At 60.6% G+C, this 51,343-nt stretch carries 58 protein-coding genes and 1 pseudogene; 38 read left to right on the forward strand and 21 right to left on the reverse strand.

Annotation, left to right across the window (positions count from 1 at the left end; genetic code table 11):
* The 4 genes from G3O06_RS23525 to G3O06_RS23540 form a co-directional block, all read left to right on the forward strand.
* A partial coding sequence (locus G3O06_RS23525) for a YadA-like family protein (protein WP_205817654.1) occupies positions 1-2,840 on the forward strand: 2,840 nt, incomplete at its 5' end.
* Between the two features lie 135 nt (positions 2,841-2,975).
* Positions 2,976-3,266, forward strand: coding sequence for a hypothetical protein (locus tag G3O06_RS23530; protein ID WP_205817655.1), 291 nt, complete (start codon positions 2,976-2,978; stop codon positions 3,264-3,266).
* 3 nt (positions 3,267-3,269) lie between these two features.
* Entirely contained in the window at positions 3,270-3,845 is a 576-nt protein-coding gene (locus G3O06_RS23535; protein WP_205817656.1) for a hypothetical protein, read from the forward strand.
* A 450-nt stretch (positions 3,846-4,295) separates the two neighbouring features.
* Positions 4,296-4,613, forward strand: coding sequence for a hypothetical protein (locus tag G3O06_RS23540; protein ID WP_205817657.1), 318 nt, complete (start codon positions 4,296-4,298; stop codon positions 4,611-4,613).
* A 609-nt stretch (positions 4,614-5,222) separates the two neighbouring features.
* On the opposite strand, the gene G3O06_RS23545 is transcribed toward G3O06_RS23540, so the two are convergent.
* Both G3O06_RS23545 and mobC read right to left on the reverse strand, forming a co-directional pair.
* Positions 5,223-6,632 carry a relaxase/mobilization nuclease domain-containing protein gene (locus G3O06_RS23545; protein WP_205817658.1) on the reverse strand — a complete coding sequence of 470 codons (1,410 nt, stop codon included), beginning with the start codon at positions 6,630-6,632 and terminating at the stop codon, positions 5,223-5,225.
* A complete protein-coding gene (gene mobC, locus G3O06_RS23550) occupies positions 6,622-7,161 on the reverse strand; it encodes a plasmid mobilization relaxosome protein MobC (RefSeq protein ID WP_205817659.1) in 540 nt (179 codons plus the stop codon). The genes G3O06_RS23545 and mobC overlap by 11 nt, the downstream gene beginning before the upstream one ends.
* Before the next feature lie 261 nt (positions 7,162-7,422).
* Here mobC and G3O06_RS23555 point away from each other — a divergent pair, with 261 nt between their 5' ends.
* Genes G3O06_RS23555 through G3O06_RS23565 form a run of 3 tightly spaced genes read left to right on the forward strand, consistent with a single transcriptional unit; the run spans position 7,423 to position 8,968 of the window.
* Complete coding sequence (locus G3O06_RS23555; RefSeq protein ID WP_205817660.1) at positions 7,423-7,800, forward strand: hypothetical protein; 378 nt, start codon at positions 7,423-7,425, stop codon at positions 7,798-7,800.
* Positions 7,797-8,504: a StbB family protein gene (stbB, locus tag G3O06_RS23560; RefSeq protein WP_205817661.1), complete on the forward strand. Its 708-nt coding sequence runs from the start codon at positions 7,797-7,799 to the stop codon at positions 8,502-8,504. The genes G3O06_RS23555 and stbB overlap by 4 nt, the downstream gene beginning before the upstream one ends.
* On the forward strand, positions 8,501-8,968 hold the full coding sequence (locus G3O06_RS23565) for a hypothetical protein (RefSeq protein ID WP_205817662.1): 468 nt from the start codon (positions 8,501-8,503) through the stop codon (positions 8,966-8,968). The genes stbB and G3O06_RS23565 overlap by 4 nt, the downstream gene beginning before the upstream one ends.
* A gap of 429 nt (positions 8,969-9,397) precedes the next feature.
* Here the strand turns inward: G3O06_RS23565 and G3O06_RS23570 are convergent, their stop codons facing one another.
* The 6 genes from G3O06_RS23570 to G3O06_RS23595 all read right to left on the reverse strand — a co-directional run bounded on the left by G3O06_RS23570 (position 9,398) and on the right by G3O06_RS23595 (position 13,312).
* Entirely contained in the window at positions 9,398-9,982 is a 585-nt protein-coding gene (locus G3O06_RS23570) for a hypothetical protein (protein WP_205817663.1), read from the reverse strand.
* 13 nt (positions 9,983-9,995) lie between these two features.
* Complete coding sequence (locus G3O06_RS23575; RefSeq protein ID WP_205817664.1) at positions 9,996-10,346, reverse strand: hypothetical protein; 351 nt, start codon at positions 10,344-10,346, stop codon at positions 9,996-9,998.
* 22 nt (positions 10,347-10,368) lie between these two features.
* Complete coding sequence (locus G3O06_RS23580; RefSeq protein ID WP_205817665.1) at positions 10,369-10,656, reverse strand: hypothetical protein; 288 nt, start codon at positions 10,654-10,656, stop codon at positions 10,369-10,371.
* A 98-nt stretch (positions 10,657-10,754) separates the two neighbouring features.
* A complete protein-coding gene (locus G3O06_RS23585; protein WP_205817666.1) occupies positions 10,755-11,210 on the reverse strand; it encodes a hypothetical protein in 456 nt (151 codons plus the stop codon).
* Between the two features lie 63 nt (positions 11,211-11,273).
* Positions 11,274-11,738, reverse strand: coding sequence for a single-stranded DNA-binding protein (ssb, locus tag G3O06_RS23590; RefSeq protein ID WP_205817667.1), 465 nt, complete (start codon positions 11,736-11,738; stop codon positions 11,274-11,276).
* Positions 11,739-12,457: 719 nt separating this feature from the next.
* Positions 12,458-13,312: a DNA-binding protein gene (locus tag G3O06_RS23595; RefSeq protein ID WP_205817668.1), complete on the reverse strand. Its 855-nt coding sequence runs from the start codon at positions 13,310-13,312 to the stop codon at positions 12,458-12,460.
* 336 nt (positions 13,313-13,648) lie between these two features.
* Between G3O06_RS23595 and G3O06_RS23600 the strand changes: the two genes are divergently transcribed.
* From G3O06_RS23600 to G3O06_RS23625, 6 genes are read left to right on the forward strand one after another with little or no spacing between them, the layout of a single operon-like run.
* On the forward strand, positions 13,649-13,876 hold the full coding sequence (locus G3O06_RS23600) for a CopG family transcriptional regulator (RefSeq protein ID WP_205817669.1): 228 nt from the start codon (positions 13,649-13,651) through the stop codon (positions 13,874-13,876).
* Positions 13,876-14,307 carry a TA system VapC family ribonuclease toxin gene (locus G3O06_RS23605; protein WP_241020210.1) on the forward strand — a complete coding sequence of 144 codons (432 nt, stop codon included), beginning with the start codon at positions 13,876-13,878 and terminating at the stop codon, positions 14,305-14,307. Before G3O06_RS23600 ends, G3O06_RS23605 begins: the two co-directional genes overlap by 1 nt.
* A gap of 52 nt (positions 14,308-14,359) precedes the next feature.
* Complete coding sequence (locus G3O06_RS23610; protein WP_205817671.1) at positions 14,360-14,812, forward strand: hypothetical protein; 453 nt, start codon at positions 14,360-14,362, stop codon at positions 14,810-14,812.
* Entirely contained in the window at positions 14,809-15,225 is a 417-nt protein-coding gene (locus tag G3O06_RS23615; protein ID WP_205817672.1) for a hypothetical protein, read from the forward strand. The genes G3O06_RS23610 and G3O06_RS23615 overlap by 4 nt, the downstream gene beginning before the upstream one ends.
* 8 nt (positions 15,226-15,233) lie before the next feature.
* Positions 15,234-15,494, forward strand: coding sequence for a hypothetical protein (locus G3O06_RS23620; protein WP_205817673.1), 261 nt, complete (start codon positions 15,234-15,236; stop codon positions 15,492-15,494).
* A 2-nt stretch (positions 15,495-15,496) separates the two neighbouring features.
* The gene (locus G3O06_RS23625) at positions 15,497-15,721 is read left to right on the forward strand and encodes a hypothetical protein (RefSeq protein WP_205817674.1); all 225 of its coding nucleotides are present in this window, start codon (positions 15,497-15,499) and stop codon (positions 15,719-15,721) included.
* Positions 15,722-16,264: 543 nt separating this feature from the next.
* Here the strand turns inward: G3O06_RS23625 and G3O06_RS49200 are convergent.
* From G3O06_RS49200 to G3O06_RS23655, 6 genes are all read right to left on the reverse strand, one after another.
* Positions 16,265-16,738, reverse strand: coding sequence for a hypothetical protein (locus G3O06_RS49200; RefSeq protein ID WP_241020211.1), 474 nt, complete (start codon positions 16,736-16,738; stop codon positions 16,265-16,267).
* 84 nt (positions 16,739-16,822) lie between these two features.
* Positions 16,823-17,206 (reverse strand): hypothetical protein, encoded by a 384-nt coding sequence (locus tag G3O06_RS23635; protein ID WP_205817675.1) that lies wholly within the window; start codon positions 17,204-17,206, stop codon positions 16,823-16,825.
* Positions 17,203-18,468: a hypothetical protein gene (locus tag G3O06_RS23640; protein ID WP_205817676.1), complete on the reverse strand. Its 1,266-nt coding sequence runs from the start codon at positions 18,466-18,468 to the stop codon at positions 17,203-17,205. The genes G3O06_RS23635 and G3O06_RS23640 overlap by 4 nt, the downstream gene beginning before the upstream one ends.
* Before the next feature lie 42 nt (positions 18,469-18,510).
* Complete coding sequence (locus tag G3O06_RS23645; RefSeq protein WP_205817677.1) at positions 18,511-18,705, reverse strand: hypothetical protein; 195 nt, start codon at positions 18,703-18,705, stop codon at positions 18,511-18,513.
* Between the two features lie 16 nt (positions 18,706-18,721).
* Positions 18,722-19,291: a hypothetical protein gene (locus tag G3O06_RS23650; protein WP_205817678.1), complete on the reverse strand. Its 570-nt coding sequence runs from the start codon at positions 19,289-19,291 to the stop codon at positions 18,722-18,724.
* Entirely contained in the window at positions 19,243-19,578 is a 336-nt protein-coding gene (locus G3O06_RS23655) for a hypothetical protein (RefSeq protein ID WP_205817679.1), read from the reverse strand. Before G3O06_RS23655 ends, G3O06_RS23650 begins: the two co-directional genes overlap by 49 nt.
* Positions 19,579-20,555: 977 nt before the next feature.
* Here G3O06_RS23655 and G3O06_RS23660 point away from each other — a divergent pair.
* Positions 20,556-21,347, forward strand: coding sequence for a replication initiation protein (locus tag G3O06_RS23660; RefSeq protein WP_205817680.1), 792 nt, complete (start codon positions 20,556-20,558; stop codon positions 21,345-21,347).
* Positions 21,348-21,947: 600 nt separating this feature from the next.
* Here G3O06_RS23660 and G3O06_RS23665 read toward each other — a convergent pair.
* From G3O06_RS23665 to G3O06_RS23690, 6 genes are all read right to left on the reverse strand, one after another.
* A complete protein-coding gene (locus G3O06_RS23665; RefSeq protein ID WP_205817681.1) occupies positions 21,948-22,262 on the reverse strand; it encodes a hypothetical protein in 315 nt (104 codons plus the stop codon).
* Positions 22,259-22,615, reverse strand: coding sequence for a TrfB-related DNA-binding protein (locus G3O06_RS23670; protein ID WP_205817682.1), 357 nt, complete (start codon positions 22,613-22,615; stop codon positions 22,259-22,261). Before G3O06_RS23670 ends, G3O06_RS23665 begins: the two co-directional genes overlap by 4 nt.
* Positions 22,612-23,226 carry a hypothetical protein gene (locus G3O06_RS23675; RefSeq protein ID WP_205817683.1) on the reverse strand — a complete coding sequence of 205 codons (615 nt, stop codon included), beginning with the start codon at positions 23,224-23,226 and terminating at the stop codon, positions 22,612-22,614. The genes G3O06_RS23670 and G3O06_RS23675 overlap by 4 nt, the downstream gene beginning before the upstream one ends.
* A gap of 277 nt (positions 23,227-23,503) precedes the next feature.
* Entirely contained in the window at positions 23,504-24,718 is a 1,215-nt protein-coding gene (locus G3O06_RS23680; protein ID WP_205817684.1) for a ParB/RepB/Spo0J family partition protein, read from the reverse strand.
* Positions 24,715-25,494 carry a ParA family protein gene (locus G3O06_RS23685; protein ID WP_205817685.1) on the reverse strand — a complete coding sequence of 260 codons (780 nt, stop codon included), beginning with the start codon at positions 25,492-25,494 and terminating at the stop codon, positions 24,715-24,717. The genes G3O06_RS23680 and G3O06_RS23685 overlap by 4 nt, the downstream gene beginning before the upstream one ends.
* Before the next feature lie 99 nt (positions 25,495-25,593).
* Positions 25,594-26,448, reverse strand: coding sequence for a DUF3560 domain-containing protein (locus G3O06_RS23690; RefSeq protein WP_241020212.1), 855 nt, complete (start codon positions 26,446-26,448; stop codon positions 25,594-25,596).
* A gap of 664 nt (positions 26,449-27,112) precedes the next feature.
* Between G3O06_RS23690 and G3O06_RS23695 the strand changes: the two genes are divergently transcribed.
* Together G3O06_RS23695 and G3O06_RS23700 are read left to right on the forward strand one after the other, a co-directional pair.
* Positions 27,113-27,499: a hypothetical protein gene (locus G3O06_RS23695; protein ID WP_205817686.1), complete on the forward strand. Its 387-nt coding sequence runs from the start codon at positions 27,113-27,115 to the stop codon at positions 27,497-27,499.
* Between the two features lie 47 nt (positions 27,500-27,546).
* Positions 27,547-28,467 (forward strand): PAS domain S-box protein, encoded by a 921-nt coding sequence (locus G3O06_RS23700; RefSeq protein WP_205817687.1) that lies wholly within the window; start codon positions 27,547-27,549, stop codon positions 28,465-28,467.
* Between the two features lie 5 nt (positions 28,468-28,472).
* Here the strand turns inward: G3O06_RS23700 and G3O06_RS23705 are convergent, their stop codons facing one another.
* Entirely contained in the window at positions 28,473-28,937 is a 465-nt protein-coding gene (locus G3O06_RS23705) for a helix-turn-helix transcriptional regulator (RefSeq protein WP_346779550.1), read from the reverse strand.
* A gap of 81 nt (positions 28,938-29,018) precedes the next feature.
* On the opposite strand from G3O06_RS23705, the gene G3O06_RS23710 reads away from it, so the two are divergent.
* From G3O06_RS23710 to G3O06_RS23815, 22 genes and pseudogenes are all read left to right on the forward strand, one after another.
* Entirely contained in the window at positions 29,019-29,282 is a 264-nt protein-coding gene (locus G3O06_RS23710; protein ID WP_205817689.1) for a helix-turn-helix transcriptional regulator, read from the forward strand.
* A gap of 32 nt (positions 29,283-29,314) precedes the next feature.
* The gene (locus G3O06_RS23715) at positions 29,315-29,938 is read left to right on the forward strand and encodes a phospholipase D family protein (RefSeq protein WP_241020213.1); all 624 of its coding nucleotides are present in this window, start codon (positions 29,315-29,317) and stop codon (positions 29,936-29,938) included.
* Positions 29,939-29,954: 16 nt separating this feature from the next.
* On the forward strand, positions 29,955-30,620 hold the full coding sequence (locus tag G3O06_RS23720; RefSeq protein ID WP_205817690.1) for a hypothetical protein: 666 nt from the start codon (positions 29,955-29,957) through the stop codon (positions 30,618-30,620).
* Positions 30,620-31,114, forward strand: a complete 495-nt coding sequence (locus G3O06_RS23725) for a hypothetical protein (RefSeq protein ID WP_205817691.1) — start codon at positions 30,620-30,622, stop codon at positions 31,112-31,114. Before G3O06_RS23720 ends, G3O06_RS23725 begins: the two co-directional genes overlap by 1 nt.
* A 9-nt stretch (positions 31,115-31,123) precedes the next feature.
* Entirely contained in the window at positions 31,124-31,789 is a 666-nt protein-coding gene (locus G3O06_RS23730) for a lytic transglycosylase domain-containing protein (protein WP_205817692.1), read from the forward strand.
* 31 nt (positions 31,790-31,820) lie between these two features.
* Positions 31,821-34,160, forward strand: coding sequence for a DNA topoisomerase (locus tag G3O06_RS23735; RefSeq protein WP_205817693.1), 2,340 nt, complete (start codon positions 31,821-31,823; stop codon positions 34,158-34,160).
* Between the two features lie 53 nt (positions 34,161-34,213).
* Complete coding sequence (locus G3O06_RS23740) at positions 34,214-34,528, forward strand: TrbC/VirB2 family protein (RefSeq protein WP_205817694.1); 315 nt, start codon at positions 34,214-34,216, stop codon at positions 34,526-34,528.
* 11 nt (positions 34,529-34,539) lie between these two features.
* Entirely contained in the window at positions 34,540-34,860 is a 321-nt protein-coding gene (locus G3O06_RS23745) for a VirB3 family type IV secretion system protein (protein ID WP_205817695.1), read from the forward strand.
* Entirely contained in the window at positions 34,857-37,355 is a 2,499-nt protein-coding gene (locus G3O06_RS23750; RefSeq protein ID WP_205817696.1) for a VirB4 family type IV secretion/conjugal transfer ATPase, read from the forward strand. The genes G3O06_RS23745 and G3O06_RS23750 overlap by 4 nt, the downstream gene beginning before the upstream one ends.
* A gap of 32 nt (positions 37,356-37,387) precedes the next feature.
* Positions 37,388-37,741, forward strand: a complete 354-nt coding sequence (locus tag G3O06_RS23755) for a hypothetical protein (protein WP_205817697.1) — start codon at positions 37,388-37,390, stop codon at positions 37,739-37,741.
* A complete protein-coding gene (locus G3O06_RS23760; protein WP_205817698.1) occupies positions 37,738-38,772 on the forward strand; it encodes a type IV secretion system protein in 1,035 nt (344 codons plus the stop codon). The genes G3O06_RS23755 and G3O06_RS23760 overlap by 4 nt, the downstream gene beginning before the upstream one ends.
* 11 nt (positions 38,773-38,783) lie before the next feature.
* A complete protein-coding gene (virB5, locus tag G3O06_RS23765; RefSeq protein ID WP_205817699.1) occupies positions 38,784-39,506 on the forward strand; it encodes a P-type DNA transfer protein VirB5 in 723 nt (240 codons plus the stop codon).
* A 101-nt stretch (positions 39,507-39,607) separates the two neighbouring features.
* Positions 39,608-40,507: a type IV secretion system protein gene (locus tag G3O06_RS23770; protein WP_205817700.1), complete on the forward strand. Its 900-nt coding sequence runs from the start codon at positions 39,608-39,610 to the stop codon at positions 40,505-40,507.
* A 10-nt stretch (positions 40,508-40,517) separates the two neighbouring features.
* Complete coding sequence (locus G3O06_RS23775) at positions 40,518-41,435, forward strand: TrbG/VirB9 family P-type conjugative transfer protein (protein ID WP_205817701.1); 918 nt, start codon at positions 40,518-40,520, stop codon at positions 41,433-41,435.
* A gap of 22 nt (positions 41,436-41,457) precedes the next feature.
* On the forward strand, positions 41,458-42,681 hold the full coding sequence (locus G3O06_RS23780) for a TrbI/VirB10 family protein (protein WP_205817702.1): 1,224 nt from the start codon (positions 41,458-41,460) through the stop codon (positions 42,679-42,681).
* A 2-nt stretch (positions 42,682-42,683) separates the two neighbouring features.
* The gene (virB11, locus tag G3O06_RS23785) at positions 42,684-43,787 is read left to right on the forward strand and encodes a P-type DNA transfer ATPase VirB11 (RefSeq protein ID WP_205817703.1); all 1,104 of its coding nucleotides are present in this window, start codon (positions 42,684-42,686) and stop codon (positions 43,785-43,787) included.
* A 3-nt stretch (positions 43,788-43,790) separates the two neighbouring features.
* Positions 43,791-44,129 carry a hypothetical protein gene (locus tag G3O06_RS23790; RefSeq protein ID WP_205817704.1) on the forward strand — a complete coding sequence of 113 codons (339 nt, stop codon included), beginning with the start codon at positions 43,791-43,793 and terminating at the stop codon, positions 44,127-44,129.
* Positions 44,130-44,143: 14 nt separating this feature from the next.
* Entirely contained in the window at positions 44,144-46,192 is a 2,049-nt protein-coding gene (locus G3O06_RS23795) for a type IV secretory system conjugative DNA transfer family protein (protein WP_205817705.1), read from the forward strand.
* Positions 46,193-46,216: 24 nt separating this feature from the next.
* Positions 46,217-47,221 carry an LPD7 domain-containing protein gene (locus G3O06_RS23800; protein ID WP_205817706.1) on the forward strand — a complete coding sequence of 335 codons (1,005 nt, stop codon included), beginning with the start codon at positions 46,217-46,219 and terminating at the stop codon, positions 47,219-47,221.
* Positions 47,222-47,246: 25 nt separating this feature from the next.
* A complete protein-coding gene (locus G3O06_RS49205; RefSeq protein ID WP_241020215.1) occupies positions 47,247-47,876 on the forward strand; it encodes a hypothetical protein in 630 nt (209 codons plus the stop codon).
* Positions 47,877-47,909: 33 nt separating this feature from the next.
* Positions 47,910-48,719: a hypothetical protein gene (locus tag G3O06_RS23810; RefSeq protein ID WP_205817707.1), complete on the forward strand. Its 810-nt coding sequence runs from the start codon at positions 47,910-47,912 to the stop codon at positions 48,717-48,719.
* Positions 48,720-49,168: 449 nt separating this feature from the next.
* A pseudogene (locus G3O06_RS23815) lies at positions 49,169-51,343 on the forward strand (hypothetical protein); the annotation flags it as partial.

Consider the following 51,343-nt stretch of genomic DNA (forward strand, 5'->3'; position numbering starts at 1 on the left):
GCACGCTCTCGGGCGTCGCCGCCGGCACCGCGACGACGGATGCCGTCAACGTCGGCCAGCTGAACACGGTGGCCGGCGTCGCGGCGAACGGTGTGCAGTACGACAACGCCGGCCACACGTCGGTCACACTCGGCGGTGCCGCAGCTGCAGCGCCGGTCGCACTGACGAACGTGGCCGCCGGCACGCTGTCGGCATCCAGCTCGGATGCCGTCAACGGTGGCCAGCTGTTCGCGACCAATCAGGCCGTCACGAACGCATCGACGTCGGTCACGAACCTGTCGAACAGCATCAACGCCGGCACGGTCGGCCTGGTGCAGCAGACCGGCGGCGCACCGGGCAGCGGGCCGATCACGGTCGGCGCACAGACCGGCGGTACGTCGGTCGACCTCACCGGCACGGCCGGCGCACGCACGCTCTCGGGCGTCGCCGCCGGCACGCTGTCGGCGTCTAGCTCGGATGCCGTGAACGGCGGCCAGCTGTTCGCGACCAATCAGGCCGTCACGAACGCGTCGACGGCGGTCACGAACCTGTCGAACGGCATCAACGCTGGCACGGTCGGACTGGTACAGCAGACCGGCGGGGCGCCCGGCAGCGGCCCGATCACGGTCGGCGCACAGACCGGCGGTACGTCGGTCGACTTCACCGGGACGAGCGGCGTACGCACGCTCTCAGGCGTCGCCGCCGGCACCGCGACGACGGATGCCGTCAACGTCGGCCAGCTGAACACGGTGGCTGGCGTCGCGGCGAATGGCGTGCAGTACGACAACGCCGGCCACACGTCGGTCACGCTCGGCGGTGCCGCAGCTGCAGCGCCGGTCGCACTGACGAACGTGGCCGCCGGCACGCTGTCGGCATCCAGCTCGGATGCCGTCAACGGTGGCCAGCTGTTCGCGACGAATCAGGCCGTCACGAGCGCGTCGACGTCGGTCACGAACCTGTCGAACAGCATCAACGCCGGCACGATCGGCCTGGTGCAGCAGACGGGCGGGGCGCCTGGCAACGGCACGATCACGGTCGGCGCACAGACCGGCGGTACGTCGGTCGACCTCACCGGCACGGCCGGCGCACGCACGCTCTCGGGCGTCGCCGCCGGCACGGCGACGACGGATGCCGTCAACGTCGGCCAGCTGAACACGGTGGCCGGCGTCGCGGCGAACTCGGTGCAATACGACAACGCGGGCCACACGTCGGTCACGCTCGGCGGTAGCGCAGCTGCAGCGCCGGTCGCACTGACGAACGTGGCCGCCGGCACGCTGTCGGCATCCAGCTCGGATGCCGTCAACGGTGGCCAGCTGTTCGCGACGAATCAGGCCGTCACGAGCGCGTCGACGGCGGTCACGAACCTGTCGAACGGCATCAACGCTGGCACGGTCGGGCTGGTACAGCAGACCGGCGGGGCGCCCGGCAGCGGCCCGATCACGGTCGGCGCACAGACCGGCGGTACGTCGGTCGACTTCACCGGGACGAGCGGCGCACGCACGCTCTCGGGCGTCGCCGCCGGCACCGCGACGACGGATGCCGTCAACGTCGGCCAGCTGAACACGGTGGCCGGCGTCGCGGCGAACGGTGTGCAGTACGACAACGCCGGCCACACGTCGGTCACGCTCGGCGGTAGCGCAGCTGCAGCGCCGGTCGCACTGACGAACGTGGCCGCCGGCACGCTGTCGGCGTCCAGCTCGGATGCCGTCAACGGCTCGCAGCTGTACGCAACGAATCAGGCCGTCGCGAACGCCTCGTCGTCGGTCACGAACCTGTCGAACAGCATCAACGCCGGCACGATCGGCCTGGTGCAACAGACGGGCGGGGCGCCCGGCAACGGCACGATCACGGTCGGCGCACAGACCGGCGGTACGTCGGTCGACTTCACCGGGACGAGCGGGGCACGCACGCTCTCGGGCGTCGCCGCCGGCACGGCCGCAACCGATGCCGTCAACGTGAGCCAGCTCAATGCAGCGGTATCGGGCGCAACGGCCAACGCTGTTGTCTACGACAGCAGCGCACGGTCGATCGTGACGCTTGGCGGGGTGGGGGCGGCAACCGCGGTCACACTCACGAACGTAGCGGCCGGCGCGCTCGCTGCATCGAGCCTTGACGCGATCAATGGTTCGCAGCTGTATGCGACGAATCAGGCGGTCGCGGCAAATACGAACGCGATCAACGCGCTGTCCAACAGCCTGAACGGGGTACAGAACACGATCAACCGTCTGCCGACGCCGATCACGCCTACGTCCGTGCCTGACTATCTGAAGTATTTCGCGGCGAACTCGTCGGGAGCCGCTGCAAGCGCTTCGGGTAACGAGTCGGTCGCGGCCGGCGGCAATTCGATTGCGAGCGGGTCGAACAGCGTCGCGGTCGGCTCAGGCGCACAGGCCTCCGGTAACGGCGCCGTCGCGCTCGGTGCGAATGCCTCTGCGAAGGGCTCTAACGCGGTCGCAATCGGCCAAGGATCGGTTGCGAGTACCGATACGACGGTTTCGTTCGGCAACAGCGCAGCGGGGCTCACGCGCACGCTGTCGAATGTGTCGGCCGGCGTCGCACCGACTGACGCAGTGAACGTGCAGCAGCTCAATGACTCCGTTTCCAGCGTCCGATCGCAAATCGAGCATGACCGTGCCGACGCAAACGGCGGGACGGCAACGGCGATCGCGATCGCCTCGCTGCCGCAGGCGCCGGCACCCGGCAAGAGTGTCGTTTCGGTCGGCGGTGGGACGTATGCCGGTCAGTCCGCAATGGCCGTCGGTGTGTCGACGTACGCGGGTCGGTGGATTCTCAAGGCATCGGGCTCGACCAATACGCGCGGAACGGTCGGCGCAGGGGTAGGGGCTGGCTACGTCTGGTAATTCGCAGTGTCTCAGCTCCGATGTTGGCTATCGCTCAGCGTTTGGGTGTGCCTCGGATTGCATCGGAGTTCTTTTGCCGGCCGCTTCGGCGGTCGGTTTTTTTTCGCGGACGCGAAAAATGATGAGGATCACACAATGAAACTCAGCACGATAGGTAAGGCGATGTTAGCTGCAGCTTTAGTCGCATCCAAACCCGCAGACGCACAACTTACCGTTACCGTCGCACCAATCGACTACTCCGCAATTTATGCAGTCTATGCACTGCGCGACTGCGCCGGCGTTCGCAGCGTTGAGGCTCTTTCTGCATGCGTCGCGAAACGACAAGCGTCATACGCCCAATGCGGCGCGAAAGAACCAAAGGGCGAGCATTCGCTCACCGACTGCGTAGAGCACTTGACCGACGTATCCAACCCCACTCAGAGGTGAAACATGGAAGATCACTCCCAACGAATCACTGTCGATGCTGATCCGTGGTTGCGTCGCCTTGGCTTGCCGTACTACACACTGGCGATCCTGCGCGATATGCGCATCGATGACGAAGTCGTGCTGTTCGACTACGACGGTCCGTGCATCGTGCCTGGCGGTGACACTCCCGGCCGAGTCGCAGCATTGGTCGAGCGCGTAAAAGGGCAATGGCGGTATGAGGCGCTGTGGATGATCGGCGTCGGTAAATGCAATATGCGTCGGGGAACGATTTGGACTTTCGGGACGTTCAAAGTCGAAAAGGGCCGCCGACTTTCTTGGCCTGAGAAGGACATGGCCGCGATGCGACTATTTGAACGCGTCGTGCGCCTGTCCAATCGCCTCGCGAGGATGGCCCGAGCTTCGGGCGACAAATCTTCGAGCAAGGCGCTAACGCCTTACCCATACCGGAACTACGGCGACGTTCTGGCCGCTGCACCATTTCTCACCACGTTAGTTCCCCCCCCTCGCACTGGCTTGCCTTCGACGTCACTCGCAGCCGGGCAGGATGCGTGCGACATGACATCTCATCCAGAAGGCTAGTGTGGTGCGCACTGGCCTTTGTGACCTCTCAGCTAGTGGTGCTACGAATACGCCCGAGCGCGTTCTCGATTGGGCCGATCGTGCCGTTTCAGAGGCGCGGAAGGCGCTTAACGGCGTGGCCGCGTTTGCTAACGTGTGGCCGTATTCACACGGCGGAACCGAATTCCTTGGCTGCAGTATTCGCGGGAATTCCGGGAGTATTTCGGGGTATGCCGTCACGTTTGTAATCGACCTGGACGCCGACCTGACGTTTGCGTGTGAGCCTCATGTACCGACTATGGGCGATGCGCTGCATATGGTCGGCATCGTCTTGGCGGCACTCGACGCAAACATTGCGGTGGGCCGTCGCGGACAGGAAGTCAATCAGCGGATTCTGCGCGAGCCGCTTGCAAGCGGCCGAACAAATGGGCCTATGCGCTCCGCCGGATCGAACATTCGAAGGAGATAGACATGCTCTTATCAAAATCACGAAAGCAACTGGACGCGATCACGAAGCTATCGGTGCTGCGCGGAACGACCGGCGGTTTGACAAAGCGCATTGATGAAAACCGTGAGCTGCTGGAGCTTCTACTCAACGAAGCTCCAGAATTTGTGGCCGAGCATCGATGGCTTATAGGTTGGATCAAGGCGAATGATTCGTTCTTCACGCAGCTTTCGGAGATTTTGCAAGTGCAGAACCATGACGAGCGCGCGCACAACACACTGGTTCCTCGACCGTGGCCGGTACAGATTAACTCCGGCAGTGCCGTCGAACAGCCCGCCGACTAGCGTGATACGATGCCTCGGACTCACAGAGAGATTCCCATGAATACCCGCAAAACCATGCTTCGCCTCGGATCATTTGTTCTCGCCTCTTGCGCAACGCTCGTCATCGCTGCGTGCGCACCGAACGACAGCAAGGCACAACCGCAGCCCGCACAGGCGGCTGCGGCATCAAGCGCATCAGCGCCTCTGGCGGCGGCACCCACGGGTTCATCAGCGAGCAAGGCAGACTCGGCACGATGCGGTCACGGCGAGCGGCTGGCGAAGTGCGTAGGGGCGCCGCTCAAGATACAGATGGGCGATCCGTCGCTCTTGAAGAAGTCACAGTGATCAATGGAGTACACCGACATGGGAAGCGCAAAGAAATCTGCACCAACTTCCGCGCAACTCGCTGCGTTGGCTGCGAAGCTGAACGACGCACCGGCCGTCGGCAACGACGCGCAGGCTACGCTATGGGAATCGATAGGGCGTGCAACCGGTTGGGCTGCATTGTCGCAAGCGGAGAAGGACGACTACCGCACTCGGCATGACCTACTGAGATAAAACGAGGTTGTGTCAGAGGACAGCAAAAAGCCCGGTTCGCACCGGGCTTTTTGCTTCCTGCCACCGCGACGATCAGCGATCTTCTCCCTTGTCTGGCCCCTTGCGCGGTGACGCCTGCGGATCTATGCCCCGGCCGCTGCCGCCTCTTGTGCGGCCCGCATCGCCAATATCTCCTCGATCGCCGCCTCGCGTCCGTCGCACGTCATGATCTGCGGATCGCCCGCCTGCCATGCGATCACGTGCATTCGCGTGCAGAAGCATTTCAGCAGATCGTTGGTTGTGTGCCACATCGAGGCCGGACACGTTTCGCATGCCGGCGATGGATCGGGTCGGCTCGACGCGTCGAGATTGATCAACACCGGGCTTGCGTACTCCGGCCCGTGCAAGGGCGAGTCCTCTTTCGGTACGTATTTGAGGGGCTTTGAAACGGCTGTAGTCCGGTCGCTCATTTTCTATCTCCGTGCGATATCCAAGCTGTTGGGCCGCGCGATCGCGGCCTTGCTGACGATCGATGCCACGCCCGCGCGCGGTCGCCGCCTGTGGTTGTTTGATGGCCTCCATCGAGCTGACGTACTTCGTCACGTCGACGGCAAGCTGGCGGTCTGCGGCGTCATCCGAGTGTGCGAGCGCGCGCGCGATCTTCTCGTAGCCGGTCATGACTTCGGGGAATGCTGGATGCTGTTGCGGTTCGCGTACCTGCTTCTTGGTGGTGACTCCGCGTTCGCGCATCTTCACCAGTGGGAGCTTTTCGGTCGCGTGCGTACGCCCACGCACCGGGCGCTTGGTCGCGGCCGCCTCGATGCCGTTGTCGCGCAGCTTTCCCGCGAACCGCTCGCGCCACGCCTGCAGGTCTGCCTTTCGGGGATTCAAACGCTTCTGATCGACGTACGAGCGCGCCCGCACGCAAAGGTGGACGTGCGGATGTTCCTCGTCGTCATGCTGCGCCATCACGTAATGGTGCCGGCCGCCGAACTCAGCTGCCGCGAACTCGCGCGCAGCGCGTCGCACCGCCTCGCGATCGGTGCCCGGCGGCATGGATAGAACGATGTTGAATGCTTCCCGCGCACCCACTGACTTTCCGGCCGCATTGCGACGTTCCTCGTCGCGAATGCCATAACCGGAAACCGACCATTCCCGCTTAATCTCGGCAACGTCATCCCGGCCCTTGATAATCTCGCCCGCCTCGTTCTCCAGCTCGACCTGGCCGTTGCGCGAAATGTAGTCCATGTGAGCGCCGATCGACTTCATGCTGCGCCCTCCCCCCGATATCTTGACCATAACCTCGGGGGTTCTCTTGGTCAGAGTGTTGAGCGTCTTTCTTACCTGAACCGCATTGAGTTTCTTTGCCGACGCCCGCGATTGGGATTTACCGGCGTGCGGCTTCCACTTCATCGGGGCCGCAGCACGGCCAGAAACTGGCCCGACAAACATGCGGGAGCCCCATTCCGCCAATATCCCATCGACGTACACCTTAGCTACCATCGGCGCCTCCGATTTTCCAGCGCTCGATATTCATCTGCAGCAGCGACGACACAAGCTCCGTATGCTTCCTAATTCGCTTGCTAATATCATCGATCACATCGAGCCGATAACCAGATACATCAGGCTCAGAATTCAAGCGCTTCGCGATTTGATTCAAATTCCTACCGATCGCCGCAAGCTGGAAATTACTGTCAGCCAGCACCGACATATCAAAGTCGCTTAAATGAGGCTGTCGCGTTAGGTAAATTCGCAGCGCGGCGATTATCCAGCGTTGCGCCGTCTTAAATCCCGCCCTCTCCGCAACTTCCGAAAGCGCCTTCCTCTCCGATGCGGTGAGGCGCAACACCAAACGATCCGTCCCTTCGACCGCTGGCGTAATCGAATACGGAACGACCGCGTTATCGGACGCCGGCATCCCGCCGGCAATAACGTCCGCAACTGCGCGACGTACAACGGCGCTCGGCGTCGTCTCATGCGTGCGGCAGTACGCATCGAGCTGCTGGCGCAACGCGCCCAGGTCGACACTCATGTGGCCACGCCGGCCAGGTGTGGGAACACTCATGGAACATGAATAGCAAGGTCGGGACGACCCAATTATAGCCGATGTGTTACATCGCGGCACCACGTGCCTATCCTGCCCTAGAACAACCGCCTTTATGCTATTCATGTTCCTAGTGTGTTCTTGACGTGTGCTGTTTGCGTGCCTACAGTGTTCCATGAGAGCACGAAACTGTACCGGTAGCGCGAAACGAGCTACCATCAGCATTCCTTTAACGTACAGACACGATCAATGGACAGGGAAGCGTTCGAAAGAACCACCGAACCGGCCGGCAGAAAGTCAAAGCTGGCCCCATATTTGATCGACATTCGAGCGCTGCGCGATGGGGGGTATTCGCTGCAGCAGGTGTTGTCATTTTTGAAGGCGAATGGCGTTGAAATTTCGCTACGCGGTCTAACGGCCTACCTCGCGCGTCACAAAGACGACGAGCCGACTGCATCAGCCGCAACGCGCCGAATAAGAACGACGACAGAAGCGACGACAGGACAAGCGATCGCCGAATCAACACAATCGGAATCGCACGATCCCGCGTCAATTAATCAAGTGCTGGGGCAACCGGTCAATCTGGAAGAATTAGCACGCAGAGCACGAAGGAGCAAAGAAAAATGAAGATCGTTGTAATGAACTTCGCCGGCACCGCAGGCAAAACCACGTTGGTCGCCAATATGTTCAAACCCCGCATGCCGGATGCGAGCGTATTCTCTGTCGAGTCGATAAACATCGATTCGGCCGCGAGCGGCATCGAGGCCGAGAAAATGCGCGGGAAACAGCTCGGCGAATTAGTCGATCAAATCATGGTGCTTGATGATGCGATCGTTGACGTCGGCGCTTCGAATGTCGAGGATTTTGTCAAAGGCGTTCAGCAATTCTCGGGCTCACACGAAGAATTCGACCTGTTCGTCGTTCCGACGACGAAACTGAAAAAGCAGCAAGAGGACACGGTAAATACGATTCGAGCCCTTCGCGCGATCGGTGTACCGAAGAACAAAATCCGCGTCGTATTTAACAAGGTCGATTTGGACGAAACTGTCGAATCGGCATTTCCGGGAATTCTCGCACTGGCGGAGCTGGAGAAAAGTTTCACGCTTCGCGAAAAGGCAGTCGTGTACGAAAACGAGGTGTTCGAGCGCATGAAAGCGGCCGGTACGTCGCTCGGCGCAGTCATGGCCGACGAGACGGATTATCGCGCGCAGCTGCGCACGGCGAAGGACGACGATGAAAAGGCCCGCTGCGTTCAAATGGTCGCGATTAAGCGCCTCGCGGTCACGGCGAGCAAAAACCTTGACGACGTTTTTGCAGAGATCATGCGATGAACAGCAGGCCTCCGACCAATGTGCGCGAAGCCTTGGCGGCTCAAGCTCTAGAGGAAATTGACGGGGCAATCGGCAAGGTCGAGGATCTGACTCTACGCGTCGACCAGCTGGCCGCGACGATTGGCGCGCAGTCGGACGCCCTGGCGGCGTCGGCGCAAAACGTGCGGGAGGCGGTAACGACGTTCAGCGCGCAGGCTAAGACTGAACTGAAAGACTTCCTGCAGGCAGCGGCAAGCAAGACCGCTGACGAACAGCGCGCAGCGCTGCAGGAGGCTGCTAGGGCAGTACTCCGACAGGAAATGGCCGCTCTGCGTCAGGAACTGGGTGATGCTCGATCGGCCGAGAAAAGCGGAACCAGACTCAGTCATTTGTTCGCGGCGATGCTCGTCGCGTGGATTGTCGGTATTGTGATAGCAGCCGGATTGATCGGATTGTTTAAGGTAGGCGGGGCAATTTTCGGATAGGGGGCGCTATGGGCGACTTCGCGTTTGGTTGGATTGTCGGCGGCGCAATCCGCGGTGCCGTAGGCATCGTGGAAAGCGTGATTCTTGCCGCCCGGAATATGGTACTGCGCGGCGTTGGCTGGACGTGGCGCCGACTGGTTCGTCCATGACGGCCGCAACCGTGGCCGTAGTCGTCGTGGTCGCGACAGTTAAAGTGTTCGCCTGCTTGTGGCTGATGGGGAAATTGGTCAAGTTCCTCGCAACGCCATAGCTGCACAGCCGTTCTTGGCAACGAAATAGGGATGCGGTTATCCACCGTCCGCCGCTGGCGGCCCGTGGATAACCGCACCGCTCCCCTGCCTCTTACGGGCCGGTCGCTTCCCTATTTTTCGCGGACGCGAAAAGGGGAAGGCTATGCCTTCCCCTTTTTCTTATGCGCCGTCGACAGAATCAGGCATCACCTCCCGCCTGCTCGTCGGACTGACGATAGTTCAGCATAGCGGTCGCGCCTGGCCCGAGTTCAAATCGCGCGCGTTGAATCTCGGCCTGCCGCTTCTTCACGACGGCTTCGCGATCGGCACGCGCGGCGACCTCACCAAGCGCGGCGGCGCTCACGTAGCCGTGCTGCTCGATCTCGCTCGCGAGGCTCGCTTTGGCTGACTGCTGGATATGCGGGTTCTGCACAATCGCGACGAGCAAATCGTCGGTTGCCTTACCGTCGCGCACAGCAGGCCAATTTTTCCTGTCCGCTAATGCTTCATAGACAATCACCGCAGCAAACAGACACAAGATCAACCACAGGAACCACTGCGCGGCCGGGGCAGCCGACCACGAAGCGCTCTTCCTCGACACCAGAGCCCAAAGCCCTCCGACTATCTCGCCCCAGTGATGCCAGCAGAGATAGATGACTGCGCAAACCAAGGCAAGCACCGCGTAGCCCGCGAGCGCCCTCCTTATCCTATAGCCCCGGTATAGGGGTGAGGCGACGCAAACCGCCTGTATCGTTTCCTCGATGGTTTTCGCGGCATTCATCATTCGTCACCCTCGCTTAAAGAATCGCTGCGTTGAGCACGCAAGCCAAGGCGCAGCACCCAACAAACGCCCACGGGATAACGCTGTACAACGCTTCGCGCATAGGCGTAACGTAGTCATCGCCTTGGCCGAGCATCATCGCCATGCCGACGCCGACCGCCCATACGACGACCATCCCCAAACCAGCAAAGCGCTTCCGCACGAACCCGATTGCGACCGCGATGAGGAACAACGCAACGCCGATCGCCCAAGGCACCGGGGGCATAAATTCAGCGAACGTATCAAGCGACTTCAACGTCATCGCAATCATGCCCGCAACGAAAAGGCCGCCAATGCCGCCGAAGATGAGATTTCCAACCGATCGCATAAGTACCTCGCCTTGTCGTGGGTCAGTGTTTCAAACCGCCAGCAATCTGCCAGCCTGCGAGAATCCAGCATGCAATCGAGACAACAAGGCAGATAACTTGCGCCGACCGCGAGGTGGTCAATCGAACGTTCAAACCGGCCCAGAACGAGCCAAGGCAGCCGAACAGAGTCGCGATTACAACCAGCCAGCCCGGCAGCTCGTTTGCGCTTAGAAACGTCGACATAAGCAGCGGCGACATGATAAGGATGACGCTGGCCATCAGCGGATAGATCCACCGGCGATTCACATCGACCCAAGATGCTTCTTTCATATTAGCGTCCACTTTCAACTCCTTTTCGATTGCTAGATGATGCCCCATCAAGGGCAGACCTGGCCCGCCGAAGCGGGCGCGGTTAGCGAGTGATAACGTCACAACGCGGCGACGCGAACACCGACGTGCCATTTCGCGTGACCGCTGACGGATGCTTGAGCGGCTCGCGACGACTGCGACCATTGGAGGACAATTTCCGGCCCGGCATCGCCCGTGCCGTCATCGTTGATTCGCGCGATTTCCTGCTCGATCTTCGCCTCGATGTATGCCTCGACGGTCGGATACTCAGCGACAAGCTGTACCGCCGCATCATGATCGGCTTGGTTCGTCGTCCACTGACGCCCCGGATAGGGCTGGCCGACTTCGGTTTCAGCATAGTTGCGGTAGTAGTCGTAATTGACCGCGTGCATCTTGCGCTCGGTGACACTGGCTGCACGCTCGCGCGCCTGCACGAGATTCCGCCGACCCAACACGACATGCGTGTAGACGCGTTCGCTGGTTCGCGTTTCGACAGCACCCTCTGCCGTCGTGTAGCTGAATTTCTTCTTGGCCATAATCGCTCTCCTTCCTGTTGCGATGGTGCGTGAGAGGCCCGCCGCAGCGGGCCACATCATCGCTTAGGAACGCTTCGCGCCGCGCCGGGTGGTCTTGGCCGCTGCGGGCGCTGCGCCGGCTTCGCTATCGGTCGGCGGCTGCTCGACGTCGGGCTGCTCCGCATCGGGCTTCGCAGCGTTGCCGCCCGCGTTATGCGCACCGCCGAGCATTTGCATTTCGTCTGCGACGATCTCGGTCGAATAACGGTCTTGGCCGTCCTGACCTTGCCACTTGCGTGTACGCAGCTTGCCCTCGATGTACACCGAACCGCCCTTCTTCAGATACTTCCCGACGACTTCGGCAAGACGCCCGAAGAATGCGACGCGGTGCCACTCGGTGACTTCCTTGACGTCGCCGCTTTCCTTGTCCTTGTAGCGATCCGTCGTCGCGAGACGAATGTTTGCGACTGCATCGCCGCTCGGCAGATAGCGAACTTCCGGATCGGCGCCGAGGTTGCCAACGAGAATGACTTTATTAACCGAGGCCATCTTTCGAACTCCTAAATTAAGTTGACGTTGTTACTTCGTTTGTTACCCGGCCGATCTGCGTCGACCGTGATTCTATGATAGTCGAAACCCTCGATAATGTAAAGCGTTTTATGTTTGCATAAGCGATTTATTTTGCCCCTTTTCGTCCATATGCAGCCGACCCGCAAGCGCCAGGTCGCGAAGCTGCAGACCCCGACCGACCACCCCCTTGCAAGCCAAACAGGGCACGTCCGGCACCGCGGAGTTCATTGCGTTCGCTGCTGTCCCTCGCCCGTGCGGCCCGCAGGGCCGGACGGGTGCGGCGGTAGGGGCCGGGTCGGTAGACCTCGATCGGCGCAGCCGAGCGACCCCGTATCCCGCCGCAGGACAGCGAACGCCCACCGACACCTATCGACCACCGCCTTTCTCAAGCGCAGCGCGCAGCAGCCGGCACGGCTGCGAAGGGCAAGTGGTGGCCTGGAGGGGGGCCGGCTCGCCGGCCAGTCCCGAAGGGACCAAGCGCGAAGGCGCGCGCCCGGATAGGGCATCCCGCTTTTTCGCGTACGCGAAAAATGCCCCGGTTCGATTTTTGACGCTCTCGCACCAAACCGCCTTTCCCACAGCCTCACGTCCGCAAGCGGCCGTGACCTATGGAAAACCGGCCTCTTGCGTGCGGCATGGCCGCCCGGCCGGTTTCCCACAGGCAAGGGCCGTGGAAAAGAGCCGGCCAGATAGGGCCACTAGCGCTTCGTATGCGGTTTAACCGTCGTCGCGAGAGGCACCCGCGATCGAGGCTTAACAGCGGCCAGCCACTGGTTTCGCAGGGCATCTGTCGCCGCATGCGCCTCTTTCGTCGCCGCATGCGCTTCTTTCAACTCCGCTCGCATAGCCGCCAACTCGGCATCCCTCTCATGCTCGCGAAGCCGGTATTCATCGAGTGCTCGCTCGACAGCCTGCCGAGCCTCTAGAGAAGCCTCCAGCTTTGCCGCAGCCACCGCCGAAGCCTGCTCTGCAGTGACGCGAACTGCGCGCTCGACGTCCAAGTCGCGCCGCGCGTCGGCGAGATCCTTTTCGAGCCGTGGCATCGCCTCGAGGCGAAGCAGCGCCTTGGCAAGATCTGTTCGCGCGGACTCAGCTGCAGCCCGCTCCGTAGTTGCGTCTTGGCGAGCAGCATCGCGCTCGGCCTCTACCTGCCCCAACCGGCCGGCCAGCTCCGCTTTTTCGGCGTGAACCGACTCCAGCGAAGCGGTCAGGTTCTCAACGATCAGGCCTTGTCGCTCGGATTCAAGGATGAGATCGGCATTGGCTTGATTGGCGATATCGAGGTCAGCACGCAGCTCGACTCTGCTGCGTTCGACTTCTGCAGCGACGAAGTCGAGCAAGCCACGCTGCAGCGCAGGCGGCAGCGCAACGGGAGTTTCGGCCGGCTTTACCTGCGCGTCCTGCCACGCCTGGAAGAATTTGAGCACGGTAGCCATCGAGCCGGTGCCGAGCCGCTCGCGGATCGCGCGAGCGGTCGGGCGCTCACCGGCCTCGCGAATGCTTTCAGCTGCACGACTGACTTGCTCTTGGGTGATGTTCGGCTCGCGTGCCATAACGTAACTCCGTTTTTTGATGTTACGTTATGTTATGTTACGTTATGAAAATGCGCAAGCTCGTCGTCGTGCGCGCTCCTTGCGACCGTCGCGAGCCGGTCGGGCGCCCGCCGCGCCGCGCAGGGTCGGCGCCGAACACCAAACCGCCTTTCCCACAGCCTCACGTCCGCAAGCGGCCGTGACCTATGGAAAACCGGCCTCTTGCGTGCGGCATGGCCGCCCGGCCGGTTTCCCACAGGCAAGGGCCGTGGAAAAGGCTCGCGCCCGTGGCTTGATGCGTGATGTTTGATGCTATAGTGGTGATGCTTGATGTTTGATGCTTACCGGGAGAATTCTATGCGCACCACTATCGACATCGATGACGACGTCCTCGCCTTCGCGCGGGAGCGTGCGAAGCCGGGTACGACTATCGGGAAGGTAATTTCCGATCTCGCGCGCGCGGCGCTGCAACGCACGACGACCACGCAGACTAGCCGCAACGGACTGCCGATCCTGCCGACCTCGGGGACAGCTCGCACGGTCACGCTCGACTTGGTGAACCAGCTGCGAGACGAGACGCCGTGATGCCGTACCTGCTCGACGTCAATGTACTAATTGCCCTTCTCGATGCCGGACACGTCCAGCACGACGCGGCACACGACTGGTTCGGCCGGGTTGGCGGGAAAGCGTGGGCGACTTGTCCGCTCACGGAAAATGGCGTGCTGCGAATCATCGGCAACACCCGCTACCCGAACACGTTGAACACGCCGGCAGCTGTCGCGCCCTTGGTCGCGCAGCTGCGCGAGCATCCGGGCCATCAGTTCTGGCCGGACGACGTTAGCCTGATAGACGCGCAGTACGTCGACGCGTCCAGATTGCTCTCGTCGGATCAGGTCACTGACACATACCTGCTCGCGCTCGCGCGAGCCCATGACGGCAAGCTGGCGACCTTCGATCGCCGGCTGGTTGTCGACGCCGTGCCGAACGGTGCGCGGCATCTGGAGTTGATCAAGTAGCACTTTCGCAATGCAGTCGATGTATGCCGGCATACGGTCACGTTGGAGGCACATGGATAGCGCAGGCAAGATGTACGCGCAGCAGTTGCTGCGCCGAGAACTCACAGACGAGGCGTCAGAAGCGGAACGATTGGGAGGCGAGCCGTTGCTAACGCCGGCCGTCGAAATCGAGCATCCGTGCGACCGGTTTGCCCGTCAGGCTGGATATGGATCATGGGCGGCGGCGCTCGTCTCGATGCGTGACGGACACATTGCATCTGCTCCGGGGCCACGTATCGGCCCATCGACTCACGACCTGTTTGCGCAGCAGATTCGCGCAGACGGCCTTGTGTCAGTGGTTCATCCCGGCGCATCGCTTGGGCTTGTCTCGGTGGGCCTCCGTGAAAGCTTCCCCGGCGAGATTCAAGCGGTGCTCGATGAAGGGCGACTTCGCTCGGCGGCAGGAAGTGTCTACCTCACCGAATTTTCGCGTACGCGAAAAAATCCCGAAGGGGACAAATCATGAATCCGGATTCCAATGTGTTGTACGTCTACTGCTGCGCCGCTTGCAACCATCGCGGCGAGCTGCATCTAGCGGGCGATTCGCATAATGGCGAGGCCCGCACTTGCACGATCTGCGGCGGCCGGGTAACGCTCGAATGGGATGGTGGCGCAACGTTCGAGACATCGCTCGCGCGAACTGAAGAGAGCGGGCTGACCGATATTGAGATTGCAGCACTCACCAGAATCGCGCCGTTAGAAAAATGGGATCTCGTATGGCAGGAGGATGTGCGTGAATGGCATACGGCCGTCGAATGCCCATGCTGCGACGCTTGGCTGCGCTACGAAGTTAGCGCGCTAGATGATTTTCACTGCACCGAGTGCGATTACGACTGGCTGGACGGACGGCACCAGTTGCCGACGCCCGCGAAGATATGAGGTAGACCATGAAGCACCCTATGCAACCGATCCACGTCGACAGCAAGGGCGTCGTTCGCTTTGTGAGCAACGACCTTGTATCGCGCCTGGTAGACGTCTATCCAGGCGGCTTGGATGCCATAGCATCGACGGCCGGCTCCGTTGACGATCTAGAACAGCTTCTGCAGCTCATAGGCTATTCAGTGAGCGGCTTTGGCGATCAACCCTACGTGCGCCGGGAAGTGATCGAGGAAGCCGACCGAGCAGCGGGAGAAATTGCGAAGGAGTGACGATGGATTGGTTCAACAAAACAAAGCTTGTCTTGCTGGTCGTATACATCGCCGCGCAGGTCATCGGAATCGCAGCGATGGTGCTTGGTTTCGCAAATGTGTTTCCTCAGCTATCGCCAACGATTGGCCTCTTCGGTTGGGGAGTTGCGGTGTACCTCGGCGGCTTAACAGGCACACTTATGATCTGCGCGTTTCACAAAGCTGGGCGCCAGAGACGCTGCCATTGATAACAGGAGTAGCTGCGTGGGCTTATGAGGCACTGACAAGATAAGTATTCTTATCACAACACATCGATTTCACCCACAAACTCAGTCTTTGAACATGATGAAGAGCACTGCGTACGGTACGAGTTTGGAAGGCACCGCGAACGACGTTGCGTTTGCCCTTGCGGTGCTGACGGAAGCCGGGTTTTCGGTCGTGCCACCGTCACCAGTCGATTTCAGAGACGTCGCACGCCGGATGTTAGGCGTCAGCGATGAAGTAGGTATCGAGCACATTGTGACCGCCGTCGCAGACGCACTAGTTGGCACCAAGCAATCATAGACGCCACAAAATACGTATCAAACGATACAAGTGTGAGTGTGTCGTTCTGCTTGTCGGCATGCGAGTGCCGTTTGGGGGCATTCGACTCGCTGACGCTTCATCGCAGCGTGAAACAATAGCGGGAAAAAGCCGTCAATCCCTTGTCCGGATTGGGATAGAAGAGTATTGAGAGAATCGCGCCTCTGTTTCACGGTTTGGCAGGTGGCGCAGCGATCAGGCCGAGTCCGTTACAGCATCGTCGCGCGCGCCAGTTCCTCACGCAGCAGGTGGTAAAACCGAATGAACGGCCCCATCGGGCCGCCAAAATCGCCCTTGTCCGTCACGTTCATGTCGGTCACGCGATACCAGTCCTGAAACTTCTGCAGCGACCTCCTGAGCGTCACAACCTCCAAGATCAGCAAGCGGCCGATGCGTCGCGCCTCGGGATCATGGAACGCGCACCAAAATTCGCGTAGCTCGGCCTCGGTCGGTGCGTCGAACGCCGGCATTCTCGGGACGTGTTTGAGCCCTATGTCGAGAGGAACAACGTTGCGATCGACCTGGGTACGGGTGAGGGGCATGGGAGCGGAAAGGTCGAACTCGGCCGGCCCTAGGAAGTCGGCAAGCTCCCGCCGCGTGAGCGGCGCCCATGTGAGAGTCCGCTTACCGGTATGCGGGCAGGTGTACTCCCACACGTAGGCCCAATTTGGTCGCGGTTTCATGGCATCGCCGGCACTGTATGGATATACAGTCTAACTCAGCCGGCGATGCTGTCGTCAAGGTGCAATTTTCGCGTACGCGAAAATTCAATTCACGCTTCGAATCTTCCCCACGGCATCGCCGGCTTGATAGCCAGGTCGGAGCCGGCCGGACGAATCCATGTAGGTGTGCGTTCGGCTCAGATTGATAGTTCCGTCTGCGGGCGAAACCAGATCTCTGCATTGCTTTCGCTCCAGTTTGATCGTTCCCAAAACGGGCGAAACGTCCATCAAATCGGATCGGGCAGGGGCTGCAGTCTGATAGACGCCATAGTACGAACAGCCATCGCGCGCAGTATCACGCAAGGCAACCACTCTGCCGCTCTCTGCAGCGTCCGGGGCAATTCCAACCATTAGCACTAGATCGGACGCACTTGCAGCGGTTGAAAGAAGCAGCACATACGCGGCAATCACACTCTTTGTTTTGGTCATGTCGATTTCTCCTCGTTGGTATCTGTAAGGCTTCGTTGATGATAGCTCGGGTATCCCGCAGTAAGCCTGAGCTGGTGCGCACTGATGTACGTCTGATAGCACGACGGATCGCTTGCGACGACCGTCCGACCGGCCCGATTGACGCGATACGTTTTCGGCTTGTCGTTATAGATCGTGACGCTATGGTCAAGGATTTTTCCGACGACTACTGCCTTGCCAATATCCTTGTTGAACACGGGATGATGAACGCTGACGATCACGCACTTCGAGCCGACCCGCAACTCATTGCCGTCTACGTCATGGGCGGTGTGCTGCTGCGTGAACCTAACGGGCATCGGGATTGCCGGCCGCTGTTTGACCGGCTCGGGCTCGTCGTCGGCCGCCGTCTCGCTTTCCCCTTCGTCGTCACTTTCGTCCGTCCGAACGCTGTCGTCGTAACAGAGAAGCGGGGTATCAAGCACGTATTGCTTGCCTCGCACGTTGACGACTAGACCTCGATGGCTGCCGCGCTCGTATGCGCCGGCCTCGATCGTGCGGCGTGTCGACTCGTAGGTGTGTTTCGGTTCGAACCATTGTTCAACCGGGCGAAGGCTCCAGCATGTGCCTTCGCGGTAGTCGCGATCGTACGATCCGGCGACGTTGACCCACAGCCGCCCGCGATACGTGAACGGCTTAACGCTCGCCACGTCCTTTGCAAACGCGATTTTGTCGCCGCAGTAAGACGGGCGCCATACGTTCTCAAGCAGTCGAACGTAGCGCATGCCGTCCCTGTAGCTCGGGAGAAAAAAATGGTCGCGGGTCAGCTGGTACATGACCGATCCTCTCGGCTCGCTTTCCCCCCATCGGCGAAACTCGTACCAGCTCGCGGTCAAACTCCCAAAGCCCTCGATGTGGATGCCTGCCGTCCACTGTCGGGGTTCCGTCCGGGTCTTGTACTCCGCACCGTCAGCGCTGCCGGTCATCAAATAGCAGTGGCGACGAAACACATCGAGTAGTTCGCGCGACGGCTTCGCGCAGGCTCCACCGAACAGCTCGCGGCCTTCGTCCTCCTTCCAGCGCCATTTTTCCGAGTCGACAAACTCCCGCGCGGATTCGATCGCGAGCGCCGCAACATCGCGCACGGGTTTCGCGAGCTGCGGGATTACGCGGGTCGCAAGTTCGAACCCTTCCGCGTACCTGGCGCGCGTGAGCCGGCTCGCGGCGTCACGGTTCTCGAATGCCGGCGCGATGAGGGAAAGGGCGAGTTGATTGGTGTTCATCATTGCTCCGATCGGCACGCCCGCCGTAGCGGGCGCACCATGCGCTTACGAGTAGATTTCCAGCACGTCGCGCGGGTAGCCATGCGACACCTGCTTAAGCGCAATGAACGGCCGCGCAATCTTGCCGCCGTTGTCGAGATAGCGGCGAAGGGCGGCAACCGGATCGGCCGCCGTGATGCGTGCGACGAGCGACTGGCTAACCTCGTCTCGGATTTCGTGAAGGTCGCGGAATGCGTTCATGGTTCGGTTCTCCGGTTCAGAGGGAAACGACACGCACATCAACGTGCCACTTGCGCGCGTCGCTGGCCCCGCGCTGCGCGGCCGACGCCGAGCGCGACCATTTCAAGACGCGCTCCGTGCCCGCGTCTCCGTCGCCATCCTGTCCGTTGATCCGCTCGATGCCTTCGGCAATCATCGCGGCGACGTACTCATCGACAGTCGGATACGCGCGAATGATCTTCACGCTTTCGTCGTGCATCTCCTGCGTCACGAAGACCCTGCCATCCCGAAACGTCTCACCTACCGTCGTCGATGCGCATCTCGACAGATACTCATACGCTTCGAAGATCCGCAGACGCGCTATCGGGCTCGTCCATTCCGCACGCTGCTTCACAAGGTCACGACGACCGACGACGACATGCGTATACGCTCGCGAGCTGGTTCGCGTCTCCACAATGCCGTCGGCAGTGGTGTAGCTGAATTTCGTCTTTGCGTTATTCATTTTGGATGCCGAAATTTGATCGATGGGTGCCCGCCATGTCGGCGGGCAGCTTCCGGTTATCGAGTCAGCAGGGCGCGGCCGAGGCGCTTCAACTTCACTCGGCACGCCTGCTGGTCAGGCAACTTCCGGTTGCGGCGGTAGTGGTCGGCGATCCACATACCGCACACTTCATCGACCTCGTAGGCCCACGTTCCGTTAATCTCCGTGTCCGGCTTCCGCAGCTCGTCATACACCGTGACCGACAGCTCGCCCACGCCGGCCATGTAGGCGTACAGCTCGACAGCACCCTCATTCCACTCGCGAACGATCGACAGTGACGAATCGAAACCGAACACAAGCGCGCATGCGCTCGTACCAGCTTCGATGATTTTTGCTTGTTGATTCGCGTCCATGATTTCGGACTCCATAATTAAGTTGACGTTGAAACTTCGTTTTGTTTTCCGGCCGCTCTGCGTCGACCGTGAAACCATTATACCGACGACACCCCCATATGTAAACACTTTTATGTTGTCGTTTTCGTGGTTTTGTTCGGAATTCCGAGCGTCTGGGCGGGGGTGGCCTATGCCTACCCCTTAACCAAGCACAACGAGCCGCATGAAGGGGCTGTATTCAAGCCGCAAGGGCATCCGGTTAGCCGAAAGACCCCCCTTCTTGCAAAACTCATTGGGCAATAGCGGTGCGTTGAGATAGTTCCGCGTGCTGCTGGCCCGAAGCCCGATGCCGGCGCAGACGGCGTCGGGTGCGGCGGTAGGGGCCGGGTCGGTAGACCTCGATCGGCCGTGGACGATCGACCCCGTATCCCGCCGCAGGTCAGCACGCGGCCGGAAGGCTTGATGAACGGGTGGTGTTGGGGGTCGTCCAGGCGCTTGCGCCGGGCTTGCCCCCGCGCCGTAGGCGGGGGGGCGTTGATCTAGGATTCTCGGTCTTGGCTTCTGGTGCGGCTTGCCGCGCCGGAAGCTTAGACCGGCCGGAGATGGGAGAGCGGGCGAAGCCCGCTCGGGTGGGGTCGAGAAGAGGCGGGAGCCTCTTCGGCGCCGTTGACTCGCGGGCGCAAGGGTTATCCACAGGATTCGGCGATCCATCTTTGTAAAGATATCTGTCCCTGTTTGTAAACCCTGTTTGTAAACGTGTTTTTAGGATCGCCGAAATGCCCGTCAGATAAGGCGCTGCGCCCATTTCACCTGACAAATTTCGGGGTAGCCTGCCATTTTTCGGGTGAGTCTGTCTTTTTTCGGGGGATATCTGACATTTTTCGGGGGAGTCTGACAAATTTCGGGGGTGGTGCCTGAAATTTAAGCACCAAGGTGTTGCTGCATATTGTTTTCTGACATACACTGAACCATGTCAGAAACACCCGGAAATTGTCAGAATGAGTGAGCTTGCAGAGCTGCAGGATTCATCGGCCCGTGATCGCAGCGTCACGATCAAGAATGAGTTAGTGCGGCGCATCCAGATCATGAAGCTGTCGGAAAAGCGACTGCTGGCGCTGGCGATCGCGAAGTGCAATCCGAAGCTCAAGATTCTGAAGGATCGAGCCCTTCGGCCCGATCCGTCGACAGGCGATGCGCCGGGATGGACGATCCGTGTAACGGCTCAGGAGTTCATGGAAGCGTACCCGAGCATCGAAGCGAAGCACGCTTACTCGGAACTGAAAAAGGCAGCGGAAAACTTGTTCGATTGCCGTATCGAGTGGGATGAGGAAGTCAGCGAGCGGGGCAAGAAGATCACCAAGCGGCGGGTCGTGCGGTGGATCTACGAAAAGATCGACACGACGACGGCCGGGTGGCTCGATATCAAATTTTCGCCAAGCATCGCGCCGTACCTGCTCGGCATCGAAAACGAGTTCACGAAGTACAAGCTTCGACATGCTGCCGATCTGCGATCGATCTATTCGTGGCGACTGCTGGAAATTTTGGCGCAGTATCGGGACACGGGTTTTGTCACGATCACTTATGACGACTTCTGCCAGGCGGTGGGAGCACCGGATAGTTGCGTGAAGGACTCGGGACAGCTGCGCCGCCGCGTCATCGAACCGGCGGTCAAAGAGCTGCAGGAGAAGAACGGCATTGCGATCGATTGGGAAGCGGTGAAGCCTTCCGGCCGGAAGGTGACAGGGTTCCGCTTCAAGTTCAAACCCGATCCGCAGGGCCGACTATTCTGACGCGAAATTGGCGTGTCAGGCTAACCCGAAAAATGTCAGAACCCGCACAATTGCTATGCGCGGGGAATCGCTGGATGCCTTGCCAGTCGGGACATGTAGCGAGACGTGGATATGCGTGATGTATAATTCAACCTTCGTAACGCGGACCATCCCATGCACCTGTGCATGAGGGCGGCTCCTAATTACGTTGACGTTTGCCCGACGCGTGAAAGCGCGTCGGGTTTTTTCTTGGGCGCTCGGTTTTCCGTCCAGGCGACGAACGAAAAAAAGCCCGCGCAAGGCGGGCTCGATGCACAACGATGCCGGGGCTCGTCAATGTGCGTGCTTGGCGACTGGCGTCGCGACAGCCTCTCTGAGAACGGTCGTATTAACGTCTGGGTTGTCGATGACGGTCAGTGCAAGGCGTCGGTAGGACTCGGCTGTATTCCTCCACGAATCCGCCTCCATGCCGCACGCTACCGATGACTGACGGCCAGCCCAAAAACTCAGTACGATCGAGCACGACACAATGATGCTGATCCAGATGCTGGGCCAAAAATTGCCCCTAGCTTTGGTCGACATGCTGCATCCTCCTTTTTCTTTTTCGCGGGCGCGAAAAAATTAGTTGTCAGAGCCTTCGAGACGCGCTCGCTGGCGACCGACAGCCGTCCTTTCACTATCCACTAATGTGCGCGCGTATTCGCTCGCAGACCCTGCAGGCGCGGCCTCCAGCAGCTTATCGATTAGCAGCAGGTGGTAATCGCGGCCGTTAAGTTCTTCAATGCGATCTTGCGTGACCTGCGCCGCCGCGTGTTTTGCCTCGCGCATTTTCACGCCAAGCGCAACATTCAACGCGATGGAGCCGGCAAGCAACGCGCATAGCGTGATTGCCACGGTGCGCGGTTTAGGGGGCGCAAGCGTTATCGTCAGCGTCATTGCTTACTCCGATGTGAGTCGATGAGCGCCTGCAGCTGCGGCAGCAGCTCGGCCGGCACGCAAAGGGTGATTTGCTTGCAGCCGGGTAGTGCGGCTTCGATCGCCAAGCGCTCCGTTTCCTTCGCGGCTTGATAGCGCTCGTATGCCGCCCACACTGGTTTAATCGCAGTCGTCGCGGCCTGCCTGGTCATGCCAAATTTCGCGGCCGCATCTTGATACGTTTGCCCGTCGACCAGCACGGCACGCGCGATCGACAACCGTTCGGGCGACAGATTCGGCAGCAGATGACAGACCGCGCCAAAATCCGCGGCCGTCATCTTGCGACTGGCGACGATTCCACGTCGAGCCATCATTGCACCTCGCCGGCCGCGCCGTCCGTCTGCTTGAAAACCCGATCCGTGATCGGCTCGATGCTCGCCAGCTCGTCGGCCGTGAGGCCCAACAGCGCAGCATCGCGATTCGTTACGCCCTGGTGGAACAGGGCGATCGATCCGTGCACCGCGCGCAGCGCCTTGCCGATGGCATCCAGCTGCGCTGCTGTCGGCTCCATCGCGGACAATTTGACGATAAGTGCGGTCTGCGATTCGGTCGCTCGAAACGCCGACGCGTGTGCGCGCGCCGGATCGAACACAATCGGGCTCCCTTCGTCCATGTACAGGAGCTGTACTGCGTCCTGCTTTACGACCTGATAGCGCGCGTTAAACCGCCCCATAGCCGCCATCGTGGTGGCGTTCATCTGTTCCAGTGCGTCCGTGGCCAACATACGCACCTCGCCGTCGCTGGCCACGTCGGCAATGCTTTGCAGTGCGCGCGCGGCCGCCTCTTTGATCGACAGCAGCGCGTCCCGCGACGGCTGCAACGACATAGCCGGGAATACCGCATTGATAAGCCACTCGGCAACGTCGGTGCCTTCGGGACAGCCAGCCGCACGGGCCGCCGATTTGATCTTGTCCAGTTCGCTCATAATTTCCCTCAGCACCTCTCTATCGAAGATCAACGTGCGCGATGTAGTACGCCATCTTGCGTTCGATGAACGACGGTTCGCCGCACGAAGCAATGTCTTTTCCGGATAGGTAGCAACTTGTCCGCTCGCCCGCCTGGTGCGTTGCCCACATCATCGCTACCGAACCCATTGCGCAGACCACTGAAATAACCGTGCAGATGCAAAGCACTGCCGCTCTGAAAACTCGCATCTCGCTCCCCTTGCCCCGCACGGGGCGGGGCAGTGTGTCCGGTTCCGCTTATTCCTTGGCACTACCCAAGATATTCAGCAGCTCGAAGTTCGTATCAGCTGCAACACCTTCGAGGAAGGCGGCCATAGCAAACCAGCCTTCGTTGTCCGTCGCGAAGAGGCCTTTACGCATGTTCTGCGCGACCGTATGGCTAACCGTCGCGCATTTCACACCAACCTCGTAGAACGGCCGCAGCCAGTTGACGACCTGCTCGCGCTCGTCATCGGTGAACGAAGCAAGTACCTTCTTCGCTTCCTTGCGCTTCTCGAAAATCTCAATGTACGCACGGGTCAGCACCTCGGCCGGCGCGAACGCGGTAGGGGCGGGCGAGCCGCCGGCCGACTCGCCGTCGGCGTCGTCGTCCTGCTCGCTCGACTGGCTCGACTGCGCTGCGCTCGGGTAGGGCCACGCGACGACGTTGCCCGGCTCTTGCTGCTTCGTATCGCGCGCCGTTGCCATGCTGCCTTCGGTGTTGCTGCGGCTCGGTGCGGCGTCCGTTTTGCCCGCCTTCTTCTTGCTCGGCTTCACCGTCTCCTTGACGGCTGCAACCTTGTCGCGAGCGTTGGCCTTGCCGCGCGTCGCTTTCAGGTCATCGACCAGTGCTGCAGCTGCCTGCTTATCGCGCTTCTCGATGGTGGCGACCTGCGTAATCACCTCTGGGTCAGCTGAGATCCGCTCCGTGACCAGGCGGTTCGCCTGCTCGGGGAGCGATAGCAGCGCGAGCCGCTTTGAGAACCATGCATTGCTCTTGCCAAGCTTTTCCATCGCGCCGGCCATGCCGAGTTCGTCCACGTCCTTCTTGATGCCGCGTGCCTCTTCGAGCTGCGTGAGGTTCTTGCGATGGATGTTTTCGACCTTCCGGATTTCCGCTACGTCGTCAGCCGAGAGCCCATGCACAACACGCGCGCGGAGTTCCGTCAGGCCTTCGATCCGCCCGCCACGAATACGGCGTTCGCCCCACACCAGCAGGTAAGGCTTCGGTCTGTCGACTTGGGGTGTGATACCGATCGCCTGCAGCTGCCGCTTGCGAAGCGACTTGCCGAGTTCCGCGAGCGTTTGCTCATCGTCCTCGAACTCCGTCCGCTCCTGTGGGCCGATTTCGATATCGTCCAGATTAACGACGGTATCGGAGTCCTCGATGGTCGCCGTCGCGAGCATTGCCGCGAATCCGGATTCTTGCTCGTCCAGCAGGCCGTCGAATGCGCCTTTCTTTGCTTTGCTCATGATTTCACCACTCCTACGCCCGCAAGGATCGCGTTGCATGCTGCGAGCCATTCTTGGCCCGCCTTCTTATGACCATCGCCACGGTTGCCTTGCCACACTGGCGCGCGACGTGCGACCGCCTGCTTGACTGCGGCACGCTCTGCAAGAACGTGCGGGAGAATCGCCTTTCCGTACTTCTTGCGCAGCTGTTCGAGAAAGTTGCGTTCTTCCGCGCTGCGCGTGTTGATCCGGCAGGGCAGCAGGCCGAGCACCTGCAGGCGGGGATTGATCCCGCTCGACCGGATGCCGGCGATGTGCTGCCAGAGGTCGTGAAGTGCAGCGACTTCCGATAGGCCGACTTGGAACGGGCAGATAACGTAATCGGCGGCCATCAGTGCCGCGTACGTCGTAGCGTCCTCGCCCAAAGAGCCCGGCGTGTCGATCACGCAGAGGTCGAAGCCCTGCGCGATCTGGCGGAGATTCTTCGCGGCGCGCATCGTCGCCTCTTTGCCTTCCTTCACGCGCTTTGCGAGTTCCAGCTTGTCGGCGCGAATGATGGAAAATCCCGGTGCGATCTGTTCCGGTGTCGCGAGCGGGCCGGTGCCGAAGAGGCTCGACGCCTGCAGACCTGCTGCCGCGCCTTCCGCCGGCAGGAACCCGAGGCTGGCGCTACCTTGCTTGTCCAAATCCACAACAAGCGTTTTAATCTCGGCCTGACGCGCGGCATGGGAGAGCTGCTGCGTCAGTGTCGATTTCGCGGCGCCGCCTTTCTGATTTACCACTGCGATAGTTGTCATGGTGGCTCTCTGTTACGTTGACGTTTCGCGGTGTCCTCATGTCCACCGCGAAACCATTCTACCGGAGAATCCGATTAATGTAAATCTTTTTTTGTTTACTTAATCGGATTTCTTCAACTCGGCGAGTTCCTTGCGAACCATCCGGGCGGCGTAGCGGCCGGCGTTGGTCAGCTGGCGGACGTGCGGCTGGCCGGGGCGCTTCGGGCTCCACTTGAACGCGTAGCGGCGCAGGATCGCACGCGTTGCCTCGTCGGGCTTGCCGTCAAAGACGAACCAGATTCGGTTATCGGCCGTGTCCTCGCGGTACGTGTAGCCGTCGCAGACTTCCTCCACGTCGACCGACTCGCGCGCCTTCTCCAGCTCCTTGATGCGAATTTCGATGCGCCGTGCGTTCGCGCTGTTGTTCTGCAGCGCGTACGACGGAAAGCCGATCCGGCGCACATGGTCGGGCGTGATGACCGACCGGGCCGACTCTTCGGTGTAGTAGCCGAGCGCGACCAGGGCCGCGACCTGTGCATCGGCATTGCCGGCGTGCTTGCGAATCACCTTGTTGGAGGCGACCATGCGCTCCTGACGCTCGCGCAGGGTGACGAGCTGCGCACGCAGCTTGTCGATCGCATCCGGGTCGTCGCTGGAGATGCCGCCCGTGCCGACAGCCTCGGCCCTCGCGCGGAGGTCTGCGGCCTTGTCCTGCAGAGCAAACGACTTCTCATACGTCTTGGTAATTCGCCCGCGATACCGACGATCGCGGCCGGCCGAATAGTGGTCGACCAAAATCGGCTGTCCGAACGGAATGACCGCTGCCATTTCGCGCGCACGGATATGCGTCGCAGTGGCTTCGCGATCCGCCTTGGCTGCGCCTTCTTCAAGACGTTCGCGGCGGGCTTGCTGACGTGCTTCGTACTTGTTCATTTTGTTACGCACTCCTAAGTTACATTGACGTTTAAAATTCATCTTGTTTGCCGGCCGATCTGCGTCGACCGTGAAACCATTATACCGACAGCCCCCTTTATTGTAAAGCGTTTTATGTTTGCATTAGATACCGACTGCAGCCCGCCCGCATGCGCCAGGTCGCGGAGCTGCAGACCCCGGCCGACCACCCCCTTGCAAGCCAAACAGGACATGTCCGGCACCGCGGAGTCCGTTGCGCTCGCTGGCGTCCCTTGCCCGTCCTGTCCAGTGGACAGGACGGGTGCGGCGGTAGGGGGCCGGGTCGGTAGACCTCGATCGGCGAAAGCCGAGCGACCCCCGTACCCCGTCGCAGGACAGCGACGCCCACCCACACCTATCGACCACCGCCTTTCGCAAGCGCAGCGCGCAGCAGCCGCAGGCTGCGAAGGGCAAGTGGTGGCCTGGAGGGGGGCCGGCTCGCCGGCCAGTCCCGAAGGGACCAAGCGCGAAGGCGCGCGCCCGGATAGGGCATCCCGCTTTTTCGCGTACGCGAAAAATGCCCCGGCGACAATCCTTGATCGTCATGAATCTTGCGGGGTGCTAACACTCCTTAACAGACAGCATTTCGCGGTCGTTTATAGTTGACCCGATGATGTCACCATTCCATGCAATTCGTCATATTAGTGACCTATCGCACATATCACGCACACGTTGAGACCTAGACACGATGTTTTCCGCAGAACACCAAGAAGTAGACGATTTTTTCTCTCTTAGCCTCGGCAGCGCCAACCCCTACTGGACGCTTACACACGACAGCAATGTGCTGCACCTGGGTGAAACGCTCACATGCGCGGGCATTACATCTGAACTGACGAGTATCGAAACGGCACGGATTCGCCAGCTCGAGAACGAGCCCCAAGAAGTGGCCTGCTCGGTCTTGCTGCATGGACAACGGTTCACGCTCTACCTCGTCGGACGACGTGTTTCGGATAACAAATGGCGCGGCGTCGCGTCAGCTACCCGTGGTTTCCGGCTGACTGAAGCGATGAACAGCGCATTGTCTGCATCCCCCCCGAGTAACGTGTATCAACTGGTGCGCAAACGTTTGGGGTGATCGCGGTTGATTGAGTAGCACGAGGAACAAAATAAGTGGTGACTGGCATGAAAGCACAAACCGATTTCGTAGAACTGGATACCTACTTGGGCACGTCCAGCCCCGTGTGGAAGCTGACAGGCGATAGCAATGCGCTCTCTCTGTCACCAGCTGGCGCCGATACTGGCCCCGTCGTAGGAGTCGAGCTGACGCAGGCTCAAGCGAACACGATTCGCAATTTCAGCGGCGAGTCTTCAATGACGATGCTGGAGGTTCGCATCCTCGGTAAGCGCGCGAAGCTGCACTTAGTCGGCAAGATGATCGGTCAATACGAGTGGGCCGGGATGGCCGCGCTGCTGTCGAATTCGAAGAGCGTCGCATCGAACTCGATGCAAGCCCTTGCGTTCGCGGAAGGGATCGTGACGGAGGTGAACGCAATTGTTGTCGTGCTCGACAAGGCCGGCACGATTCATCGCTTCAATCGGAAGGCAGAGGAATACACCAACTGCACACAGAAGCAGGTGATCGGCGAAAACGCGCAGGATCTGTTTATGTCGATCGATGAGGGGGAAAACTCGCGCAACAACATTTCCCGATTCTTCGATCAGCGCCAGCCGCAGGACGTCGAGCGCATCATCAAGACCAACAACGGCGCTCGTCCGTTCCTGTTCAGGAATCGATTTCTGCAGCCGATGCACGGCGACGCGCCTGAATTCATCGTCTGTTCAGGCGTTGAGATTGTTGTCCCGGAAAGCGCCGGCAAAGAGGTCGTGACGGGCGAGGAATTCGAGCTAGACGTGATGCGAAACATCGCAGACTGGCGGGCACTGGTGAACGGCGTTCGCGCGCTGCTCGACTCCGCGGACGGATCGCTTGATCCGGACAAAGTTGAGGATGCGAAGAGGCTCGCGACGTTTGCAGTGCGCGACGCTGATCACCTGTACAACAAGATTGACGCCCGCTTGATGCGGGCGATGCAGGAAGGCTGACATGTTCAGCTATCGTCGTGGGCCGACTTGCGACCGGCGCGCGGCGACTTTGTAGGAGGGGACGGTGGCTTACTTTGGCGAGATGCCACCAACCCCTCGATAAACCGGCGGATCAGCTCAATGTCGTCCGGGCCGAGTACGGCAAGCCCGGCAGCAAAGGCGCGGACAATCTCCAACTCGTCCACGCCAAGCGGTTCGAGCCATTCGGGCTCAGGCCGGCCGCCCGTCATTGGCCCTTTGCCAAGGGCCAGCCAAACCGGATTCACGCTGTATAGCTGTGCGAGCGCAACCGTAAAAGCAGAGCCCGCCCCCGTTTGCTCCAGCTCGGCAAGGTTGCTCGGTGAAATGCCGACATGCATCGAGACCTGGCGCTGAGTCATCCCCTTCCGCCGTCTCGCAAAGAATAGGCGCTCCCCGAAAGGGGTACGAACTCGCCCATCCTCGTTAGCTGAATTTTTAGATTTTTCCATCAAAGCACGATAGCGCAAGTGCACTCCGGAATTCCGAGCAAATTCCTTGAGTCTTGTTCGGAATTCCGATATTCTGCCGGCATGGACTGGCAAGCAATCATCAAAGATCTGACAGACAGAGCGCGCGGCGGCATGACTCAACGCGCCCTGGCCAAACGCGCTGACTGCGGGGTTTCGACCATCAGCGATCTGGCCACGGGCGTGACCAAGCGGCCGAATGGCGACCTCGCACTCACGCTGACCGACCTCCACAAGAAATGGACGGCCCTGCAGGCAGCGCACAAAGGTTTTCAGGCAGCTCACGATGCGGTCCATCGCGCCAATACGAACGACATAAAGACATAGCGCGATCAACGGGGAAATAAGGACACCAAATCATGCCGAGAGATACATATTCAATGATCCGAGCACTGATCCTTGCCGCTGCTGTTGCAGCGGCATCCGGCGTTTACCTTGGCCTGTCGCACAACCTTGGCCAGTCGCACCGGGCAGACGACGCGGCGGCCGCCGATTCGGCGAACCAGTCGGCATGCGTTCCGACTGCGCGGTTTTCGCCGGACGGTCGTGCGAACGAGCTGGTCGACGCGACGATCGACAGCGCACGCCGCTCGATCCGGCTGGCCGGCTACACCTTCACATCGCGCGACGTGGTTGCGCGACTGGTCGCAGCGAAGGCGCGGGGCGTCGATGTTGCGGTCGTCGTGGACGAGCGCAACAACCTCATCGAAGACAGGTCAGGGCGGGCGCGCGAAGCGCTGGCCCGGCTCGTCAGCGCCGGCATCCCGACGCGCACGATTGGCGCGTATCCGATCCACCACGACAAATACATGGTGATCGACGGTAGCACCGTGCAAACGGGCAGCTTCAACTACACAGAATCGGCCGCGACGCGTAACAGCGAAAACGCGCTCGTGCTGTGGCACTGCTCGGTGATGGCACAAGCGTATCTCGATCACTGGCAGAGCCGCTGGAACCAAGGCGTCGATTTCGCCGCACGGTAATAGGAGAGTTCGAATCATGATGCTTGGTGAAGCCGGCTGGAATTTCGTAATTCACATGACCCGATTCTTCGGGCTAGTGGTACTCGCCCTTATCGCAGCGGGCGCGGCTTTCGCCGTGATCCGGCTGGCGATCGAACGGGTTGGCGACCGCTTGTTCGGAAAGCAGGCACGTGCGAAACATGCGGCGGCGACGGCATCTGCCGCAGAAGCGGTTTCGGAAGCGTCGGCGATGACGTACAGGGCGGACATTGCGAAGGCGGTCGGCGATCGCGCGAACGCGGTCTATTGGGAACAGCTGATCGCAGCTGTAGGGCGCTCGATGGCCGGCGCCGGCTACGTATTCGGTAGCAAGCAAGACGTCGAAGTGACGCTTCCCTACAGCGTTTTGATGAGCGCAGCTGACGCGTTTTCAAGGGCACGGACGGAGTTCCTGTGTCCATACATGTCTCCCGACGACATTGAGAAGTGCGTGAGATGGAATCGTGAAGACGGATTCAGCGTTAAGTACGTGGCAACGATCATCGATGCGATGCGTGACGCTGGACGTTACGTGCAGCAGCTGTCCGAGGCCGAAGTTCTCGCACGTATCACGGTGCCGACCGCCGACTACATGAGCAATGGTCTGAGCGAAAAAGTCGTTGCGGCCAACTGCACGACACAGATTCAGATTCGGAGCGAGTGATGGATACCAAGCAAAAAGCGATGCTGTCGCAGCTGTATGTCGCATGGACTGAATTTCGCAACGCGATGTTCTGGCTGCGATGGGTTGCCATCGTTCTGTTCGTCTTGCCGAGTGTGACGTTTTGCTTTGGGCTGGCGGTGTACAGCGATTGGTCGTTCGCAAGCATTCCGCGAGAAATCCTGCAGTTCGCGGCCGAAACGGCGAAGCACCCGGCTGCAGCCGACGGATACGTGTGGATCGATCAGTGCGTTGACCAGCCCGACGTTCCGCACGGGCCGATGCCGCAGGTGTCGCCGAGGGCGGTATGCAATATGTTCGCCGTCCAGCAGCGGTCGATTGATGCCGTAGCGCGCGACGATGGCCGCTTGCTGTCGGGCATGTATGCACTGTGCGTTTTTACGTGGACGTGCGTTCTCGCGGTGTTCGGCGTTTTCGCGAGTAGCCGGCGCACATTCCTTGCTTCGATACAGACACAGCCAGCGCGTAACGAGTAAAGGACTCCTATGTTGATCGATCTTAGCGCTATCGCACAGACCTGTTCACAGGACGTTCACCCGACGACCATGCGCGCAATCATGAGCGTGGAATCGGCCGGCAATCCGTTCGCAATTGGCGTCGTCGGCGGGAAGCTCGTACGGCAGCCGGCAAACAAGGCCGAAGCAGTTGCGACTGCGAAGGCGCTTGAAAAAGCGGGCTACAACTTCTCAGTCGGTACGAGTCAGGTGAATCGCTACAACCTGAGCCGTTACGGCCTCGACTACGACAAGGCGTTCGATCTGTGCGCGAACGTCAAGGCGGGTTCTTCGATTCTGCGCGAGTGCTACGAGCGTGCGGCCCGGCAATTCGGTGCCGGACAGAGCGCGCTGCGCGCGTCGTTCAGCTGCTACTACAGCGGCAATTTCTCGACCGGCTTCAAGCCGGACTTTTACGGTCAGCCTAGCTATGTACAAAAGGTCGTCAACCACAGCGCGCCGGTCGCTGCGTCCGGCGCCGCGTACGCGGTGCCGGCGATCGACACGACGTCGGCAGCAGCCGGCGCAGCGCCGATTCCGCTGGTTTCGGTGAAAGCCAGCAAAGCGCGCGTGGTACGGCCGAAGAGCGTGCAAGCACCGCAACCCGAAGGTAATACGGCTACGGCCGCGCCGAACGATTCGGCGATGGTGTTTTGATTTTCGCGGACGCGAAAAAAGGAGAGATTCGATGGGACTGGAATTGATCGTTGCGGAGAAGCCGAGCGTTGCGAAGGACATTGCCGAAGCGCTCGGCGGCTTCACGAAACGCGACGGGTATTTCGAGCGAGACGACTTGCTCATCGGCAACGCAGTAGGCCATTGCGCGATGTTGGTCGTGCCCGAAGGCATGGACCCCGGCCACTCGCTGCGGAAGCTGCCATGTATTCCGCCGTACTTCGACGTTGCGCCCATCGAGCGCAACGCAGAAGCGTTGAAGAAGCTCGCGAGTCTCATCAAGCGTCGCGACGTGACCACTATCACGAACGCTTGCGACGCAGGCCGAGAGGGTGAACTGATTTTCGCGCTGATCGTGCAATACGTCGGCACGAATAAGCCGATGCGCCGTATGTGGTTGCAGACGATGACGCCTGCTGGCATCCGCGCAGAATTTGAAAACCGGCGCGACGCTCGCGAATACGCCGGGTTGGAAGCCGCTGCGCGTTGTCGCAATGAGGCCGATTTCTTGGTCGGCGTCAACGCAACGCGCGCCCTCAGCAAGCTTTCCGAATTCAAGAACGGTGTGCGCGACCTTGTAAATGCGGGTCGCGTACAGACGCCGGTTCTTACGATCGTCGTTGACCTCGAAGCGCGTCGAAAGGCGTTCAAGTCGCGCCCGTTCTGGAAGATCGTCGGCACGTTCGGCACCGCGGCCGGCGAATATCAGGGCGTGTGGTTCGACCCGGAGTTCAAGGCCGGCGACGACGAGAACGCACGCGATGACCGACTGTTCCAGCAGGCAACCGCGACGGCGATTGCAGCCGAGTGCAAGCACCTGGCCGTGACGTCGGTGGTGGACGAAGGCGATAAGGTCGTTCGGAATCAGCCGAAACTGTTCGATCTGACGTCACTGCAGCGCGAAGCAAACACCAAGTTCGACTTGTCGGCTGCAAATACGCTCGTCATCGCGCAGTCTCTGTACGAAAAGCACAAGGTGCTGACGTATCCGCGTACTGACTCGAACGCACTGCCGGAAGACTTCGTGGCCACTGTGCTGGAGCGCATGGAATTCGTCGCGAAGTCGGGCGACGTGTTCGGGCCGCTGGCCGAACACGCAGCGAAGGCCGTCGAATCCGGCTATGTCCGTCAGGACAAGCGGATCTTCAATAACGCGAAGATCTCTGATCACTTCGCGATCATTCCGACCGGTGTACGTCCGGGTTCGCTGTCGGACGCGGAATTGAAAGTGTTCCAGCTCGTCGTGCAGCGATTCGTCGCGACCTTCTTCCCGCCGGCAGAGTTCAGCAAAACAACCCGGACGACGCAGGTCGGCCGGCATGTATTCCAGTCCGTCGGGAAAGTGTTGGTCGACGCGGGGTGGATGGCCGTGACGGGCCGCGAAGCCGACGACGACGGCGATGGCGTGCTGGTTGCGGTCGGCGATGGGGAGTCGGTGGCAATCGCAGCGGTCGAGACGAAGGAAAGCAAGACGAAGGCGCCGCCGCGCTTCAACGAAGCGACATTGTTGGCGGCGATGGAAGGGGCAGGCAAGTATGTCGAGGACGATGACTTGCGCGACGCGATGAAAGCTCGCGGCCTCGGCACACCTGCTACGCGCGACAAAGTCATCGAAGGCCTGCTGGCCACAAAAGATGGCAAGGGCAATCCGCGCGATCCGTATCTGGTTCGTGAAGGGAAGGAACTCGTACCGACCGCAAAGGGCATGGGCACGATCGATTTCCTTCGTGCCAATGGTGTCGAGCAGCTTTGCACACCCGCGCTTACTGGCGAATGGGAACGGCGCTTGTCGGAGGTCGAGGCAGGCCGCGAAACGCGCGATCAGTTCATGGGCGATATCAAGTCGATGGCGACGCAGGTCGTCGACACGATCCGACACAAGGCCGAGTCGCTGCCCGAATACAAGGCGGCAATGGTCGTCGTGCCGTGTCCAGCCTGCGGCGGCCAGGTGCTCCCGGAGGGTTCGCAGTATGTGTGCACTGGTTGCGATTTCCGTATCCCTGTAACGCTCTGCCAGCGCCGGCTCACGCGACCGGAAGTCGAAGCCGTGCTTCGCGGTGAACGTACCGCGTTGCTCGAAGGGTTCGTGAGCCCCAAAAGCGGCAAGCCGTTCTCAGCGCACCTCAAATACAGCAGTGCCAAGAACGAAGTGGCGTTCGAGTTTCCGCCCCCGCCGGACTCCGGCCATAACTGCCCGAGCTGCAACGCAACGCTTGTTCATTGGCAAAAGCCGACCGTCGGCAAGAAGAAGGGCTACAACTTTTGGGGTTGCAGCAATCGCGACAGCTGCAAGGTGACGATGAATGACAAAGGAGGTGCTCCCGATTACACATCGATGAAAACGAATACCTGACGTAAAGCATATCAATCGCGAAACAATCCACAGCTATTTTTCAGGAGTACGAAATGCAAGGCAACAATCTCCGCGAGCTGATCACGCGCATCAAGAGCGCTCGCATCAGCAAGGAGCTGACAACGGCAGCAGCCACGATGTTCATGCTGACCGGCCCGGCTCATGCGCAGTTTCAACAGGTGCAGACGACCGTCAACTGGGTGCAGGTCACGTTCACGGCCATCGCCGTTTCCGTGCTGACGATCGCATTCATGTGGGCCGGCTTCAAGGTCATGTTCAAGCATGAACGGTTCATGGACCAAATGCACATCCTCGGCGGCGCCATCCTGATCGGCGGTGCAGCTGCAGCTGCTGCTGCGCTGTCGTAACGGGAGCTGTCATGCAAAGGGCACCGATCTTCAAGGGGTGCACCAGACCGGCCATGCAGTTTGGGGTGCCACTGGTGCCTTTTATTCTCGTTTGGGGCGTGGCTTTCATCGGCGCGGTGTGGCTCGGGTTTCTGGTTTCGTGGATGTTGGCCATAGGCTTGATCATCGTCGCGATCGTTCTGACGGTCACGATGCGGGACATGACCAAAAAGGACGACCAGAAGCTCAAGCAAGTCCTCATGCGCATCGTGATTCGCATTGTCCAATCGAATCACTGGCGTTGGCGCGCAATTTCCTTTTCTCCGATTCGCTACAAGAGGCGCAAGTCATGAGCAAACCGTCGAATAACCGAATCGCGGCGGGCGAGGTCCCGCTCGCGAACTACGTCCCACACTCGTCGCTGGTAACGCCGTACATCGCCAAAACGAGGGCCGGCGAGTATCACACATCATTCCGTATCGGCGGTATCGCATTCGAAACGTCCGACGAGGCCGTCGTAGACATTAACGCCGATGGGCTGCACGGCTATTTGCGCTCCCTGAGCGGTGGCCGCGTCGGCCTGGTGCAGCACAAGATCCGTCGACGGATCTCCGATCGACTCGACGCGGAATTCGATAACGCGTTCTGCCAAGAGTTGAACGACACATATTTCGATTCGTTCACTGGCTATCGCATGATGTCGTCGGAACTGTACTTGACGATTGTGTACCGGCCAGAGGTGAGCAAAATTTCGGGGCTGTTTTCGAAGGCCCGAAAGCGCTCGCGCAAGGAAATTGAGCGTGCCGACGCAAAGGCGATTGAAGCCGTCGAAGAGTATGCGAAGGCAACCAATTCGATGCTCCGGAAGTTCGACGTTGAACGTCTCGGCACGTACACACGCGTTGTCAAAGGCGCTGACGACGAGCCCGAGCTGGACGACGAAGGTCAACCGCGCACGCAGCTGTTCTCCGAACAGCTCGAACTGTACAGCTACGTGCTTAACGGTTACTGGTCGCCGGTTCCGGTGCGCAATAGACGCATCGCCGAGTATCTGCCGCTCACGCGCCCGACGTTCTCGGACTTCAGCGAGTTCGGCGAATTGACCACGCCGACAGGTAAGAAATACGTTGCGATGGTTGACCTGCAGGACTACCCGGAATGGAGTGAACCGGGTCTGACGAACGCCGTGCTGTATGGCGGTTTCGAATATATCGAGACTCAATCTTTCCTGATGCTCGCGAAACGCGACGGCATGGACGTCCTGCGTCGCCAGAAGGGCTATCTGATTTCCGGCGAAGATGCCGCGAAGTCGCAGATCAAGGCGATGGATAAGGCGCTGGACGACCTTTCAAGCGGGCTGATTGAAGTGGGCGAGTATCACTACGGCCTCGCGGTATTCGGCGAGTCGTTGGAAGTCGCCAAGCTGAACAAGTCCAAAGCGATTGCCGATCTGACGGAAGGAGGTGGCTTTCGTGTCGTGCCCGTCGACTCGACACCGGAAAGCGCGTGGCTCGCGCAGCTGCCGGGCAATTGGCGTCATCGTCCGCGTGAAGCGTACGTGACGAGCCGCAATTTCGCCCACTTCTGCAGCCTGCATGGTTTCGCGTCCGGCAAACGGACGGGCAACCCGTGGGGCGAAGCGGTGACGATCTTCAAGACACCGAACGGCCAACCGTACTACTTCAACTTCCACGTGCAGCCCGACGATGAAGATTCGACGGACAAGAAGTATCCGGCGAACACGCTCATCCTCGGGCAGAGCGGTTCGGGCAAGACTGTAGTGGAATTGTTCCTCATCGCTCAAGCCTACAAATACAAGGACTTTACGGCGGTGATCTTTGACAAGGATCGTGGCACTGAGATCGCTGTTCGTGCGATGGGCGGCCGGTATTACGCGATCAAGATCGGCCAGCGCACGGGGTGGAATCCGTTCCAGATGGAGCCTACGCCGAAGAACGTCCAGTTCCTCATCGATCTGGTGAAGAAGCTGGTCGAGCACCAGAGCCTTCCGCTCACGCCGGCCGAGGACACGCAAATCACGAACGCGGTAAACGCTGTGATGCGCATGCCGCCGGCCTCGCGTCGGCTCGCAGCGGTTCGTCAGAACATGCAAAACGTCAGTGAGAACGGCGTTTCTGCACGTCTCGCGAAATGGTGCAACAGCGGTGCGAACGCGTGGATGTTCGACAACGCGGAAGACACGCTCGACTTCACGACCGGCAATCTGTTCGGCTTCGACTACACGGAATTCCTCGACAGCCCTGAGCTGCGTACGCCGGCCATGATGTACCTGCTGTATGTCAGCCAATCGCTGCTGGACGGTCGCCCGTTCGCATTCGTCATCGCTGAATTTTGGAAAGCTCTAGAGGACTCGTTTTTCGAAGACTTCTCGAAGAACAAACTGAAAACGATCCGAAAAGAGCGGGGCATGGGCGTATTCGACACGCAATCGCCGGCCGACTGCCTCGAAAGCAAGATCGGCCGCACGATCGTGGAGCAGTGCGTGACGAAACTGTTCCTGCCGAATCCCTCGGCTGATCACGGCGATTACGTCGACGGCTTCAAGGTGACGGAAGCCGAATTCGAAATTATCCGGAATCTCGGTGAAACGAGCCGCTGCATATTGGTCAAGCAGGGCCAACGCTCGGCGGTCGTGAAGCTCGACCTTGGCGGCCTGGACGACATCATCGACGTGCTGTCAGGTTCAACCGACAACGTTGAACTGCTCGACTCCATTCGTGCGGAGGTCGGAGACGATCCGGCCGCATGGCTTCCGGTGTTCCGTGAACGTCTCGCAGAGCGTCGTTCGATCGGTAGACCGAGCCCGCAGAAGCGTCGCGCGGCATGACATTTTCGCGGACGCGAAAAAGGAGGATTCACATGTTGTCCGAAATTTTCACTGGTTCGGCCGCGGCACTTCGATACAGCTCGTATGCGCTTGCATCATGCGCCGCGCTCGCGCTTGTCGCGTGCGCGCCAACTGACGGCAACGCACCACAGGGGCAGGCAAAGGGTGCATCGGCTGCGGTTGGTGTCGCGGCGGGCGCATCCGGAGCGAAGGCTACGGGCGCAACGCCCGGGTCGTCGCTCGCGGCTGCGCCGCTTGTGTCGGCCGGCAGCGCCAACGACCCAGCCCGATGCGGGCACGGCATGCGGCTCGCGAAATGTATTGGTGCGCCGCTGAAGCTGCAAATGGGCGATCCGTCTCTGCTGCAGAAGGAGGGCAAGCAATGAGCACCGGCATTTTCAACTTCATTGGCGGCACGCTCGAGAACGCGCTGGTTACGTTCGCGAATACGACGTCGGCCAACTTGGCCGGCGCGATCACGCCGTTGGTCGTTTCGTGCCTGACGATATGGGTGTACGTCTACGGGTGGGCGGTGCTGCGCGGGGAGGTGCACGAACCGGTCGGCCAGTTCGTGTGGAAGGCTGTAAAGATCGGGCTGATTCTTGGCTTCGCGCTCGGCGCTGGCACGTACCAGACGGCTGCGATTCAAGGTGCGAATTCGCTCGCCAATGGCCTCGCGCAAGTCTTCAACCCCGGCTCGTCGTCGGTATATGACGCACTCGATGCGCTGAACGATCAGGCCGGGCAAATCGTCATGACGCTGATGGATCGCGGCCAACAGTCGATGCCGTGGGGTGGTTACAGCGACGTTCTCGCGGCAATCATCATGCTCCTGGGCGGCATCGTCGTATTGCTGGTAGCCGGCGGGTTCGTGATGCTGGCGAAGGTCTTTCTGTACTTCGTCCTGTCGGTCGGGCCGATCTTCATCGCAACCCTCGCGTTCCCCCCGGTCGCCAAGTTCTTCGATGGCTGGCTGAGCAAGATCGTGAACTACGTGCTGCTGCTGGCCTTCGCGGCCGGCCTATGCGGCTTGTATCTGGTTCTCTGCAAGCACTTCTTCACGCTCATGGGTGATGAGAGCGGGTCGACCAACGCCCTCGCGGACGCCGGCGACTTCCTTCTGGCCGCGTGTCTGATGGCATTGCTTGCGCGCCAGCTCCCGGCGGTGACTGCTGGCCTCGCGGGCGGCTCTGCGATCGGTGGTGCGGGGTCGTTCATTGCGGGGATGCTCTTGGGGTCGCGCACGTCGTCCCCGCCGACGCCACCTGCGCCTGACGCACCTAGTGGCGGTGGCAGCGTCGACAACAACGGCGGCTCCAGTTCGCCGACGAATTCGCCGACGCCAAGCTCTTCGACGCCGGCGTATCGACGCTCCACGATGGAGCACCTTGCCAAGTCAACCTCTACCAACTCATGAGGAACAAAGCCATGAAAATGAAACTGAAGCGCATCGCGATCTGCGCGGCCCTGTGCATCGGCACAGCGGCTCCGATCGCCGCATCGGCGTCACCGGGTATCCCGACATACGATGTGACGGCTGTCTTGAATGCCGTGCAGCAGCTGCAACAACTCAAGCAACAGTACGACGTGCTGATGCAGGGGTTCCAGCAGGCGCAGCAGCAGTACAAGTCGCTCACGGGCATTCGGGGGTTCGGTGACTTCATGAACAACCCGCTCGTTCGCAGCTACCTGCCGAGCGATTGGCAGCAGGTCTATGACCAGCTGCGCAACACGGGATGGTCGAACCTCTCCGGCAGCGCGCAAGCGATCCGAAATGCGATGGCGATTTACAACTGTTCGGGTCAGACCGGTGCTGCTCTGAATGTATGTCAAGGGCTGGCGAATAAGCCGGCGCAAGACCAAGCGTTCACGCAGCAGGCGTACCAGTCTGCGATGAGCCGCGTCGACGGCATCCAGTCACTCATCAACCAGATCAGCTCCACTCAAGACCCGAAGGGAATTGCCGAGCTGCAGGCCCGCATCGCGGGTGAGCAGGTCGCAGTCGAGAACGAGCGCGTGAAGCTGGAGCTGTTCAACATCGCGGGAGCGCAGGGCGACAAGATGCTGCAACAGCAACAGCGCGAGCTGAGTTTGCAGCAGACCGCGAAGCGTGACCGGCTCGCGTCAAATCTGAGCGCGATTTCCTACTAACCAACCGTTGCCGGCATCCACGTGATGCCGGCTCTATCGAAGAGGCCAAAGATGATTCGAAAAATATCGATAGCAACGCTGTTAGCAGTCCTCATGTCTGCATGCAGCTCTGCACCCGTCGCGTTGGTGCCGGATGGCTCCAATCGCGTTCCGGTCAACAAAACCATGCCGCAGCCTCAGCTGCTGCTTTCGAAGTGAGGCCGGCCATGTCGGATATTTTGAAACGCGCGCTTCCGAAGTCGAAGCGGTCGACGGACACGGCCGACCTGATTGCGGAGGTCAATGACATTCACGCGCAGGCTCGCAGTTGGGAGGCCGATACCGAGGAAGCGCGGGACAAGTCGGAACACCGTGCCTGGACGATCGTGAAATGGGTCGTCGGTCTTCTTGTGCTGTCGTGGGCGGGGATGGTGATGATGCAGATTCGTCACTCGGCGCCAATCGCGCCCGCCGTGATGTTCTTCAATGACGCGACAGGCGATCTGGTAACGCTCGACGTGTTCAACACGAAGAAAGTCACGGTCGATGAAATGCGTGCCAAGGCATTCGCATGGAAGTACGTGCGCGCACGCGAAGAGTACCTGTGGCCGATGCTGCAATCCGACTATGACACCGTGAAAAACATGTCGGATCAGGCTGTCTTTGCGGCTTACGACAAGCAATGGCAGGGCGACGATTCCCTCGATAAGCGGTTCGGATCGAAGATGGAGCGCCGCATCGAGCGGCAGAGCATCCAGATTCCGCCGGATCAGAAGAACACGGTATTCGTGCACTACAAGCGCACGACCAAGCATCTCGACACCGGTTTGGAAGATCCGCCGGAGTATTTCGTCGCACGGCTGACGTACGGCCAACGGCCGATGAAGGGTGTCAAGGAAAGCACCGCGATCGACAGCCCAGACGGCACATATACCGCGTCGTACGTCTCGGATAACGAACTCGCACCGGCTCGGCCCATGACGCCTGCCGTAGCGCCCGCGCCCGCGCCGACCATTAACTGAGGGCCGAGTCATGAAATTTCGAAAACTTCGATTCATCGCAGCGAGTGTCCTCGCAGCACTGCCGCTTGTGTTCAGCGGCAACGCGTCGGCCGTCGTCGTCCCCACTGAGGGGAAGCTCGACCCGCGCATTCGTCACGTGACCTACGAGCGCGATCAGGTATTTCGCGTCCTGACAAATCGCGGCGTTGCAACGCTCATTCTGTTGGGCGACGACGAGAAGATCGAGCAGGCCGGCGGTGGTTTCGAGTCGTCGTGCAAGCCCGCGTCGACGGCATCCACTGCACCTGGCGCACCGGACGGTGGTGCCGTGACGGTCCCGCCGGCCGCGGAATGGTTGATCTGTGCTGCCAAGGACACGAATCGCATTTGGGTCAAACCGCTTGGCAATGCTCGTTTCAACAATCTGGAGCTGGTGACCAACAAGCGGGTCTATAGCTTCGAATTCGAAGCGCGGCGTGCCGTTCCGAAGCAGGCGTACGACTCCGATACCTACCGCGTCGTGTTCGACTACCCGAAGCCGATCCGGGCGAATGGCATGCCGGCGCCGGAAGACGTATTGGCATCGCGCATGCACGACACGCTCCCAGCCGTGAAGAACTGGAAGGACTACACGATGCAGGCGCTCGAAGGTGGCGAGGCGATCGCACCGACCCAGGCGTTTGACGACAACCGCCTGACGTACTTCCTGCTTCCCGGCAATCGCGATCTTCCGACGGTATGGGTCGTCGGGGCTGACGGATCGGAGCGACAGGTCGACAGCAACATCGATCCGAAGACGGGTTATCTCGTCGTCCACGAAACAGCACGACGGTTCCTGCTTCGCCTCGGCAAAGCCGTGGTCGGAATCTGGAACGACGGCGAAATGCCCGACCTTCCGGCAACGAACAGCGGCACGACCGTGCAGGGCGTTCAACGCCAATTCAAGTGATCCAGCGCTGACAGGAAAAACCATGAGCAACGATATCAATGTCAATGAGAACGGCGTCAGCAGCGAAGGCCTGCCGTCGGTCAACGATCGCGACGGCACGGGCGCGAGCAGCGTGCGCGGCAAAGTCATCGGCGCGGGGATTCTCGCGCTGTTGCTTGCAAGCGTCGTCGGCGGCGGTTATTACGCGGCCGTGAAGATGGGCGGAATCTTCCACAAGGGTGAGCCTAAGACCGATCAGGCTGGCGCACAGCCCACTGGCAAGCTGCGCAAGTTCGATCTGGATGCTGCGCCGCCGCTTCCCGCGTCGCTGGCGGCAGCGGCTGCGGCTGCATCGGCTCCTGCAGGTGCGTCGGCACCAACTGAAGTGAAGGCCGTCGACGTGAAGCCTGTCGGGACCGTGCAACCCGGCCAGCAGGGCCGCCCGATTCACTTCGCGAGCCGATATGACTCCGGCATCCTACTCGACGATAGCGCCGGTGGGGCTGGCATGCGGATTCAGCCCGTGTCGCTTGCGACCGGTGGTGATGCGTCGGGTTCGGCCGGCGTCGACGGAAGCGCCGGCGCACTCGGGGGCAGTCTCGGCGGCAATGGCCTCGGCGGTGGTGGTGGCGCTTTGAGCGGCCAGCTCACCGCTACCGCTACGCCCCTCGCATTGGCGTCGAAGATCGCGAATCTGTCGCTGACGCTGCCGAAAACGACACCGATCCCGTGCGGCCTGCGCAGTGCGATCGACAGCGGGAGGGCCGGTCAGACATCGTGCACGGTCGTACGCGACATGTTGAGCGCGGACTCGAAAGTCGTCCTGGTCGATCGTGGGTCGGTTGTCGATCTCGAGTACGGGCCGGTGACGAAGCAAGGCCAGCGTACCGTCGCGCTGCTTGGCACCCGTATTCGCACACCGGCCGGCGTCGTCGTCAATATCGATTCTCTGGCTGGTGACAGCCTCGGCCGCTCTGGTGCGCCGGGCTACGTCGACAATCATTGGGGCTCGCGCATCGGTGCGGCTGCACTGCTCGCAATCGTCCAAGACGGCGTTAGCTACGCGACCACACGCGCGCAAGGCAACGGGTCCGGCACGACGATCTATCAGAACAGCTCGCAAACGACGGATCAGATGGCGTCGAAGATTCTCGACAGCACCATCAATATTCCGCCGACGGTGCTCATCAATCAGGGCGATCAAATCTCGATCGAGCTGTCCCGCGATCTGGATTTCTCGCGCGTCTATACGCTGTCGCCGCAATGATCATGAGCCACTTTTCCGAGTTCGAATCCGTGCTTTTCCACATGGCGCCGCTCGACCAGTTTCTGCAGCGGCCGGGCGTGACCGAGGTCGCCATGAACCGTCAGGGGTGGGTTCACTTCGAGGAGGAGGGAACGGGCTGGCATGAGGTTGAAGTTCCGGAAATGGACAAAGAGCGCTGCATGTTTTTCGCAGTGGCACTCGCATCGGTCACGAATCAGTCCATTTCCCCGACGAATCCACTCCTTGATGCTGATCTGCCTCTGCCTGATGGCAACAAGATGCGTATCAAGGTCGTCATTCCGCCGGCCGCGACGGAGATATTGATCACGATTCGCCGGCCGGGGCCGGACGATCGCGATCTGGATGATTACGAGCCGGAAGGTGCCTTCAAACGCGTTGTGTGGGCCGAATCCCCGCAGATTGACGTTCGCATGAACGACCTGCTTGCAGATGATCGAATCTTGATCAGTTTGCTGCGCGAGGGAAGGCATCTAGATTTCTTGAAAAAGTGCATCGAGTTCCAAAAAAACGTGGCCGTCGTGGGCGATACCGGTTCGGGGAAAACCACGCTGATGAAGGCGATGGCACGCCGGATCGACATGGCGGAACGCATTTTGACGATCGAAGACACGCGCGAATTGTTTCTGCCGCATCGGAATCAGGGCAACTTGATGTATTCGAGTGGTCACGGCCTTGCAGTAATCACGCCGGCCGACTTGATCCGCACAACGTTGCGCATGAAACCCGATCGCGTGTTGCTCGCAGAGACGCGCGGCGCAGAGGCTTACGACCTGCTCAAGCTCTTGATGACCGGCCACAAGGGCTCGATGGTCAGTTTTCACGCAGAGTCATGCGCGATCGCACCGGAGCGCTTCTGCCTGATGGCTCGCGAGCACCCTCAAGCGCAAGCCTATTCCGACCAAGCCCTCAAAAGGCTGGTGTTCTTGACGCTGGACGTAATCATCCATGTCACTGCACGTCCGATATTCAACGACGAAGGTAAGCGCATCGGCAAGGATCGATATATGACCGAGATCTATTTCGATCCGGCGCACAAACTCGATCTCGCCTACGGCGACGCGCGCCTTCATATCGCGGGGAAATGACCCATGAGCGTAAAACTGAAGTGGTTAATCGCGGTCGCTGTCGTCGTCGTCATCTGCTTGTGCCTGGTCGCGGCGAACTACATCGCCGGCTTCCTGTTTCTGGCGTTCGCGAAGATGAATCCGCTGCACGTAACAGCAGGAACGTGGCTCAAATATTGGACGTGGTATCACGACGTCCCGCCCATCAGAAAGCGCCTCATTCTGACGATGATTTTCAGCGTCGGATTCTCGCTATTCGTCCCGACAGTCATCTACGCGAAGCTGTCCGAAGTAAAGAAGAGTCTTTACGGCGAAGCTCGCTTTGCCACTGATGCCGAAATTCGGAAAGCGGAGTTAATGTGAGCCGATACAACGTAATGTCACCGATGGCCGCTGCGATGAGTTCGGCGGCCGGTTCAGCTCCGACTGCGATCGATCACGGGACAAGTCGCGCTCGCGACAGCCATCGTGACTACAAGCAACGCACGCGCCAGTTCGCGCGCCCGACACGCCAAGCGAAGCGTGTGCCGGAAGTCATCATTGGCAAACATCGTACCGGTCGATACCTGTTGTTCAAGGGGCAGGAGTTCGTCATCTTGGCGGCGCCGACGCGCGGCGGCAAGGGTATCGGGATGGTCGTTCCGAACTGCGTGAACTACTCCGATTCGCTCGTCGTGCTCGACGTCAAGAAAGAAAATTTCATGATGACGGCCGGCTATCGGGCGCGGCACGGGCAGGAGGTGTTCCTGTTTGCGCCGTTCGCGAAGAACGGGCAGACGCATCGATACAACCCGCTCACGTATCTCAGTCGAGACGTAATCCACCGTGTCGGCGATGTAACCGATCTGGGCTACATCCTGTATCCCGTGCCGACGAAAGCCGACCCGTTCTGGAACGCGAACGCTCGGATGCTGTTCATCGGCCTGGTGCTCATGCTGATGGAAACGCCATCGCTTCCGTGCACTCTCGGCGAAGTGTTCCGGCAGGGGCGTGCGAACGGAACAGGGAAGCATATCCGTGACTACCTGCAGGAAATCATCAACGCTCGAAACGAAGCCGGTGACCCGTTGAGTGTCGATTGCGTGAACGCGCTGAACGACTTCATGGCGAACTCCGAAAACACGCTGTCGGGCATTCTCGCGTCGTTCAAGACGCCGCTTGAAAGCTGGGCTAACCCGCTGGTCGACCTCGCTACGTCGAAAGACGATTTCCGTCTGGACGAAGTGCGCAAGAAGCGCATGACCATCTACATCGGCGTCACGCCGAAACAGCTGTCATCGGCGGCGCTACTGATCAATGTGATGTTCTCGCAGCTGGTGAGCCTGAACACGGAAGAGCTGCCCGAACAAAATCCGGATCTCAAGTACCAGTGTCTGTTGCTGATGGATGAATTCACGTCTATCGGTCGCGTCGACATTATCGCGAAGGCCGTCAGCTACATGGCCGGATACAACATGCGATTGCTGACGATTATCCAGTCGATCAGTCAGCTTGAATCCGTGTACGGCAAAGACGATGCGCGCACGTTTATGACGAACCACGCCGTTCAAGTTGTGTTCCCTCCGAGGGAACAGAAGGACGCGAACGAGTACAGCGAAATGCTCGGCCATTTCGGCATGTGGCAGAAGTCCGAGAGCAGAAGCAAGCCGATGGGATCGGGCACGGCAACCCAAGGGGAAAGTACGAGCGAACAGAAGCGCGCGCTGGTTTGGCCACATGAAATGAAGCTCATGGGTCTGCAAGACCCGCCGGTGCAAATCATTTTCTACGAGAAGTGCCGGCCGATTCTCTGCAATCGTGCCATCTGGTTCAAGGACGACAAGCTCAAGAAGCGCGTCTACGACCCGGTCAGGAATCCGGGCGGTGGCTACCCACCGCCCCCTGTGCATGTGATTGATCTGGACAGCTTGCGCGCCAAGCTGGAGGGGAGGCTTTCCGAACTTTCGGCTAACGACTTCACGCCGAGCGGCGCACTTGCTTTGTCGCTGTCGGCGCTCGATATCGATGTGGACGACCTTCCGGAAGCGCCCCAGTCGGAAAGCGAAGCTGACACGGTTGCTTCCGCAACGGCCTTCGTGGACAGCTTCTTTACCAATTTCGTGCTTGTCGAGCATTCGGCTCCGCCCGCAGCTGCGCAGACTCAACCGCAGGCCGCGTCAGCGCCTGCAGCTGCTGCCGCAGTCGAGACGGTTGCGCCGGCAGCTGCGCAGCCCGAATCACAGGCTGCGTCAGCAGCTGCCGAACCTGCCGCGGTTGCAGCGGTCGCGGCAGTCGCGACGACAGTCGCAGCAGCGTCGACGGCGCCGGCAGAAGAATCAGCCGACGACCCGGCGGAACTGTCCGGTGTTGTCGATCCGGACGACCTGCCGGCCAGTGTCGAAGCGATCGATCCGGCTGAATCGATCGACTACGACGAATACATGTAAGCGTGACTTTTGAGGGATATGGACATGGAAAACACGGACGCAACCAAGGTCGAAGCCAAGGTCGAGGTGGTAGGGCAAGGTGCGGCGCCAGCCGCGAACGATATCGATCCGCGTGCGCGTAACGACGCGAAAGGGCCGCAAGTCGACGAACTCGACCAGGCGGCGCTGGATCGGGTTGCCGCTGCGCGTGCTGCCGATCGGCGACGCTATGTCGAAGAGAAGGGCGAGAGCGTCATCGAAAACGTCATCGAAGCGGTGAAGGTGAAGGAACTGGTTGGCGAGCAAGCCGACCGCGCCGATGACGGTAAGCGCGCCGATCGCACCTCGTCACCAGATGCAGCCGACGACGGTAAGGACTTCTCCACGTCGCGGCGCGAACGTGAGCGGCCGGCCATGATCGACAAGATGTTCATCGTCGCCGACAACAAGTTCTATTTTCGCGGACGCGAAAACGAGCTGGCATTCGAGGACAAGGGCCGCTCGATGTCGACCAAGCACGATAACCCGGACGTGTCGCGCGCGCTGGCCGAGATGGTGGAAGCGAAAGGGTGGACGAGCGCGCATATCTCGGGCAGCGACAAGTTCAAGCCGGATATGTGGCTGCAACTGTCCCTGAGAGGTATCGAGGTCACGGGCTATAACCCGAAGGACGTCGATATCGCAAAGCTGGCTGAGTTGCGAGCAGAGCACAAGATCGATAACCGCGTTTCGGAGGGCCGAAGCAAGACGCAAGAACGCGAGCAAGGCAATGGTGCTGCATCGAGCGCCGATGCGAAGCAAAGCGACAGCCGCACGCTGTCGAAAGCCGAGCAGATTGCGGAAGTCGCGCGCAAAGCTGCAGCTGCAAAGGGGTTCGGCCCGTCGGCTCAGTCGGCGGTCGAGAAGATGACGCGCGCACGCGTCGAAGGCATCGAGCGGTCAGGCGGCAAGGCGACGATGACGAAGCTCGATAAGAACGCCGAGCGTGTACGTACACCGACGGCAGCTGTTCCGGCTGGCGATCGCGGCGAACGCACTCGCAATCGCTAATCCGTATTCGTATCTGGAGAAAAAGATGAAAAAACATGCGAAGTGTTTCCGCATGACGCTGCGGGTAGCGGTTACCGCTGTCGGCCTTCTTGCTGGTGCGGGGCATGCCAGCGCCAGCGACTTCGGTTGCACGGTGTTGCTCTGCCTCGCGAACCCGGCGTCAAACGGTGGCCCGAAGGGCGTCGCCGAGTGCGTCGCACCGATCACGAAGCTGTTCGATGACCTGGCGCACTTCCGTCCGTTTCCGACGTGCGATATGGCAGACGGCAACGATGGTTCGAGCTACGCGAAGCAAGTGACTGCGCCCTACGATCCGTGCCCGTCGCCGTTGACGCCGGCACCGGCCGGGACATGGGTAATCCAGGGGCAAAAGTCCAGCTCGCAACCGACGTGGTTCGTGCCGACGGCAAGCAATTACACACTCGTGGGTTCGCCGCAGATAACGGAGCAGCAATCCCTTCAGGGGATGGGCTTCTCCACGGGGCCGCAAGCGTGCGTTGGCAGGACGGTCGGCTACTTCATCGCGGGCAGTCAGACCAACGGCGACGAGCACAGCGTGAACGTGTACGACAAGGTGATCTGGCAGCAGTACCAAAGCCCGCGCGCGATCGATATTTACATCGATAATCAGCTGTATCAGCGCGTGCACTGGTAAGCCAAGCTGACTGACCAACCTACGAGGATATCAATGAGCCATCACGTTACCGGCGCGTTCAGTGCCAATGAAATGGAGCAAATGCTGGAGTACAGAACGTCTGACGCCGCAGAGATGCGTCGCTTCGTTCTGACGCGCCGCTTGATGCACGTTACCGGCGGCATGATCCAGCACGGGCCGTTGGCCGGATTCAATCTCGGCGGCTTGGCAACGTGGCGCGAGTCGGACAACGGCCCGAAATTGCTCGGCTTCTACGAACAAGAAGTTTGCGACGTGCTTGCACGGGTCGCGTCTACGCGTGATGTGTTCATTGACCTCGGTGGGGCTGACGGCTACTACGCCGTCGGCCTCGTCGCAAAGAACTTCTATCGCGAGTCGCATTGCTTCGAGCTGGAGGAAAGCAGCAGGGCGAACATCGCGCACAACGCAGCGAACAACGGCGTCGCTGAACGCGTGCATGTTTACGGCGCGGCAACGCCTTCGTTCGCACTGGATCTCAGTGCACTCGGTGTCGACTTCGCACGCGCTGCTGTACTGGTCGACATTGAAGGCGCGGAGTTCGATGTATTGACGAACGAATGCCTGCAGCAGCTGCAGCGCGCACACATCGTTGTGGAGCTGCATGAATTTCTGCGGCCGGATGGGAAGGAGCGGCTGCAGGAGCTGCTGGATCGCGCCGGGAATCTGTTCAACGTGCATACGTTGACGACCGGCGCACGCGATCCGTCGCAAATTCCGGCCTTGGCGTCAGGCTGGAACGATACCGACCGTTGGCTGCTTTGCTCGGAGAGTCGAGCAACGTTGATGACCTGGCTGTATCTGGAACCGAAGGAGGCCGACTGACATTGATTGACCCACACGCGGCACAAAAAGAAGCGCCGCAATCCGATGACCTTGGCGGGGAGACGGATTGCGGCCGGAATTCACAAACGGGTGTTGTTATTCTGAGGTAATTGTAAATGAATCGTCTTGCATCTCTTGAGACGGGCGGCCAGCTGCGCCCTCGTCGGACGTTGATCGCCGCTACGGTGGCATCTGCGGTTCTCGCATTTTCAGCTCATGCGTCGGCGCAGTACGTCGCCGTCAACTCCACCGGTAGCGCTGCGCAAGCAACTGGCACCGACAGCGTAGCGGTCGGCTCGGCCGCAACGGCTGCAGGAAGCGACAGCACTGCGATCGGCACGAATGCGCGCGTCGTTCCGGCGAGCGATACCGGATCGATGGCCCTCGGATACGGGGCAACGATCGGACCGAATGGTTCGAGCACGTCATCTGGCAACCTCGCGATCGGCATGAACGCCGCTGTCGGCGGGAGTGTCACGGGCGATGTGTCGAACGCAATTGCTATCGGGACAGGCGCACTGTCCGAGCGATCGGGCGGCATCTCGATCGGTGCGTCGAGTCACAATGCCGGCGCGGCGATCGCGATCGGCAACAACGCAACGACGGGCATCGACGGTCAGATTGCGATCGGCACGAATGCGCTGGCCGATCCGTCGTCATACGGAACGAACGGGGGCGTCGCGATCGGGCAGGACTCTTATACGAGTGGCGTCGGTGCGGCGTTAGGCGTCGGCGCGCACGCCTCTGGTAACTCGGTGGCCGCTGGCGCCAACTCGTTTGCGGGATGGCGTGCGACCGTCATCGGCGTGCAGGCAACCGCCACGGGTAACGAGTCGGTTGCGATCGGCTATCAAAGCAGCGACGGCGGGCGCGATCAGGTGGTGAGCGTTGGCGCTAGCGGCAATACGCGGGCTGTCACGAATGTGACTGCAGGGACGACGACGACCGACGCGGCGAACGTCGGGCAGCTGCCCGCTACGATCAGCGGCAACGTGGTGACGATGGGGAACACGTTAGCGCCTGGCGCCACCTCTGGCGCAGTGACGGTCACTAACGTAGCGGCCGGCGCGCTGACCGGATCGAGCGTGGACGCGGTAAATGGCTCTCAGCTCTACACAACCAATCTGGCCGTCACGGTCAACAAGCAGATTCTGGATAACCTGTCGGGCCGCGTTGTAAATGGAACGATTGGTCTTGTGCAACAGACCGGGGGCGCACCGGGCAGCGGCCCGATCACGGTCGGCGCGCAGACCGGTGGCACGTCCGTCGACTTCACCGGGACGGACGGCGCACGCTCGCTCTCAGGCGTCGCGGCCGGCACCGCGACGACGGATGCCGTCAACGTCGGCCAGCTGAACTCGGTGGCCGGCGTCGCGGCGAACTCGGTGCAGTACGACAACGCCAGCCATACGTCGGTCACGCTCGGCGGCAGCGCAGCTGCAGCGCCGGTCGCACTGACGAACGTGGCCGACGGCACGCTGTCGGCGTCCAGCTCGGATGCCGTCAACGGCTCGCAACTGTTCACGACGAATCAAGCTGTCTCGAGTACGGCCACGGCGTTGTCGACTCTGACGAACGGCATCAATGCTGGCACGGTCGGACTGGTACAGCAGACCGGGGGCGCACCGGGCAGCGGCCCGATCACGGTCGGCGCGCAGACCGGCGGTACGTCGGTCGACTTCACCGGGACGAGCGGCGCACGCACGCTCTCGGGCGTCGCCGCCGGCACCGCGACGACGGATGCCGTCAACGTCGGCCAGCTGAACACGGTGGCCGGCGTCGCGGCGAACGGTGTGCAGTACGACAACGCCGGCCACACGTCGGTCACACTCGGCGGTGCCGCAGCTGCAGCGCCGGTCGCACTGACGAACGTGGCCGCCGGCACGCTGTCGGCATCCAGCTCGGATGCCGTCAACGGTGGCCAGCTGTTCGCGACCAATCAGGCCGTCACGAACGCATCGACGTCGGTCACGAACCTGTCGAACAGCATCAACGCCGGCACGGTCGGCCTGGTGCAGCAGACCGGCGGCGCACCGGGCAGCGGGCCGATCACGGTCGGCGCACAGACCGGCGGTACGTCGGTCGACCTCACCGGCACGGCCGGCGCACGCACGCTCTCGGGCGTCGCCGCCGGCACGCTGTCGGCGTCTAGCTCGGATGCCGTGAACGGCGGCCAGCTGTTCGCGACCAATCAGGCCGTCACGAACGCGTCGACGGCGGTCACGAACCTGTCGAACGGCATCAACGCTGGCACGGTCGGACTGGTACAGCAGACCGGCGGGGCGCCCGGCAGCGGCCCGATCACGGTCGGCGCACAGACCGGCGGTACGTCGGTCGACTTCACCGGGACGAGCGGCGTACGCACGCTCTCAGGCGTCGCCGCCGGCACCGCGACGACGGATGCCGTCAACGTCGGCCAGCTGAACACGGTGGCTGGCGTCGCGGCGAATGGCGTGCAGTACGACAACGCCGGCCACACGTCGGTCACGCTCGGCGGTGCCGCAGCTGCAGCGCCGGTCGCACTGACGAACGTGGCCGCCGGCACGCTGTCGGCATCCAGCTCGGATGCCGTCAACGGTGGCCAGCTGTTCGCGACGAATCAGGCCGTCACGAGCGCGTCGACG

Origin of the sequence: Burkholderia sp. Ac-20345, from assembly GCF_017104825.1 — a bacterium.
GTDB classification, from domain to species: domain Bacteria; phylum Pseudomonadota; class Gammaproteobacteria; order Burkholderiales; family Burkholderiaceae; genus Burkholderia; species Burkholderia lata_B.

Coding starts and splice junctions, on each gene's coding strand:
- G3O06_RS23530 (WP_205817655.1), top strand. CDS start 2,976: ATGAAACTCAGCACGATAGGTAAGGCGATGTTAGCTGCAGCTTTAGTC.
- G3O06_RS23535 (WP_205817656.1), top strand. CDS start 3,270: ATGGAAGATCACTCCCAACGAATCACTGTCGATGCTGATCCGTGGTTG.
- G3O06_RS23540 (WP_205817657.1), top strand. CDS start 4,296: ATGCTCTTATCAAAATCACGAAAGCAACTGGACGCGATCACGAAGCTA.
- G3O06_RS23545 (WP_205817658.1), bottom strand. CDS start 6,632: ATGGTAGCTAAGGTGTACGTCGATGGGATATTGGCGGAATGGGGCTCC.
- mobC (WP_205817659.1), bottom strand. CDS start 7,161: ATGAGTGTCGACCTGGGCGCGTTGCGCCAGCAGCTCGATGCGTACTGC.
- G3O06_RS23555 (WP_205817660.1), top strand. CDS start 7,423: ATGGACAGGGAAGCGTTCGAAAGAACCACCGAACCGGCCGGCAGAAAG.
- stbB (WP_205817661.1), top strand. CDS start 7,797: ATGAAGATCGTTGTAATGAACTTCGCCGGCACCGCAGGCAAAACCACG.
- G3O06_RS23565 (WP_205817662.1), top strand. CDS start 8,501: ATGAACAGCAGGCCTCCGACCAATGTGCGCGAAGCCTTGGCGGCTCAA.
- G3O06_RS23570 (WP_205817663.1), bottom strand. CDS start 9,982: ATGATGAATGCCGCGAAAACCATCGAGGAAACGATACAGGCGGTTTGC.
- G3O06_RS23575 (WP_205817664.1), bottom strand. CDS start 10,346: ATGCGATCGGTTGGAAATCTCATCTTCGGCGGCATTGGCGGCCTTTTC.
- G3O06_RS23580 (WP_205817665.1), bottom strand. CDS start 10,656: ATGAAAGAAGCATCTTGGGTCGATGTGAATCGCCGGTGGATCTATCCG.
- G3O06_RS23585 (WP_205817666.1), bottom strand. CDS start 11,210: ATGGCCAAGAAGAAATTCAGCTACACGACGGCAGAGGGTGCTGTCGAA.
- ssb (WP_205817667.1), bottom strand. CDS start 11,738: ATGGCCTCGGTTAATAAAGTCATTCTCGTTGGCAACCTCGGCGCCGAT.
- G3O06_RS23595 (WP_205817668.1), bottom strand. CDS start 13,312: ATGGCACGCGAGCCGAACATCACCCAAGAGCAAGTCAGTCGTGCAGCT.
- G3O06_RS23600 (WP_205817669.1), top strand. CDS start 13,649: ATGCGCACCACTATCGACATCGATGACGACGTCCTCGCCTTCGCGCGG.
- G3O06_RS23605 (WP_241020210.1), top strand. CDS start 13,876: ATGCCGTACCTGCTCGACGTCAATGTACTAATTGCCCTTCTCGATGCC.
- G3O06_RS23610 (WP_205817671.1), top strand. CDS start 14,360: ATGGATAGCGCAGGCAAGATGTACGCGCAGCAGTTGCTGCGCCGAGAA.
- G3O06_RS23615 (WP_205817672.1), top strand. CDS start 14,809: ATGAATCCGGATTCCAATGTGTTGTACGTCTACTGCTGCGCCGCTTGC.
- G3O06_RS23620 (WP_205817673.1), top strand. CDS start 15,234: ATGAAGCACCCTATGCAACCGATCCACGTCGACAGCAAGGGCGTCGTT.
- G3O06_RS23625 (WP_205817674.1), top strand. CDS start 15,497: ATGGATTGGTTCAACAAAACAAAGCTTGTCTTGCTGGTCGTATACATC.
- G3O06_RS49200 (WP_241020211.1), bottom strand. CDS start 16,738: ATGAAACCGCGACCAAATTGGGCCTACGTGTGGGAGTACACCTGCCCG.
- G3O06_RS23635 (WP_205817675.1), bottom strand. CDS start 17,206: ATGACCAAAACAAAGAGTGTGATTGCCGCGTATGTGCTGCTTCTTTCA.
- G3O06_RS23640 (WP_205817676.1), bottom strand. CDS start 18,468: ATGATGAACACCAATCAACTCGCCCTTTCCCTCATCGCGCCGGCATTC.
- G3O06_RS23645 (WP_205817677.1), bottom strand. CDS start 18,705: ATGAACGCATTCCGCGACCTTCACGAAATCCGAGACGAGGTTAGCCAG.
- G3O06_RS23655 (WP_205817679.1), bottom strand. CDS start 19,578: ATGGACGCGAATCAACAAGCAAAAATCATCGAAGCTGGTACGAGCGCA.
- G3O06_RS23660 (WP_205817680.1), top strand. CDS start 20,556: ATGAGTGAGCTTGCAGAGCTGCAGGATTCATCGGCCCGTGATCGCAGC.
- G3O06_RS23665 (WP_205817681.1), bottom strand. CDS start 22,262: ATGACGCTGACGATAACGCTTGCGCCCCCTAAACCGCGCACCGTGGCA.
- G3O06_RS23670 (WP_205817682.1), bottom strand. CDS start 22,615: ATGATGGCTCGACGTGGAATCGTCGCCAGTCGCAAGATGACGGCCGCG.
- G3O06_RS23675 (WP_205817683.1), bottom strand. CDS start 23,226: ATGAGCGAACTGGACAAGATCAAATCGGCGGCCCGTGCGGCTGGCTGT.
- G3O06_RS23680 (WP_205817684.1), bottom strand. CDS start 24,718: ATGAGCAAAGCAAAGAAAGGCGCATTCGACGGCCTGCTGGACGAGCAA.
- G3O06_RS23685 (WP_205817685.1), bottom strand. CDS start 25,494: ATGACAACTATCGCAGTGGTAAATCAGAAAGGCGGCGCCGCGAAATCG.
- G3O06_RS23690 (WP_241020212.1), bottom strand. CDS start 26,448: ATGAATTTTAAACGTCAATGTAACTTAGGAGTGCGTAACAAAATGAAC.
- G3O06_RS23695 (WP_205817686.1), top strand. CDS start 27,113: ATGTTTTCCGCAGAACACCAAGAAGTAGACGATTTTTTCTCTCTTAGC.
- G3O06_RS23700 (WP_205817687.1), top strand. CDS start 27,547: ATGAAAGCACAAACCGATTTCGTAGAACTGGATACCTACTTGGGCACG.
- G3O06_RS23705 (WP_346779550.1), bottom strand. CDS start 28,937: ATGGAAAAATCTAAAAATTCAGCTAACGAGGATGGGCGAGTTCGTACC.
- G3O06_RS23710 (WP_205817689.1), top strand. CDS start 29,019: ATGGACTGGCAAGCAATCATCAAAGATCTGACAGACAGAGCGCGCGGC.
- G3O06_RS23715 (WP_241020213.1), top strand. CDS start 29,315: ATGCCGAGAGATACATATTCAATGATCCGAGCACTGATCCTTGCCGCT.
- G3O06_RS23720 (WP_205817690.1), top strand. CDS start 29,955: ATGATGCTTGGTGAAGCCGGCTGGAATTTCGTAATTCACATGACCCGA.
- G3O06_RS23725 (WP_205817691.1), top strand. CDS start 30,620: ATGGATACCAAGCAAAAAGCGATGCTGTCGCAGCTGTATGTCGCATGG.
- G3O06_RS23730 (WP_205817692.1), top strand. CDS start 31,124: ATGTTGATCGATCTTAGCGCTATCGCACAGACCTGTTCACAGGACGTT.
- G3O06_RS23735 (WP_205817693.1), top strand. CDS start 31,821: ATGGGACTGGAATTGATCGTTGCGGAGAAGCCGAGCGTTGCGAAGGAC.
- G3O06_RS23740 (WP_205817694.1), top strand. CDS start 34,214: ATGCAAGGCAACAATCTCCGCGAGCTGATCACGCGCATCAAGAGCGCT.
- G3O06_RS23745 (WP_205817695.1), top strand. CDS start 34,540: ATGCAAAGGGCACCGATCTTCAAGGGGTGCACCAGACCGGCCATGCAG.
- G3O06_RS23750 (WP_205817696.1), top strand. CDS start 34,857: ATGAGCAAACCGTCGAATAACCGAATCGCGGCGGGCGAGGTCCCGCTC.
- G3O06_RS23755 (WP_205817697.1), top strand. CDS start 37,388: ATGTTGTCCGAAATTTTCACTGGTTCGGCCGCGGCACTTCGATACAGC.
- G3O06_RS23760 (WP_205817698.1), top strand. CDS start 37,738: ATGAGCACCGGCATTTTCAACTTCATTGGCGGCACGCTCGAGAACGCG.
- virB5 (WP_205817699.1), top strand. CDS start 38,784: ATGAAAATGAAACTGAAGCGCATCGCGATCTGCGCGGCCCTGTGCATC.
- G3O06_RS23770 (WP_205817700.1), top strand. CDS start 39,608: ATGCAGCTCTGCACCCGTCGCGTTGGTGCCGGATGGCTCCAATCGCGT.
- G3O06_RS23775 (WP_205817701.1), top strand. CDS start 40,518: ATGAAATTTCGAAAACTTCGATTCATCGCAGCGAGTGTCCTCGCAGCA.
- G3O06_RS23780 (WP_205817702.1), top strand. CDS start 41,458: ATGAGCAACGATATCAATGTCAATGAGAACGGCGTCAGCAGCGAAGGC.
- virB11 (WP_205817703.1), top strand. CDS start 42,684: ATGAGCCACTTTTCCGAGTTCGAATCCGTGCTTTTCCACATGGCGCCG.
- G3O06_RS23790 (WP_205817704.1), top strand. CDS start 43,791: ATGAGCGTAAAACTGAAGTGGTTAATCGCGGTCGCTGTCGTCGTCGTC.
- G3O06_RS23795 (WP_205817705.1), top strand. CDS start 44,144: ATGTCACCGATGGCCGCTGCGATGAGTTCGGCGGCCGGTTCAGCTCCG.
- G3O06_RS23800 (WP_205817706.1), top strand. CDS start 46,217: ATGGAAAACACGGACGCAACCAAGGTCGAAGCCAAGGTCGAGGTGGTA.
- G3O06_RS49205 (WP_241020215.1), top strand. CDS start 47,247: ATGAAAAAACATGCGAAGTGTTTCCGCATGACGCTGCGGGTAGCGGTT.
- G3O06_RS23810 (WP_205817707.1), top strand. CDS start 47,910: ATGAGCCATCACGTTACCGGCGCGTTCAGTGCCAATGAAATGGAGCAA.